Raw genomic sequence first — 56,443 nt, 5'->3', positions numbered from 1 at the left:
CCGATCCGGGACCTTGTGGCGCAAAAGCGTAAGGAGGTCCCGCTCTCCACTTCGTTCCGGCGGGGACGACAGTGGTTTTGGTTAGGTTTTTTATCTGGACGCACTTTGGTGATCCCCTTGGTCCACCAAATCGCCCACGAACAATAACGTATGGCCTTTGGGGCAGGCCGGGCCTGCACCAAAGCCTTCTAGAACAAAACAGCTATCCTCAATGCTATGCCTTACGGCGCAACCGAGTCCCACAAGGTCCCCGCTCTCCTCTTCGTTTCGGCGGGGAGGACCTTGGGAGAAAAGGCGTCCTAATAGCCCAAGCGGCCACTCAAGGTGCCGATCAGATCGACAACCGCTTCGCCAATCACGGTGCCTGGCAGATAGACCGCGCTGGCACCCATTTGTTTGAGAATGGGCACATCATCGGGCGGGATCACGCCGCCGATGACGATCATAATGTCACTGCGGCCTTCCGCCGATAAGGCCTGGCGAAGGGCCGGTAACAGCGTCAAATGGCCTGCTGCCAGCGAGGAGAAGCCGATGACATGCACATTATTCTCCACCGCTTGGCGGGCCGCTTCCTCGGGGGTGGCGAACAAGGGGCCGATATCAACATCAAAGCCCAGATCGCTAAAGGCGGTAGCAATCACCTTTTGACCGCGATCGTGACCGTCTTGACCCATTTTTGCGACCAAGATTTTAGGCGGGCGCCCATCGGCCTTGGTAAAGGCGGTTATGGCGTCGCGAGCCTGTTGCAAGACGGGGTTTGCGGGGTCAGCTTCGCGGGCATAGACGCCCGAATTGATCCGAATTTCTGCCTTATGGCGACCATAAACATCTTCCAATGCCAGCGAGATTTCGCCCACGGTCGCTTTGGCCCGAGCGGCCTTAATGGCAAGATCGAGGAGGTTACCCGTGCCATGACGGGCAGCTGCGGTTAAAGCCGCACAGGCTGCATCGACATCGGCCTGCGTGCGTTCAGCCTTCAAGCGCTTCAATTTCTCCAGCTGTTTCATGCGAACAGCCGTATTGTCGACTTTCAGGACCGGCACGTCCTCAAGTTCATCGAGCGGGAATTTATTGACGCCCACCACGGTCTGCATGCCGGTATCAATGCGCGCTTGGGTCTTGGCGGCAGCTTCCTCAATCCGCAATTTGGGCAAGCCCTGTTCGATGGCTTTGGCCATGCCGCCCAAGGCTTCCACTTCTTCAATATGTTTCCAAGCCCGCTCAGCCAGATCAGCCGTCAGCTTTTCGACATAATAGCTACCACCCCACGGATCGATCGGGCGGGAGAATCCGGCCTCTTCCTGCAGCACCAATTGGGTATTGCGGGCGATGCGGGCCGAAAAGTCTGTCGGCAGGGCTAAGGCCTCATCCAAACTATTGGTGTGCAAGCTTTGCGTATGGCCATGGGTGGCCGCCATGGCCTCGACGCAGGTGCGCACGGCATTGTTGAACACATCTTGCGCCGTCAAGCTCCAGCCAGAGGTTTGGCTGTGGGTACGCAGTGCCAGAGACTTCTCGCTTTTGGGATTGAATTGCTTGACCAAGCGCGCCCATAAGGCCCGCCCCGCCCGCATCTTAGCAACTTCCATGAAGAAATTCATGCCGATCGCCCAGAAGAAGGACAGGCGCGGCGCAAAAGCATCAATATCTAATCCCACCTCAAGTCCGGCGCGGATATAATCCAACCCATCGGCAAGGGTGTAGGCAAGCTCTAGGTCTGCTGTCGCCCCTGCTTCTTGCATATGATAGCCGGAAATGGAGATAGAATTGAACTTCGGCATGTTTTGACTGGTAAAGGCAAAAATGTCCGAAATGATCCGCATGCTGGGGCCTGGCGGATAAATATAGGTGTTGCGTACCATGAATTCTTTGAGAATGTCGTTTTGGATGGTACCCGACAATTTATCCGGGCTGACCCCCTGTTCTTCAGCGGCGACAACATAGAGTGCGAGAATGGGCAAGACCGCGCCATTCATCGTCATCGACACGCTCATCTGATCAAGCGGGATACCCTCAAACAACGTGCGCATGTCATAAATGCTGTCGATGGCCACGCCAGCCATGCCGACATCGCCCAGCACGCGGGGGTGGTCGCTGTCATAGCCGCGATGGGTTGCAAGGTCGAAGGCAACCGAAAGGCCCTTCTGCCCCGCAGCCAGATTGCGGCGGTAAAAGGCGTTGGAATCTTCAGCCGTGGAAAAACCCGCATATTGGCGGATCGTCCACGGTTGTTGGACATACATCGTGGGATAGGGCCCACGAATATTGGGGGCAATGCCTGGAAGGCCGCCCAAATGGTCAAGCCCTTTGAGGTCGTCAGGGCTATAGGATGGCTTGACCAACACATCTTCCGGGGTACGCCACATCTCTGCGCTGGCAGAAGTGCTGGCCGCTACAGAGGCCAGCTTTGGCACCCCCAAGTTGAGCGTGCTGAAGTCGGGTAGCTTGCTCATGCGGGCTCCTCCAGAAGCGAGATGGCGTAGGTGAGTTCAGCCAAAATATCAGCCCCGGCAAACAGATTGCGATCAATGGCAGGGGCGTTGAACTTGCCGGCCAGCCAAATCTGCTCGGCGCCGGCGGCTTTGAGCGCGGTAGCAGCGTCGCTGGCTTCTGCCTCATAAGTCGCATCATCGCCGCACAGGCAGGCGATCGAGGTACCACTGGCCTTAAAGGCTGCAACCAGCGCAGCAAGATCAGCATGAGCCATATCGGCACCCAAGGCCTTAATGCCGCCTGCTTCAAAAGCATTGCGGGCAAAGCCAGCCCGCGCGCTAAACTTGGCGAGGCTGCCGAGGGTCGCGAGAAAAATCTTCGGGTGAAGGCTGTCTGCCCGGTCACGCAAAGCTTCAAAATCTTGCGCCAAACGCATGGGCGGGATCGCGCCTGCCAGCGGGGCTGCGGGCGCCGTAGTCGCGGCAATGGGGGGTGTGGCGGGCAAGACTTCGTCCAGATTGGCATAGATATTAATGCCAATGAGTTGGGTCTTGCGCTTGGCGATATCGCGCGTGCGGGCGGCACGCGTTTGGGCAACCCAGCCTTGCACCAAGCCCTGATCTAAAGCAGATGGTAGACCCCCTGCCCGCTCAATCGCTTGCACCAAGGGCCAAGCGGCTTTGGCTAAATCTTCTGCCAAGGCTTCCATCGCCCAAGCCCCGCCAGCAGGATCGGTGACCCGGCCCAAATGGCTCTCCTCTTGCAAGATCAATTGAGTATTACGGGCGATGCGGCGAGCATTCTCGTCAGCGAGGCCCAAGGCGCTTGTAAAGGGAAGGACGGTAATCACGTCCGCCCCACCCGCTGCTGCCCCAAAACAGGCGCAAGTGGCGCGCAAAATATTGGTCCAAGGATCGCGCTTGGTTTGCATGCGACCAGACGTCACCGCTTGCAACCGCATGGGGGCTAACACGCCACACGCCTCAAGCACGCGGGCCCACAGCCTGCGCGCGGCGCGTTGCTTGGCAATCTCTACCACCACATCAGGCCCTGCACTAAGCGTGAACAACAAGGTTGAAGTGACTGCCTCAGGGGTAAGACCCATAGCCTCACCGGCGCGGAGATGGGCGATGCCCGAAGCCATCAAGACCGCCAATTCTTGCGCCTCAGACCCACCGCCTTCATGAACAGGCCGCGCATCGGCCCGCAAGCAGGTGGCAGAAGGAAACAGGGTTTGGGTCTGGACGGCAAAGCCCGCAGCGGCTTCAAGGCTACAGCCCGTTTGACCGTTCATGCGGGCAGCCATGGGGTCAAGGTTAAAGGCAAGCTTGGCTGTCGCGCGTTGGGGTTCTGGCACGGCATCGGCTAAAGCCCGCGCGGCCCCCAAGGGATCCGCAGGTGCATCCAAGGCCAGTGTGGCCAAGCCCAGCAATACGCCCTTAATCAAAACTTGGAAGTCTGCCACCTGGCTGGCTGCCACCCCGCAATTGCCAGTGGGATCAATCACAAATTCTATGGAAGAGACACCGCGCTCCAAATCATGCAGGGCGGTTTGGTTCGCCATATGGGGATCTGGGGTCAAAATGGATTGGCGAATATCCCATGGCAAAAAAGCATCGCGCACTGCGTCTGCACCACGGATGAACGGTGCATGCCCCGCCACCCCGGTGCGTTCACCCGGGCTTGGCGCATCATCGGCTGTGTAGAGCGGCCGAATGGGCACACCATCATAGGTCTGCCCGGTGAGACGTTCAAACGGAGCCCCCTTCAATGCTTTTTCAGCCAGCTCTTGCCAGCGCGCAAATTCAGGGTCAGTGAAGCCAGAAGCGAGTGCGAATGGATGGGTCATAGGATGGCAAGTGCAGGCCTAAGCCCGCCTCGTCAAGACCTCACCTTGCGGTAGATACCAGTCGAACCAAGTCGGCTTGCCGCCGCAAGCCCAATTTCGCAAGGAGGCTTTTGATCTGGCTCTTTACAGTGGCCACAGATGTCTTGCGAATTGCAGCAATCTCTTCAACCATCCGCGCCTGCGACAACAGGGTTGCGATATTGGCTTCAGACTTGGTCAGCCCGGCAAAGACTTGAAGGCCCGTAATGGTTGCCATTTCGTCTTGGGTCGTCTTGGGCAGCAACACCGCGACATAGGAGCCTAAGGTCGCCTCACATTTAAACAGGCGGACCATATCGACAACCCAGCCATCCAAGTTGCGCAACGGCAAGGACAAATGCTTGCCTTGATAGCCGTCGTACAAAACACCAAGCCCTGCCTGGAGGTCGGTCACACTGCGAGCGGCCAAGGCAATCAACTTGCCATCTTTCAGGCGTAAGGTACTGGAAGCCTCGATCCGACGGGCCCATTTTGATGTGCCTGCATGAACATGGCCGGTTTGATCGACGATGACTCCATGAACGCCAGCTGCTTCCAGCCCGCTCAAAAACTGTTTGTGTTTGGCACGGCGATCTCTGTCTTCTTTCGACTCATAACCCATATCTGTTTGCCAGGACGGCATATGCTCCGTCGGGCTGCGGTCGATGGCATCAAACGCCCAACCAAGGCCTACCGTCTCTGTGTTATCAAACCCAAGAGGTTGATCAGGTAAGCTGTCGTAATCTGGCCGAATCTTCAGATCCGAACTGGTGTTTTCCGAACCAAGTTCTGGAAGTGGCTCCATAGAGCCATCCATGCCGGGCTTTTCCGCGCTCATACAACTCCCCCAAGCCGAGTGGTTATCTTGTTGGGGCCATTAGGTAAAGTCCACTCAAAATAGCGGTTAATTTAATACGAGATCAAAAATGTTTCGGAAATGTGATCGGATATCTATCAGACGCATCGGTAGCGGCGCTAAACTTCTTGTGGCCAATGCCAGTTTAGGCGCGCGCTTCTACTTGCATCGCAGCGCAGGACGCGCCAAGACGGGTTCATAAATGTAGCCATAATGGCACCCGCCACACTGCTCTGGGAGTTCACATGTCGGTACCTGCAGTTCTATCTCGTCTTCGGATCCCTGTGATCGGAGCGCCGCTCTTCATCATTTCCAACCCTGATCTCGTCATTGCGCAATGCAAGGCTGGCGTCGTCGGCTCCTTCCCCGCGCTGAATGCGCGCCCAGCGCCTGTCTTGGAAGAATGGCTGGACAAGATCACCACCGAATTGGGGGAATGGAATGACAAAAACCCAGACCGCCCAGCAGCCCCTTTTGCCGTCAACCAGATCGTTCACAAAACCAATGACCGCCTGATGCATGACGTTGAGGCCTGCGTGAAGTTCAAAGTGCCAGTCGTCATCACCTCGTTGGGTGCGCGCGAAGATGTGAACCAAGCCATCCAGTCTTACGGCGGGATCACTTTGCATGACATCATCAACAACCGCTTTGCGAAAAAGGCGGTTGAAAAAGGCGCAACTGGCCTGATCGCGGTTTCGGCTGGTGCTGGTGGCCATGCTGGAACTTTGTCACCCTTTGCTTTGGTGCAAGAAATTCGTGAGTGGTTTGACGGGCCTTTGTGCGTATCAGGTTCCATCGCCAATGGCGGTGCTGTTTTGGCGGCCCAAGCCATGGGCGCAGACTTTGGCTACATTGGTTCTGCCTTTATCGCGACTGCCGAAGCCAATGCCGAAGAAGCCTATAAACAAATGATCGTCGACAGCAGTGCTGACGACATTATCTATTCCAATCTGTTTACGGGCGTGCATGGCAATTATCTGGCTCCTTCGGTGGTGGCAGCTGGCCTTGACCCAGCAAACTTGCCAGAAAGCGATCCCTCAGCGATGAACTTTGGCTCGGGCGGCAATCAGTCGAAAAAAGCTTGGCGGGATATTTGGGGCTGCGGCCAAGGCATTGGGGCCATCAAGAAAATCGCCACGGCTGGCGAATTGGTCGACCGCTTGGCGGCTGAATATGAGGCCGCAAAAGCGCGCGTTTTGGCCGCGCCAATGCGCTAATCGAGACTTAAGCGGTCACTCTATCCGACTGACCTGATTAGGGGGCCATGGTGTCGTCTTCTTTCTAAGGAGTGACACATGGCCCTTTTTTCATCCCCTCCCCCCGCAGCACAGCTCGGCTGGCGCTGGCCGCATTTTTCGGCTTTAGAATTGGCTTGCCCATGCCGCAAACATTGCACAGGGGAGTATTTTCATGACCCGCGCTTTATGGACGCGTTAGAGGCAATGCGGGGAAAAATGGGGCCTTTGCTCATTCGCTCGGGTCACCGATGTCGGGCGCACAATGCCGCGGTGGGTGGTGTCCCAAATTCCTACCATACCAAAGCCATTGCTGCCGATATTGCGGTGACGGACAAAAATCGAGCACGCCTGTTACAAGCGGCCGTCAATGCTGGATTTACGGGCTTGGGCTATGGCCGCAGCTTTTTGCACGTCGACTTAGGTCCTCCCCGGGCTTGGACTTATCCCGGGGCTTTGGGCTTTTGGGTCAAAGCTTTAGGCTTTGACCCCATGCGAAATCCGATTAAGCCACGCACAGGATCGGCTTAACCGCCCTTAGCTTTATTTTTCGCCTCTTTGGCTTCACGTTCAGCCTTGGTAGGTGGCGGCGGTGCACTGGCCTTGATCTGGCGCGCCTGCAAAGCCAAAGCCTCCCCGCGAGCCCCTTCTTCATCTTCACAACTGACGCGATCTTTCAAAATCGGGTCACGTCCGACAACACACAAGCCGCTGGCTGCAACGCGCACATTGCCGACACTATCGGCCGGGTCATTGGTATCACGATTGAGCAATTGCGATGAAACTTCGGCTTGGGCGCGTGATTTGATCTCCTGGGCGTAAAAAGACAAAGCCGCACTCTCGCCCGATCGACCCATAGAGCCGGTCGCACTCGCAAAGCGCTGGACAGAGTCAGCAAAGGCACGGGGTGAGATTTTGCCCGAGAAATACAAGCGTCGCGCCAACACAGCCTCAGCCCCAAAAAAGGTCTCTGCCGAGCGGGGGTCACGCTTTTCAAAGGCCAGGAACCCGAGGCGTTTGGCTGCTTCAAGGGCGACGGCATCGCCTGCTTCTCCCGGGGGTGCTAAGGTCAAAGCCGCACGGAAAGCTTGTTCAGCTTGGCGCAGATCGCCAGCCGCACTTGCCGCACTACCCGCCTTGATCGAGGCGCGCGCGGCTTCATCTGTGACCGGCGGCGGTGGTGGCGACGGTTCTGGCGGGGCAACCGGTGCGGGGAGTTCAACAGCCGGGGTGGCGGCTGGTTCGATCGGCGCGGGCGCGGGTGTAGGCACAGGCGGAGCCATCTTTTGCACAACCGGCGCAGGTTGCGAACGCTTTGATTTGGGCTGCTTTTGTCCTGCTGTCTGGGCCAAGGCTAGGCTGCCTAAGCTTGCTGCCATGCCGGCAAACAGGAACAAGTTTGTTTTGGAAGCTTTCAAGTGACCCTCGGTTCTACAGCAGAAATTGAGTTGCTCCAATTTGGATAGGACTCGCGCCAAGCGCCTGTGATGAACTACAATAACGAACGCACGCGCCGAAGCAACGCGTAACACGCAGAAGGGTCAAGGATTTCTTGCATAATCGCGAAGTAAGGCCGCAACATGGCGCTCTAGGCTTTCCCACTTTTTATAAGCACGAACCTCTGGACCGGCCTCGTGCCAAGCCTGTTGAAACGCCTGCGCGAGCTCGCTTTCACCCAGGAGATCTGCCAGTCGATACAAGCGAATGCGGATGGTAAACAGGACGGCACCAGATTCTGGAAGTCGGCGGATTGTTTGTCGTTCAACCCGTACATGAAGCGCCTCGCGCCCTTCCTCAAGGCCGGCTGCGGCTGCCGCTGCACGCAGAGGGCCACCGTTTGGGGTGTATCGGGCGTCACGCCATTGGACGGTCCAATTATGTCGCTCAAGCACAAGCTCATCGCGCAATAAGGAGAACACACGAGAGATGCGTCCACCCAAGCCTGGATCGCCGCCCGGCACCGGTCGGTGGAGCCCAAAAAGGCTCTTGCCAATCGCCTCATGGGCCGAAAAAAAGGTTGGGCTGCACAAACACAGCGCTGTATTGGTCCAAGCCCCGTCACGCATCTCCATCAAAACCAGATCATCGGAAACCAATCGACTGGCGGCAAATAGGGGCGGCTCACCGGGATCAATGCTCTGGCCACAGGCCGATGCGACCAAAGCTGCAGCCTCGATCTGCCCTGGCATCGAGCCTGTTATGCTGGCAAAAACTGCATCAGGCTCGGCATCCATCAATTGGTTTTTCGGGCCAATCCAATGGGATTGGTCGTCTGGCATCAGCCACGCGTGCGGTTCAATCGGCGCAAGGCCCACATCAAAGCACGGCGGCCCGTGCTCAAAGGGTAATGGACGGAAGGAGGATAGCGGATAGGACACACGGTGTTGAAACCTGTTTGGATACAGGTTTCAAGCGGGCAGATGCGATAAAGGCCCTGCCCGCCTGCCTTTAATGGCTGAAGGATCAAGGGGTTTTTTGCGGCACCAGATCATTTGGACCAATCACCCGATTGGTCGATTTGGTCGGATTGGCCCTGCTGGCGGGCGTAGCCCGTTGCCGATAGTTCCAAGAATCTGCCTCATCGCCACAGACCGTGGCAAACACACGTTGCGGCTTCCTATCAGGACCAATGCGGACATCTTCTTGGGTTTGACAGGTAGAATCTGGATTCACATCGCCCGTGAAAATGTCCGAGGTGACCTTCAAATTCTCCTCTGGGGCTAATGCACAGCTAGGCGTGGGTTGTCCGGGTGTCACGACACATAGATTGGAGGGGCCGAACAAACTCGCCGTGGGATCAAAGGCTTCGACACTCGCATCCGCACCGGGTTGCTTGGCCGCGGGCCCAGCCCAGTCCAGCGGAACCGCCCCGTCTGGGGTCGCGATTGCATTTTTCAGCCCCGGCATCAAGGGACCTGATTGGGCCGGAGTCTCCGAGGCGGTAGGAGAGTCGGGTGCAAACGACGCGGTGGTCGAAAGCGCGACCATCATGAGAGCCAAAATAGGGGGCAATGCAAAAACCTCTCATGCACGAAACGACGTGGCAATAGTAGTCAAAGAAGATGCCTGTGAAGTCTTACTTTGGCGTGAATGCGGCCCGGGCTTGGGATAACGGCGGGCATAAGGGTCTTCGGGTTTGGCTTCTAGGCGGGCTTGGTTCAAATGATGCACCGACAAATCACCGCGCAATAATGCCCGCACAGCCGCTTGGACGCGATTGACAACACCCAATTTGCGCGAGGCATTGCCCAAATGGAACTGAACGGTGCGCGCCGTCACGCCGGTTAAAACCCCGATCTCCCAATTGGTCTTGCCTTCTAAAACCCAATGCAAGCATTCGATCTCTCGGCTGGTCAAATGGGCAGGCTCTGCAGGTTGAAACAAAGCAGCGGCGGTCAGGCGTCGCACGCGCTGGTAAAACGCCATGGCAATATGGCTCAAGGCTTCTTCATCATCGGGGTCAAGTTTGATGAGGCGTGGGGCTGCAAACATCATGATAGCCACACAGCCCTGAGGGCCATGGACGGGCGTGGTGATGCCGTCCCGGAAGCCCTGTTCCCGACTGGCGCGGACAAAGTCACGCTGTTCCGGGCTGCGGGCAGAGGTAAAGGCGCGTTGCCACTGGACAGAGCCTGCCCGTTGGATGGCTTGATTGCGGGCTGGATCAAACCGGCAACTGGGCTCGGTCGCATATTGGCGTCGCCACGTGGGATCAAAATTGCCGAAGTTTAAAAGGCTTGTTGGATCAAGCATCGGATTATGCGGCCCTGGGGCCAATTGATACCAGCCAAAGCCACAAGCCTTGGCATAAGTGGTCAGGATATGATGGAGGTCGCCTTCACGCCTTGCGGCACGCAACTCAAGTAAAACCGCGGCAGTTAGGCTTTGAATCTGAGTCATCGCCGTCTCCGTTTGCACTGCACTCTTCTGGTGCATTTATAAGATTTATCAATTTTAAATAGAGTTCTTAGGTGGCGATAGGGGGGTGCTGTGTGTTTCCTCCGTTGCATGGGACCGCTCTCAGTGAAAATCGCGGCTATTGGCAAAGGCGCGTGTCGCCCGCTGTTGGGCCAGCGCCCGATTAGTGGCTTGGGTTAACTTTGGGTCTTCGCGCGGGCTTTGGTGTTCATCGGCGCGGGCAAGGGCTTGGATAAAGTCACGCGTACCATCAGATAACTCAGCCAAACGGGGGTTCAAATTGGTAACCCGGTCGGCAATCACATGGATGACGCCATGCTCTCGTTGGAGCCTGCCTCGGATCGCCATCAATTTTGCGGCTAAAGTTTCCCGTCGGAAACGCTCAAAAATCTTCGGCCAAACAATCACATTGGCAGAACCCTCTTCATCTTCAAGCGTCACAAATAAAACGCCCTTGGCTGTGCCAGGCTTTTGGCGCACCAAAACAAGCCCTGCAATATCAACCCGCGCCCCATTGGGGGCAGTCTTGAGAGCTTGGGACGTAATGAAGCGCTTTTCTGCCAATTCCGCCCGGAAGAAGGACACCGGATGGGCTTTAAGGCTAAGGCGCAGACGGGCGTAATCATGCACGACCTGTTCACTCAACGGCATGTCTGGCAAAGCAGGGTCGACTTCTGGGCCATATTCGCTGGCAAGCTCAAACAAGGGCAAAGCATGTTCTGCGAGTCCTTTCGCACGCCAAAGCGCTTGGCGACGGTCCAAGTGTAAGCTGCCCATCGCATCCCCGTCGGACAGCAAATCCATCGCCCGGCCATTCAGGCGCGCGCGCCGCTTTAAATCTTCCGCATCTAGGAATGGCCCGCCCCCAGCACGCGCCGCCACCAAGCGGGCGGCATCGGCCTCCTTGAAGCCCTTAATCTCCCGCAAGCCCAGACGTACAGCCTTGCGCTGTCGACCCGGACGGGCTTCCAACACATTATCCCAATCTGAAAAGCCCACATCTGGCGGCAGCACCTCTACCCCATGTTCCTTGGCATCGCGCACCAATTGGGCTGAGGCGTAAAAGCCCATAGGCTGGGCGTTGAGAATGGCGGCTAGAAAGACCTCCGGCCAATGCTTCTTCAACCAAGCTGACACATAAACAATCAACGCAAAGCTAGCAGCATGGCTTTCCGGGAAACCATATTCGCCAAAGCCCTCAATCTGGCGAAAACAGCGCTCAGCAAAATCTTGCTCATAGCCATTGGCCACCATGCCATCGACCAGACGTTTGCCAAACTCATGAATGATACCGACTTTGCGGAAAGTGGCCATGGCGCGGCGCAAACGGTCGGCCTCAGAGGGCGTAAAGCCAGCCGCAACAATAGCGATACGCATGGCTTGTTCTTGAAACAGCGGCACCCCGAGGGTTTTGCCAAGCACGTCTTCAAGCGCCTTCGAGGGAAAAGTGACCTTTTCTTGGCCTTGGCGGCGACGCAGATAGGGGTGCACCATGTCGCCTTGAATAGGCCCTGGTCGCACAATGGCGACTTCGATCACCAAGTCATAAAAAGTGCGGGGGCGCAGCCGTGGCAGCATCGACATTTGCGCCCGGCTTTCAATCTGGAACACACCGACCGTATCGGCGGCACAAATCATATCATAGACTGCAGGGTCTTCAGCGGGAATATCGGCAAGCCCCAACCGCACACCATAATCCTGCTCTAAAAACTCAAAGGCGCGGGCCACACAGGTCAACATGCCCAAAGCCAGCACATCAATCTTCAAAATACCCAAAGCATCCAGATCATCCTTATCCCACTCCACAAAGGTGCGGTCGGGCATGGCCGCATTGCCAATCGGTACCACTTCATCAAGCGGGCCACGCGTGATGACAAAGCCACCGACATGCTGAGACAAATGGCGGGGAAATCCGTGCAGCGTGCGGGCAAGCGTCAAGGTCCGGGCGATCACGGGGGTCGTAATATCTAGGCCCGTCATCTTCTGAATAAGGGCCGGGTCAACCCCACCGCGCCCCCACCCCCAAACGGACTTGGCCAAAGCTTCTTGTGTATCCCCACTCAAGCCCATGACTTTGCCAACTTCGCGCAAGGCAGAACGGCCACGATAGGAGATCACCACCCCAGCAATGCCAGCCCGATGGCGGCCGAATTTGTCATAAATATATTGGATGACCTCTTCGCGGCGCTCATGCTCAAAATCGACATCAATATCGGGCGGTTCACGCCGCTCGGCAGAGATGAAGCGTTCAAACAAGAGGTCGACGCGGATGGGATCTACCGCGGTTATCCCTAAACAATAGCATACAACCGAATTAGCCGCGGACCCCCGACCTTGGCACACAATGCCCCGGCTGCGCGCAAAGGCGACGATGTCATAAACAGTTAGAAAGTAAGGGGCGTAACTCAATTCTGCGATCAAAACATATTCATGATCCAAGGCTGCCCGCACCCGTTCTGGGACCCCATTTGGATAGCGATCTTGTGCGCCCAATTCACTCAAGCGAATTAAACTATCCATCGGGGTTTCCCCCGGTGCTACAATTTCGTCGGGATATTCATATGCCAGTTGATCTAGGGAGAAAGTGATCGCATCAAAAAGTTTCTTATGTGCATGAAGACACGATTCAAACCCTCTAAAGAGGCGAATGACTTCTTCAGTTGGTTTCAGGCATTTTTCGCTATTTTGTAAGCGCAAATAGCCCGCAGCCTCCAATGTCGTCTTGGTACGGATACAGGCTAGAACATCGGCTAACAGCCTGCGCTCTGGATGGTGGAACAGCGCATCCATCGTGGCAATCAGGCGTGCACCCGTACCTTGAACCAGTTCAACTAATTGGGCCAGACGCTGAAAATCCGTCCCGTCAAAAGGCCGGGTTGCGGCGACATAAAGATCTGTGGTTTGGGGGGCGTCGGCCAAATGGGTTTTGGCTTTATCAAGCCAAGCTTGGGTGAGGATGGCGGGGGGCACAAGGATGGCGCAAGCCCCATTCATGGCTTCCAGCAGATCGGCCTTTTCCAGGGTGCAACTGCCTTTGCGAGAGCGGCGATTGCCGCGCGTCAAGCATCGGGTCAAGCGGCCCCAAGCCGCCCGATCTTTGGGATAAATGGCTGTCTCAAAGCCATCGGGCTCCACCAAGCGCGCCCCAACAATCAGCCGAATACCAGCTTCCTTGGCGGCCACATGGGCACGCACCACGCCTGCAACCGTATTGATATCGGCAATGCCTAAACCTTGCAGACCAAGACCATGGGCTGCCCACACCATCTCATCGGGCTGACTGGCCCCTTTCAGGAAGGAGAAACTGGTTGTCGCCAAAGGCTCAAAGATGTGCATAGCCGCACCTGAGTTTGATCAAAATGAAGCAAATAAGCCTCATGCCGCACTCCCATGCACATACCATTTGGGGTGATCGACTTTGCCGGGCAGGCCTTGGCGATAAAGCCAGAAGCGGCGGCCTTCACTGGTCTCAATGCGGTAATAGTCGCGGTCATGGGCCTCACCACAGGCAATACGTTCTGGCCCCTCAGCACAGGCGACTTTGAAGGCCAAGGCGCGCCAACGAAACAGGCGGGGTGGACCGTCTGGCACTTCGGCGATGGCATCAATCGGTTCAGCTCGTTCCAACAGCAAAGCGGGGCGGCGTGCCGCCAAAGCTTCGGGGAAGCGGCTCGCCTGCGGCCGTCGATCGGCAAAAGCTACAGGGCGGACGGCCTGTTCAGGCACCCAATGGGCCACCGCCTCCATCCGCGTCACCCGCCCCGCACCGAGGCGGGCCGATAAGCGGTCAGCCAAACGATGCAGCGCATCGGCACTGGCTAAAGCCGCCGCAGCCACGGGGTCCAAGTCCATGACTTGGCCTTCCAACACTTCAACGACAGGGGCACAAACTTCAATCAGATCAATCCCAAAGCCCAAATCAAGCCCCGCGCCATTGGCTTCTGCCTCAATCCGTTCGCATAAGACCTTCGCCCACAAAACCGCGTCGCGATGGGCGCGCCCAGACCCGCCAACGAGCTGTAAGACGACCCCATCCACACGATAGAGCTTGAGAACTAAACGGCGTGCGCCTTCATTATAGGAGTCCAGAAGCGTGCATATCTCTCCTGCAGCCTTCGACCCTGCCAACTCCAAGCCTTGGCGGGTCATCAAGGGTTCGGCCAAGCGCAAACGGATACGCCGCGGCACAATCTCGGCAACCGGATCAATGGCTTCTTCCTCAAGCCCACGGGCCCGGTCTAAAGCGCGCACCAGATCAATACCAAATCGTCTAGCCAAAGCAGCAGAGGATTGGGTGGCGACTTGGCCAATGGTCTTCAACCCCAAAGCCCGCAAGCCCGTAATGGTGGTGCTTGGCAGGCGCAAAGCCTCAACCGGCAAAGCCCCAACCAAGGCGCGCAAAGCCGCCCCGTCTGGCGCACTCAAGCCATGGCGCGCCTCTGGCGCAAAGCGTGCGAGGGCAAAGGCTGCCCCCGGTGTCGCCGCGCAAGCCGCCCGCGCTGTTAAGCCCAGCGCCTGCATTTTGATGACCATATCAGCCAACATGGCGGCTTCCCCGCCAAACAAATGGGCGCAGCCCGTAATATCGAGGAAAAGCGCATGCGTGCCTTCAAGCCCTTTGACTGGCGCACAATATGGGCTCCATCGCATGGCCCAGCGCGCCAAAGCGAGCAGATCATCCCCCTCCCCCACAGGATCGCTGTCGGCAACACAAATGTCTGGCACCAAGGCCTTAGCCCCAGCCAGCATCATGCCTGAGGATAAGCCTACCTCTTGTGCGGCACGATTGAGGGCAATCAGACGGATGCCGCCCGCACTGCGCGTAACCGTGGCACACGGCTTAGTACGCGAGAAATTTATCCCCTCGCCTTTAAGCAGAGAGGCAGTGCGGCTGAGGCGATCGGTTGGCCAGCGTGGCAGGCTGATACAGGCTATGCGTCGCATCATCATACTCCAAGTCAAAGGATTGTGGACGCGCGCCATTGCGGGCGCGCTCAAGGTGAAGTCTCCAAGCCGGGGGTCCAAGCCCCGGCAAAGCCGTGCCCAGAGGTACAGGTCGGCAGGGGCGAGAGGTGATAACCAGTCGCGCACGTGCTGGCGCAAAAGCAGAAGTGCGCAGCCCTTGGACCGCCAAAACCAAACTATGGGCCTGCTCTGCTGCCAGTTGGACCCGCCGCGCGCCGGCAAGACTAAAGCCGGCCTTAGGTCCCGAGACAGCCAGAATGGCGGCCAAGCCAAAGGTGCGGGCCGCATCCTCCACACAGGCGTGGAAGCCCTTCACATCGGGGGCACGAACCAACAAAATACGCGATGGACATATCCCAAGCTTCTGCAAGCCTGGCCCATAGAATTGCCCCCAAGCAGGCCCCCATCCAGGCCCGCGACTGGCATCTTCAATCACCACCAGATCGCCAGAGCGCTGCTGCAATGCCCTGGCCAAGCAGACAAAAGCAAAGTGCAGGCTTGCAGGTTCATCCATGAAAGCAGCCGGAACCACTTCGGTCACACCACCCAAAGCCAATCCACCGCCCAAGGCCAGGTCCAACCCATCTGCGCCTGTTGGCAAACAGCTCAAGGCCGGACGGCCCTCTGTTTCAATGGCCCGTATCTGGGTACGCAAAGCGGTCAAATCCGGTCTCATGGCGGGAACTCACATACCTTTCTGTTCTCAATGTTCTTGATTTGTTCTAATCACGAAGACGGCGGTGAGTCGAGTCGGAAATTTTGTACCCGCTCCAAGGCACGTCCGGTAATGACGTATGAAAGGAAAAATGCATCCATCTGCCTAAGCTCAAAAAACCAAGATAATCCCTCAAAAAAAGAGCAATTTAACTCAACAGAAACTCCATGTGGTCTATCCTCTCCCGTCAGATTTAGGATGGCCGCATGAAATCGATCCCCAGGCTAGTGACTGTGACGTTTGCTATTTTGCTCCTCGCAGCGGCCTCGGCATGGCAATTTGCCTCCTATCGCGAAATCAATACGCGCCAGATTTTGTTCACCGAAGCCACCGGGGAGATCAATCGTCTCGACGAAGTCTTGACCATGTCTGCCTTGATGCATGCCACCACTGCCGATCCCAAATGGGCCACGCGCTACAAAGAAAACACCCCCCATCTGGAGGCAGCCATTGTCAAAGCCATGTCCATCGGACCGTCAGGGGTAAAAGAAAACCTCGGTGAAGTTGAACTGGCCAACACCAAATTGATCGATCTTGAACGCCTGTCTCTAGCTCTGGTGGCAGACGGCAAAAGAGATGAGGCTCTCATGATCCTGTCGTCACAGAATTATGCAGACCTAAAAAGCACCTATATTCGCGAAATCAAAAAAGCCCTCGACTCCGGATCTGCCGACATTCAGTCCGCAAAAATGCGCATTCAAACCGGACTTCTGGTCACCATCATTCTGGTTGGTATTGCTTTCATTTTGATTTTTGAACTTTGGCGCCAAGACCGCGACGTCGTCCAAAAAGCACAAATCCGCTACCGGGAATTCGCACGCTTTGCAGAATTGGCGCGCAACCCCGTGGTCCGCACCAATCCGAAGCGAGAAATCATTTGGGCAAATGACGCTTATCTGGCTCTTACCGGCTATAGTCGCGCAGAAGTCCTTGGCAAAAAGCCCAGCGAACTGACCCTCTCTCCAGAAGCTGACCCGGAACAGGTCGCCCAATTGGTTGGTGCCCTCAATCGCGGCGAAGCAGCCAGCGCTACCCTTTTAAACCGAAACAAATCCGGTAAAAACTATTGGATCAATCTCGACATCCAACCCCTTTTTGACGACAAAAAGCAACTCGAAGGCTTCCAAGCCATTGAAACAGACGTCACCGACTTGGTCGAAGCCCAGCGGCGCGCTGACGATGCTTTGGCTAATCTCAATGCCTATCAATCTGCGCTGGACGAGCATTCTATCATCTCGGTTGCTGACCAATTTGGCCGCATTGAATTCGTCAATGATCGTTATTGCGAAATCAGCGGCTATAGCCGCGAAGAGCTGATCGGGCAGAGCTATCAGGCGGTCCAATCAGGCATACATGACCCATCCTATTTCCGGGAAATGCGAGACACGATCAATTCTGGACATTCCTGGCGAGGGGAAGTGTGTACTCGCGCCAAGGATGGGTCTCATTTCTGGGTCGATGCGACGGTTGTGCCTTTGCCCGCAACCCAGACGCGTGGGCCGCGCTTTGTGAGCATGCTCTACGACATTACAGAGCGTAAACGCACCGAAATAGAACTCAAAGAAGCCCTTGGACATTCAGCCACCTTCTTTGATGTATCCTCCGAACTTTTGTGCATCGCCGACAGCAAGGGCCGAATGATCCGCCTCAGCAAGTCGGCTGAAAAAGTACTTGGGCGGCCCGAACACGAACTGCTCGGCCGCTCGTCGACGGATTTCATCCACCCGGACGATCAAGAACATACCGCCATTGCCATGCAGCAACTTGTGAAGACTGGCGAGTTGATTGACTTCATTGCCCGCTATGTGCATCCCGATGGGGCCGTGCGGAGTGTCGAATGGCGGGCGCGAGTTGTCGATGACCTTATTTATGCAACTGCACGGGATGTGACCGAGCGCTTAGCAACCGAAGCCGAGCTATTGGCCGCGCGCGAGCAAGCCGAAGCGGCCAATCGCGCCAAAAGCAGCTTTTTGGCCAATATGAGCCACGAAATTCGCACGCCACTAAATGGGGTCATTGGCGTGGTTGGCGCTCTGTCGCGGACGGATTTGACGCAAAATCAGCGCGAAATGGTCGATTTGATCCAATCCTCCGGCGAAACCCTTGAATTGCTGCTGTCTGACATTCTTGATGTGTCCAAAATTGAAGCCGGCAAGTTTGCCCTGCAGCCAGAGCCCTTCGATCTGCGCAAAACAATTGAGGCGACGGCGCAAGTGATGGGAATACGGGCCGAGGAAAAAGGCTTGGACTTCCATCTGAGATTCGGCCCAGGCACCGAGGGCCTGTTCGAGGGTGATGGGGTTCGCGTAAAGCAAATCGTATCGAACTTGGCTTCCAACGCGGTTAAGTTCACCCAGCACGGCCAAATCGATATCAGCGTTACCGCGAAAGATCAAATCGATGGCCCCTGCCAAGTTATGATCAGCGTCAAAGATACAGGCATTGGCTTTGATGACCAAACCAAACAACGCCTGTTTGCGCGCTTTGAGCAAGCCGATGCCTCCATTACCAAGAATTTCGGCGGCACGGGCCTAGGCCTTTCGATCTGCCGGACCCTCACAGACATGATGGGCGGGCAATTCCTCGTCACCTCAGAAGCAGGCATTGGCAGCCTTTTCTCGGTCATTCTACCCCTGCCACGGGTGCAAGCAAAAGCCTCTCTGGTTGCAACCCCGTCGGCGACCCATGCCGCCGAGGCAGAGGTTTTGGAGGTGGGCCGGACCAGCAGCACATCCAACCTTTCAATTTTGCTAGCTGAAGATCATCCCGTGAACCAGCGGGTCATTGCCATGATCCTAGATCCACACAATATTTCTTTGACGATCGCGCAAAATGGCCAGGAAGCCATTGAGATGTGGCAAAATGCGCGCTTTGATCTCGTACTGATGGACATGCAAATGCCGATCTTGGACGGTCTGTCTGCGACAAAGCAAATCCGTGAACTTGAACGCACAAAAGGTCTTCGACGCACCCCCATCGCGATGGTCAGCGCTAACGCCATGAAAGACCATATTGCCCAGTCGTTTGGGGCGGGTTGTGACTTCCACATCGCGAAGCCTGTGACGCCTGCGACCCTTCTAAAAGGCATAGACGCCACTTTAGAGGCCTGCGCAGCCTTTGAGCGGCCAGCATTAAACCCGACGGGGACGCAAATTTAGCCCCCTCACCTTTGAAACTCAGGAGATCAAAACGGGATATCATCCTCAAGGTCTGCGGCAAACGAGCGCTTCTCGCCTTGAACGGCCCGCGGTGCAGAGGATCCCCCGCCATAGCCGCCACCATTGCCGCCCATGGATCGACCACCACCGAAGCCGCCATCCGAGCGGTCTTCAATCATATCGCCACCACCGGAACGACCGTCAAGAATGGTGATCTCGCCTTTGAAACGGCCAATGACCACCTCGGTTGAATAGCGCTTTTGACCAGCTTGATCGGTCCACTCGCGGGTTTGCAACTGGCCTTCAACATAGACCTTGCTGCCCTTTTTGATGTAATTCTCGACGACTTTTACCAGATTGTCGTTACGCACGACTACTCGGTGCCATTCGGTCTTCTCTTTCTTTTCGCCCGTGGCTTTGTCGTTCCAGCGCTCGCTGGTTGCCACCGAAAACTCGGCGATGCGGTCCCCAGATGGAAACGACTTAATTTCAGGATCACGCCCAAGATTTCCAACCAAGATCACTTTGTTCACGCTGCCCGCCATTGCCCTAACTCCGTCTTTTTGCCGTGAGCGACTCATCCTGTCGCATCTTGGCATCGTATCCTATTGAAACTGACGCTACAGGTCTCATGTCCAAACCAGAAGAGAGGGGTGACACTCAAACCGCCTCCCCTTGTGGATAAGCATGTAAAACTGTGCATGCCGTGGACAAGCGTAAGATGTTCACATAATGTTCTATTCGTCAAGCTGGTTTGCACGCGCTAATCAGGGCGACATTGTTTTAGCTTTGGGGTCTCTGGCTCTGGGGTTTGCGTAATCAAGGTCACACATGTCTGAATCGCCTGTTATCCGTGTGCGCGGCGCGCGCGAACATAATTTGAAGAACGTCACCGTTGAGATCCCTCGTGGGGAGCTGGTGGTGATCACAGGCCTATCGGGATCTGGCAAAAGCTCGCTCGCCTTTGATACAATCTATGCCGAAGGCCAAAGGCGCTATGTCGAAAGCCTGTCGGCCTATGCACGCCAATTTCTGGAGCTGATGCAAAAGCCAGACATGGACTCTATCGAAGGCTTGTCACCCGCCATTTCGATTGAGCAGAAGACAACATCCAAAAACCCACGTTCTACCGTTGGCACAGTGACGGAAATTTACGACTATATGCGCCTCTTATGGGCGCGCATTGGCGTGCCTTATTCCCCAGCGACTGGTCTGCCGATTGAAAGCCAAACCGTCAGCCAGATGGTGGATAAAATCGCTGTCCTGCCGGAGGGCACCCGCCTCTTCTTGTTGGCGCCCGTGGTACGCGGCCGCAAGGGTGAGTTTAAGACCGAATTCAAAAGCTGGATTAAACAGGGCTTCGTGCGCGCCAAAATCAATGGTGACTATTATGAGCTGGAAAATGCCCCCGATCTCGACAAGAAACTCAAGCACGATATTGATGTCGTGGTGGACCGTATTGCCGTCCGTGCCGGCATCGAACAGCGTCTGGCCGAGGGCTTTGAGACGTGCTTGCGCCTCGCCGACGGCATCGCTTTGGCCGAATTCGCCGATGAAAAAGACGATAAGGGTGCGGCCAAACGGATGCTGTTTTCTGCCAAATTTGCCTGCCCCGTTTCAGGCTTTACCATTCCAGAAATTGAACCCCGCCTCTTTTCCTTCAACAATCCGTTTGGGGCCTGCCCGACCTGCGATGGTCTTGGCGTACAACTGAAATTTGACCCAGAACTCGTGGTCCCCGATAGCAGCAAGACTTTAAATGATGGCGTGATCGCCCCCTGGGCGAAGGGGGCATCCCCGCTCTATACCCAAACCTTACAAGCCCTTGCCCGTCATGCCAGTGTCGCGTTGACAACCCCCTGGACCAAATTGCCGGAAAGCTTTCAAAAGCTTGTCCTGTATGGTTCGGGCACGGAGAAGGTGAAGTTTGTCTATGATGATGGCGCACGGCGCTACGAAACCACCAAGACATTTGAAGGCGTCATCCCCAATCTTGAGCGGCGGTGGCGCGAGACGGATTCGGCCTGGTCGCGAGAGGAATTGGGCCGCTATCAATCCGCGCAAAAATGCCCGACCTGCGACGGCAAACGCCTTAAGCCTGAGGCCCTCGCGGTGCGTGTTGGGGGCGAAGATATTTCGGTGGTCTCATCCCGCTCAATCCGGGGCGCGCGCGACTGGTTTGTCGACTTGGAGACCCGTCTCACGCCGAAGGAATTGGAAATTGCCACCCGGGTCCTCAAAGAAATCAAAGAGCGTTTGCGCTTCTTGGTCGATGTGGGCTTGGATTATCTGACCCTTCACCGCGGTTCAGCGACCCTATCGGGTGGGGAGAGCCAGCGCATTCGCTTGGCAAGCCAAATCGGCTCGGGCCTAACCGGCGTGCTTTATGTCTTGGACGAGCCCAGCATCGGCCTGCACCAGCGCGACAATACCCGCCTCTTAACCTCGCTCAAAGGTCTAAGGGACCTCGGCAATAGTGTCATTGTGGTTGAACATGATGAGGAAGCCATTCTGACGGCAGACCATGTCCTGGATATGGGTCCACTTGCTGGAATCCATGGCGGCCAAGTGGTCGCACAAGGCAAGCCAGCCGATATTGAAGCCACCAAAGGCAGCCTCACCGGGGCCTATCTGCGCGGCGAGAAAGCCATTCCGATCCCACCAAAGCGCCGCCGTCGCAATCCGAAAAAGTTTCTGCGCATTGAAGGGGCGACCGGCAATAATCTCAAAAACGTCTCGGTCGACATTCCGCTGGGTATCTTTACCTGTGTCACAGGCGTGTCAGGAGGTGGCAAATCCACCCTTATTCTTGAGACCCTCTACAAAGCCCTCGCCCGCCGGCTGAATGGTGCAAATGAAGTACCCGGGCCCCATAAAGCGCTGGAAGGCCTGCATCACCTCGACAAAGTGATTGATATTGACCAAAGCCCAATTGGCCGCACGCCACGGTCTAATCCCGCCACCTATACCGGTGCCTTTGGCCCGATCCGAGACTGGTTTGCGGCGCTGCCTGAGTCAAAGGCCCGCGGCTATGGCCCCGGCCGGTTCAGCTTCAATGTCAAAGGCGGGCGCTGTGAAGCCTGCCAAGGCGATGGCGTACAAAAGATCGAAATGCATTTCTTGCCCGACGTCTACGTCACCTGCGACGTCTGCCATGGCCAGCGCTATAATCGCGAGACATTGGAAGTCACCTATCGCAATAAATCCATCGCCCAAGTGCTGGATATGACAGTCGAAGAGGCCGCAGGCTTCTTCCAAGCCGTCCCTTCCATTCGTGACAAGATGGAGACTTTGGTACGGGTTGGCCTCGGCTATGTGAAAGTCGGCCAGCAAGCAACCACGCTATCGGGTGGGGAAGCCCAGCGGGTGAAATTGTCTAAGGAATTATCGCGTCGCGCCACAGGGCGTACGCTTTACATTCTCGATGAACCCACAACGGGCCTGCACTTTGAAGACACACGTAAGCTTCTGGAAGTGCTGCAAGAATTGGTGGATCAGGGCAATAGTGTCTTGGTGATTGAGCATAATTTGGACGTAATCAAAACCGCCGATTGGCTGATTGATTTGGGCCCCGAAGGCGGAGATGGCGGTGGCTTAATCGTGGCCGAAGGCACCCCAGAAGAAGTCGCCTTGGTCTCCGGCTCTTGGACCGGTCGCTATCTGAAAGAGACCCTGCTCAAACACGAAGAACGCCGCCTCGCCCAAGCCGAACGTATGGCCCAGGAGGCGCAAGCGGGGGCTAAAGTTTAACGGGTGGGGGTATGACTTCTGTCCACGCCCTGCCAAACGCGTAAGTTGAAGTCTGTGCGTTCATTTTCTCGGGCAGTCAGTATGGCGAACGCCCACAAGGCTGCGACCAAGGCAATCGTCAGCCACCCCCATACCGTGCCGAAAAAATGTAACAACTTCATGGCATAGGCTCCGCCGTATCAGAGACCAAGCGGCCTTCTTCCAACTCGATAACCCGATTGGCAAAGGGCACAAGCCGATCATCATGGGTAGCGCATAGGATGGTCGCACCTTGATGTTCCGTGGCGTCGCGGAGCAATTTTGACACCATGATGGCATTGCGACCATCGAGTGCCGACGTAGGTTCATCGCAGAAAATGAAGGCAGGCCGCTTTGCCAGCATGCGTGCGATAGCAACCCGTTGATTTTGGCCGCCTGACAATTGACTGGGCTTTGACTGAGCGCGATCGAGAAGGCCCACCAAATCCAAATAGTGGGAAGCCCGCCCTTTTGCTTCCATGACTGGGACCCCTAAAAGTCGCAAGGGAACGAACAATTGCTGCCAAGCTGTCAGCGATGGAAACAGCCCCGGGGTTTGAAAAACATAGCCGCAATTGTGGCGACGGAAACGTTCTGCCGATCGCCGCCCCTTGCCCCACACATTCGTCCCATTGGCGATAATCACACCGCTCTCAGGCTCTTGAAGCCCAGACAGGGCCGCCAGCAAGCAAGACTTGCCTGACCCACTTGCCCCTTTGAGGAGCGTGAAACTGCCTCGTGCTACTGAAAACGAAACATCTTGCAAAGCCCGCACGGTGCCTGCGCCGCGCCCAAAGGACTTTGTAATTGCGCTTGCCGATAGGATAGGAACCTCTGTCATCGCAACAACTCAACAGGCTTAAGACCAAAAATAGTGGGCAAAGTAATCAAGCCAGCAAAGCAAGATGTGGCGATAATCGCACCTGTCACCCATGGAATTTGTGCTGGGTATAGCAGGATATAGACGTCGACCTTCTCCAACGCCAATTGGCCTAAAAGGCCACCGGAAATCGCGAAGGCGGCCGCAATCAGCCCAATCCAGATTGTTTGTTCCAACACCAGAAACGCCACGCGCCACTTTGGAACGCCCATGGCAAGCAATGTCGCAAATTCAACGCGCTGGCCTGCCATCATGGCATGTATCGCTTGGGAGATAATCAAGAGGGCGATGACGCCCACAAAAGTCGCCAAATAGACAAAGGCGCGAATGTCGCCCTGCTCCTTCAGCGAGTCCTCAATCACTTTTTGAGTAAGTCGCTCCCGACTCATGGCTTGTGCGCCGACAGACTTAAGGTCCCGGTTCAAACTCGCAATCGTTTGGCCGACTAACTTGCCCTTATTTGGCGCAACCAAGATGGAATAAACTGGAGTTTCTTGATTCCGATCTATCGCAGCATTCAAAACCTCTAAAGTTCCCCGAGAGGTCACGCTGCCCCCCGGTCCCAGATTGCCATCCATGAGGCCGACAACGCGGAACCTTACATTTTCTCGAACAACTTCGTCACCCAATCCAAGGCCGGTCGCGCGTGCATCTTCATCCGTCAATAGGACTGAATTCGGTATCTGCAACAAAACCTTGGCTTCATCGGGCATGATCAAAGGCGCTGATAAGGCAGGTGCCACAGGGTCAATGACACTGACCCGAAGGCCTTTACCGGACGGACCCATTCCCAAATAGACCCGCTTCTGGCGGACCAGCTCAAAAGCTCCGACATCGGGGCTCCGAACGACGCGCTCAATCGCCTCATCGGATATCTTTATAGATTGATCGGCACCCTGCTCTTCTGACAAAACCACAATTGGCGCAGTGGCTTGGCGTTCAAGGAGCGCATAGCGCGACAGAAAATAGTTCGATAGGCCAAGTTGAAGATAGATGGCAATGCCAGCTAGGATTAGTGTGAGAATAGCAAACCAAGCTCTCAGCCAATTGTGAGAAAGGTGAAGTTGCGCCAACGCATTCATCGCAATTTTCAGACCTCAGAAACTTCGACACAACCTCAAAGTCAACCCAAGGCCATGATTCCTTATTGGGCGCGATGGGCGGCCTTGAAACTCCTCTCAAATTGCTCAAACATTTTCAAAGCTTTGCTAAGGGCACAAAGTTATCATCACGCAATGGTGACTTATTATCTGCATGCCCTGAGCCACATGCTGGATTTTACGGGGCGCATGAATCGACGCGCTTATTGGTACTTTCTGTTGATGGTGCTGGCACTGAGTTGCCTTGCGATTTCTGTTGATAGTGCGGTTTTCTTGTCCGCTTTGACCGATGGTACGCCCGAAATCCGGATCGGCACCATGACCATGACGTTTGGGGCTTTGCATTTCCTACCCATCTTCTCAGCCAGTGTGCGCCGCCTGCATGATGTCGGAAAATCTGGGATATGGATGCTTTTGAATTTCTTGCCCTTTGTTGGCAGTTTAGTTCTGTTTTCTTGGTATGCGAGACCCAGCGCGCCCGATAGCCAGCATGGCGAGGCAGCGCGCGAACGGCTTTCACGTCCGAATTGGGCGGACCGTACACAGTTCTAGGCATGAAAAAGGCCAGCACCTTTGGCTGCCCTTTCTCTTATGACAAGATTTGTGGAATTAGCCTGCGATCGCGGCTGCGTCCTTTTCGCCCGTGCGGATGCGCAAAGCCATCTCCACATCGACCACAAAGATTTTGCCATCGCCAATTTTGCCCGTATTAGCGGCACCAGCTAGTGCCTCGACAACTTTTTCGACCATGTCATCGGTTACAACGGCCTCAATTTTGACCTTCGGCAAAAGCTTCACTTCATACTCGGCGCCGCGATAAACTTCGGTCTTACCTTTTTGACGCCCATAACCACGGACTTCGGTAACCGTCAGGCCTGAAATGCCCGCTTCAGTCGCAGCATCCAGCACCGCATCGAGACGGCTTGGTTTGATAATGGCGGTGACAAGCTTCATTCTGTTCCCCTCACTTCGCATCGGGTTCGTTCTCAGGAACCAGACCCTGATTATTCCATCACGTGCTAGATTAGACAATCAGCCGCACTTGTGACCCGCTTTCAATGCCTGACCGCAGGGCGGAGGCCAATCGCTCAAATTTTGAGCGACTTTCTAGGTGATTGCCTTAAAAACGTGCGGCGGCGGGCTGAGCCAAAAGGACTCGCCGACCTTGGCCCGGCAGGCTATCGGCATAAAGCCGCTTGACCGCCTCGACCAGTATAATCCCGCCCAACGCAGGCCAAGCCCGTTCGCCAACCCCTTCCCAGGTCTCAGCTGCGCCGCCCGTCGCCATCTTCCATGACAATGGCGGGCCATAAAGCGCGCGCGACCATGCAACAGGTTGAAACATAGAATCGCTCAAAAGGCTTGCGAGCTGACTGCGGCTATAGGGCCTGCCTTGACCAAAGGGGGTGGATTCAGCCCGGGCCCAGACACCTCCGCGATTGGCAACTGCAATCATCAAACGCCCTTCCGGAGCAAGCAATCGCCAAAGCTCGCGCAAGAGGACACGTGGGTTTTCTGCCTCTTCCAGCGCATGCACACACAGGATGCGGTCGAAAATCGCTTCGGTAAAGGGCATGCGATCTTCATCCCCGACACAGGCCAGATTGGGCCCGCATGATGGCCAGCGCTCCACCCCTTGGGTGGCGGGCATACATGCGGTTACCCGTCGTGCCGTCGACAGCCACGGGGTCAGATAGGGAGTCGCATAGCCAAAGCCCAAAACATCAAGGCCTTTGCAATCGCCCCAGGCATCAAGCATGCGGCGTCCAGCCATAGTTTGGGCTGTCAGCCCTAAGGGGCTTGCATAAAAGCTCTGCAGGGCAAGGACATCAACGCGCATAGGGACTAGGATAAACCAAGTTTCTCTCTTAAAGGACAGACATGCTTACCATTCATATGTTTCCTTGTCTGTCAGACAATTATGGCTTTCTCGTCCGCGATTCGGCCACTGGCAAAGTTGCGTGCATCGACACACCCGATGCGACTGCCATTCTGGCGGAAGCGAACAAGCTGGGTTGGCGTATCGACGAGATCTGGAACACACATTGGCACCCAGATCATGCTAGCGGCAATCAAGCGATCGAAAAAGCTATGGGCGCGGTGTCTTTGGGACCTGAAGAGGTCCATGCGCGGATCAGCCCCCTCGCCCGCATCGTCAAGCCAGGCGAAATTGTTACATTGGGCGAGAGTCGCGCAGAGGTTATGGATGTCGCCGGACATACGCTAGGCCACATCGCCTTTCATTTTGCCGAAGACCAAGTGGCCTTTGTTGGGGATGCGTTGTTTGCCTTGGGCTGTGGGCGTTTGTTTGAAGGCACCGCGGAGCAAGCTTGGAATAGTCTTTCCCGCCTTATGACGCTGCCAGATACAACCACCATTTATTGCGCGCACGAATATACCGCCGCCAATGCACGCTTTTGCGCAACGATTGAGACCGACAATGTAGCCCTGATGAGCCGGATCGAGGACATCACCCGGCTGCGCGCGAACAATGTACCGACAGTACCGACCACAATCGGCCTAGAACGGGCAACCAATCCATTTGTCCGGGCAGACCATCCCAGCGTTCGGGCGGCAATCGGCGTGGCAAGTGATGCAGCGGCCTATGAGGCTTTTGCGCGGGTTCGTCAGATGAAGGATAAGTTTTGATGCAGCGGGCGCTCTCTGGCGATTTATCGGCTTCGGAGATTATTGCGTTATTGCACATGCAGCCGCACCCAGAGGGCGGCCACTATGTCGAAACCTTTCGCGACCCAGCAGGCCCTGAAGGGCGAGGCTTTTCTACCAGTATCTATTTCCTGCTGCAGGCAGGCGAAGTCTCTGCTTGGCACCGTGTGGATGCAGCCGAACACTGGTTCTGGCACACGGGCGGCCCTTTGGCGCTGAGCATTAGCGAGGATGGTCGCAAGGCCTATGCGCACCGCTTAGGACCGGACCTAAGGGCAGGTCAAAAGCCGCAAGCCGTCGTGCCTGCTGGGGCTTGGCAAGCCGCTGAAAGCCTTGGGGCTTGGACATTGGTCAGCTGTGTTGTCGCGCCAGGTTTTCTGTTTGAGCGTTTTGAACTGGCCCATCCCGATTGGTTCCCGGGCAAACCTGAATAAAGGCCTGTTTAGTTCGCCTTATCGAGCGCATAGCCAGCAGAGCGTACGGTGCGGATCGGGTCGACTTCGTCGCCCTCATTCAAAGCTTTGCGTAGACGACCGACATGGACATCCACCGTGCGGGCTTCGACATAGACATCTGAGCCCCAAACGGCATCCAGCAATTGCTCGCGCGAGAAAACGCGGCCTGGATGCTGCATGAAATAATCCAGCAAGCGGAACTCTGTTGGCCCCAGATGGACATCGCGCTCGCCCCGCTTTACGCGGTAAGAAACGCGGTCGACCACAATATCGCCAAACACCAGACGGTCATCTGCCAACCCCGGACGAATGCGGCGCAACACCGCGCGAACCCGCGCCAATAGCTCCGTTGTCGAAAATGGCTTGGTGACATAGTCGTCGGCACCCGTATCAAGGCCGCGAATCCGATCGGATTCCTCACCACGCGCGGTCAGCATGATGATTGGAATATTGCGCGCATCCGGTTTTGCTCGCAGCCGGCGACAGACTTCGATACCAGGCACTTTTGGCAACATCCAGTCGAGAATGACCAAATCTGGCAGGCGTTCTGAAGCCATCATCAAGGCTTCTTCACCATCAACCGCCACACCGACATGATAGCCATCTTTCTCTAGATTATAGCGCAGCAAGGTTGCAAGCGCGTCTTCGTCTTCAACGACAAGCACATACGGGGTCATGACGATGGCTCCTGATTTGGTGATGGCGGGAGAGGAGGCATGACAGGGTCGACAGCTTTCGGGCGGTCTGTGCCAATGTCTTCACCGGTTTCAAGGAAATAAATGACTTCGGCCATATTGGTGCAATGATCACCAATCCGCTCAATATTCTTCGCGACGAACAATAAATGCGCACCCGGACCAATCATGCGGGGGTCTTCCATCATATAGGTCAGAAGCTCACGGAACAGCGAATTATAGTGCTCATCGAGTTCTTCATCCTGCATCCAGACAGAAACGGCACCCGCCACCTCATGCGAGGCAAACGTATCTAGGATTTGCTTGAGTTGGGTGACTGCGATCTTACCCATGCGCTCGACACTGCGGGTCAAGGCAATGGGGTCAAACTCCTGGATGGTCAGTGCGCGTTTGGCGATATTTTTGGCCAAGTCACCAATACGTTCGAGGTCGCCAGCAAGCTTCAAGGCAGCCACAGTTTGGCGTAAATCTCGCCCCAGCGGCTGACGCAGAGCCAGAAGACGCATGATCTTCCGCTCAATCTCGCGTTGGAGCGCATCGATTTTCTTGTCGCCATCAATCACGGTGCGAGCAAGACCGGCGTCACGGCGGGCAATAGCGGTAACCGCGTCGCTCAATGCTTGCTCCGAGTAGCCACCCATACGGGTAAGGTCAGCACCAAGGGCTTCTAATTCTTCGGTAAAGGCGCGGACGGTATGTTCTGTCATCTCAACTTACTTTCAGGGGCACCGACATATCGTGCCAAAGGTTTAGCCAAATCGACCAGTGATATAGTCTTGGGTGCGGCTATCGCGCGGATTGGTGAAGATTTCTTCGGTTGGTCCCGCTTCCACCAATTTGCCCATGTGGAAAAAGGCCGTGCGCTGGCTAACCCGCGCAGCTTGCGCCATTGAGTGGGTCACGATGATGATGCAGAAATTCTGCCGCAACTCATCGATCAATTCCTCAATCTTCGCCGTCGCAATCGGGTCCAAAGCCGAGCACGGCTCGTCCATCAGGATGATTTCAGGATTGACCGCAATTGCGCGCGCAATCACCAGACGCTGCTGTTGACCACCAGACAGCCCCGTGCCCGGTTGATGGAGACGATCCTTCACTTCTTCCCACAGACCTGCCTTACGCAGGCTTTGCTCAACAATCCGTTCAAGCCCTTGCTTGTCATTGGCAATACCGTGGATGCGCGGACCATAAGCGACATTCTCAAAGATCGTCTTCGGGAAAGGGTTTGGCTTTTGGAATACCATGCCGACAGAGGCGCGCAAAACAACCGGATCAATTGTGCGGTCATTCACATCACGGCCATCTACTTGGATATTGCCCGTCACTTTGCAGGAGTCGATAGTATCATTCATACGGTTGATGCAGCGCAAGAAAGTGGACTTGCCGCAACCAGAAGGGCCAATAAAGGCCGTGACCGATGCATCCGGCACGTCCAAAGACACGTCGAATAGGGCTTGTTTGGTGCCATAGAAGACATTGACATCACGCGCACGCACTTTGGCGGTAATGCCGGGTAGGATCCCAGTGGTCTGCTGAACATGGCCGACTTGGACATCGCCATGAGCTTCAGAGTTCGATTGAGAGAACGTAGTCATCGGTTTACCACCTGCGCTCGAACTTGCGCCGCAGGAAGATTGCGACGGCGTTCATCACTATCATAAAGAGAAGTAGGATCAGAATGGCCATAGCGGTGCGTGGCTCCCACGCGCGCTCTGGACGACCTGCCCACATGAAGAGTTCAACCGGCAATACGGTTGCAGAGTCGTTCAGGCTGGTTGGCACATCGGCAATAAAGGCCACCATGCCGATCATCAGCAAAGGTGCGGTTTCACCGAGAGCATGGGCCATCGCGAGGATGGAACCTGTCATGATGCCCGGCATCGCCAAGGGAAGGACATGGTGGAAAATCGCCTGCATCTTTGATGCGCCAACGCCAAGGGCAGCTTCGCGAATAGAGGGAGGCACCGCCTTGAGGGCCGCCCGCGAGGCGATGATGATGACTGGGAGGCTCATCAAGGTCAGCACAATTCCCCCGACGATGGGGGCAGACCGCGGCATATTGAAGAAAGTCAAAAAGACCGCAAAACCCAAAAGACCAAACACAATGGACGGTACGGCGGCCAAATTATTGATATTGACTTCAATAAAGTCTGTCAGAGCATTCTTTGGCGCAAATTCTTCCAGATAGACCGCTGTTGCGACCCCAATCGGGACTGCAGTGCAGAAGGTTACCAATAGGGTCAGGATTGATCCAACGAGGGCGGAAAGAATGCCAGACAGCTCGGGTTCGTTTGAGTCTGAATTGGTGAAAATCGTTGAATTAAGTGCGGGGCGAATGGCCCCTTCTTTTTGCAATTGCCGACCAAAGGCAATGACCTCATCATTTACTGCCCGCCCATTTTGCGGCGTGGCAATCTGAACGGTCCGCCAGACATAGTCGGTGGCACCTTGCGGACTGCGAGCCAGTAACACGCCTTGTGCGGCAGTTGGCGCGATGCGGGTAAGCTTATAGGTGGCACCGCGAACCTCGACCAAAATACTTGGCTTATCATCATTGAGTTCAATGAAACCGCCGTCGCCCTTTACCGCGCCTCGATAGGCCGCAATGGTGGCAACGTCGACCTCGATCTCACCGGTCAAATTATCGACAAGCGTCTGGGCTTGATCGGCCAAGGCTTCGGCGGCGGCCAAACCCGCTCCACTTGAGGCTTTCAATTCTGCAACCCGGGCCTTCAAGGCGGCGACCTGGGTTTGAGCAATATTGAGACGTTGACGCTTGAGGCCAAGGGCGGTTTCGAGCTCCTTGGCAGCGACAGCTAAATCTTCGCGTAAATTAGCAACAGGCTTTGCAAAAGGTGCACGGCCCCCTGACAAGGTATAAGTCCCGTCCGCGGCCCTTGTTTCAGTGAGCGGTTCTTCGCCCTGGCTGACCCGGGTTTTGCCATAGGCACCCTTTAAAAACAGGTCGAGGTCGTCATTGATCGGCAAGGAGACGTCCAAACTCTTGCCGATGAGGCTAGGATCTTGCGCCAACGTGCGTCCAATTGGGACGGCTGCGAGCGAAGTTACCACATCAAACAAGTCATCTATCTTTCCATCGGCCTCGGCTGAAGGGAAACGTTGGATAAGTGCGTCTTGGACCAAGCCGTAGAAGTTTCCTTGCTCGCGGATTTCTGTTGGGTTCCGATTGCCCATAGGATCGGCTTTGTCGGCGCTAACTTGCAGCGTCACATGCAGACGGTTTTCAGTCAAAGCCGGTATGGATTGAGCAATCACCGACAACAAAAGAAGGCCGCACGCGGCAATCGCGGTCGCGACCATCGTTATCCCAAACCAACGAAAACGGGTTTCAGCCGCATAACGCCGCTTGATTTGACGGTTCACAATATCCCGCAGCGCGGTCCGAGAAGGGGCGGCGTTGTCACTCATATTTGTCTCGATATTTCTGAACGACGCGCAGAGCGATAATGTTGAGGATCAAGGTCACGAAGAACAAAACAAAGCCCAAGGCGAAGGCTGCATGGGTTTTCGGGCTGTCATATTCTTGGTCGCCTGTAAGCAAAGTCACGATTTGAACCGTCACCGTCGTCACCATGTCCAAGGGATTGAGCGTCAGATTAGCGTTCTGCCCGGCCGCCATGGTCACGATCATGGTCTCGCCAAGCGCCTTTGACACCGCCAAAAGGACAGAGCCGACAATGCCGGGCAAAGCGGCGGGGATCACGACCCGGCTGATCGTCTCCGACTTGGTTGCGCCCATGGCATAGGAGCCGTCCCGCAAGGCTTGGGGCACAGCATTGATGACATCATCTGATAATGACGAGATAAAGGGAATGATCATAATCCCCATCACGAGGCCTGCTGCCAAGGCACTTTGTGCCGAAACATCGAGCCCAACACTGGTCCCAATAGCCCGAATGATGGGAGCAACTGTCAGAAGGGCAAAAAACCCAAAAACCACCGTGGGAATACCCGCAAGAAGTTCCAACACGGGCTTTACCACCGCCCGCGCACGGGCACTGGCATATTCTGACAGATAAATGGCCGAGCCCAGCCCTACCGGGATCGCGATTGCCATGGCGATCAGCATGATTAGCGCTGTGCCAACAAACAAAGGGACCGCTCCAAACGCGCCAGACTGGCCAATTTGATCGGCTCGAATAGCGACTTGTGGGCTCCATTGCGTGCCAAACAAAAAGTCGATTGGACTGTAATTTGAAAAAAATTTCAGCGTCTCAAAAAGCAATGACAAAACAATGCCTAATGTGGTCAGGATGGCGATGCCCGAGGCAATCATCATCGATGCTTGAATGCAGGTCTCCACCGCATTGCGAGCGCGAAAATCGCGGCCCAAATGTGACCTTGACAGGAAAAAACCCAAAGCGGCCAACACCAAAGCACCCAGTCCAAAGGCAATATTGAGATTGGCCGCGATCCCACGCATGGCCTCTGCTGCCGCCAATACGTCTGGAGTGCGCTGGCTGGGTGTGCCGCCAAAGGCAATCTTGCCGGCATCTGCAAAGAAAAGGTCGAGCCGCTCTTTCGGCAGTGCAAGAACTTCTGCCGGAAGACTGTGCGACAGGAGAGAGCGAATAGCCGCTGGCGCGATCACTTCATGGAGGAGCAACAGACCCAAGGCCGGGCCCACGACCCACAAAACAGCATACCAGCCATGATGCCCGGGCAAAGAGTTCAGACGACCTTGACCAGAATTGGCCATGGCCAGCGCTTTAGTCGCACCCGTTTGCCAAGCCCATGTGCCGAAAGCCAGCACAATGGCTGCCGCAATCAGGCTTACAGGCACATCTGCAAACGCATCCATGAAGAATCACTGCCCCCACCGGACAACCCGGCACCATTTCTCTCCCGCCCCATAAGGCTTTGCTGAGAAGGCAAGATTACATTTTTATGACAGTTCGATGACAGTGGCGGCTAGTTGGGGCTTATCCGGCTTGGGTCTCTGCCATTGTCCGTACAGGACCCAATTCCAGAGGCTGTGGCAGATAGACGGAAAAAGCAGTCCCCCTGCCCTGCTCACTCTCCACCACCAGCCCGCCGCGATGGCGATTGACGATATGCTTGACAATCGCCAAGCCGAGCCCCGTCCCACTTTTGCCCGTGGCGGTTTCTTCAACCCGGTAAAAGCGCTCCGATAAGCGGGGCAGATGTTGGCGCGCAATGCCAGGACCCGCATCCTCCACGCGTAACGTGCAATAGAGCCGATCTCGGTCGACCTCGGGGCTGGTCAATGGCAAGCGAGACGCGCCTTCCCATTCCCGCATCGCAGATTTCAAGGCAGACTCTCGGTCGAGCCAAGCCGATAAAATGATACGGACATCTGACTGCGGCCCGCCATATTTCAGCGCGTTATCAATGAGGTTTGCGGCAATCTGCTGGATTTCGTCCCAGTCACCAATCACCCAAAGTGGATCATCGCCCGCCTTGAACTGAATACGTTGTTGCTTGTCCGGCGGCAAACTTTCAACGATTTCCTGTACCGCAGCAGCAAAGTCCGACCGAGCCGTCGGAGCAACATGCTCATTCAATTCAATGCGGGACAAACTAAGCAAGTCTGAGATCAGGCGACTCATCCGGTCTGCTTGCAAGTGCATGATTTCCAAAAACCGATCACGTGCGACCGCATCATCCCGCGCTGGGCCCCGCAGCGTCTCAATAAAACCAATAATCCCAGCCAAAGGCGTTCGCAGCTCGTGGCTGGCATTGGCCAAAAAGTCCGCTCGCATCCGCTCTGACATGCGGGCCTCGGTTTCATCCTGAATGGACAATAGAACGAAGCGTTCTTCGTCGGCCTCAAAAGCAGCAATTGAAACACGCTCGTAGCGATCGACTGGCACCCGGCTCTCAATGGATAGGGTGCGGGTCGCGCCGGTTTTGAAAACGTCGCTCACCGCATCTACCAGATTTGGACGACGAATGACCGCACTAAAACGAACCTGACCCGCATCCATGGAAAAACGGTCACGTGCGGCTTGATTGGTGCCGACCAAACGACCTGCTGAATCGACGATCAAGACAGGGTTGGGCGTCGCCTCAATCGCGGCGCGGGCAAAGCGCACAGCATCGCGCACCAAAGACGCCGCTTCGTCCCTCCCTTGCTCGCCTTCTTCCACTGCGGATTTGCGGGACATATGTTGTCCCATTGGGTTTTGGGAAGCAACCAAGCTATTGGTCGCGTCAGCGCCCAACCACCATCCAATCAACAAGGACATCCCAGCCCCAATTGCACCGGCCACCGTCAAGGTAGCATTCTGCGTCAAGCCGTAAACGAGCGCACAAGTCACAAACAACACCCCCAGAACCGCAGCGATAGCGGGCCAGTTCGGGGCGGACGAATTGGGAGTAGTTTCGGACATATGGGCTTTTGCGATCCTGTGCGCGTTGACGCCAAAAAGGCTGACATGCAGCTATGTCCGCAGGATGACAGTATTTTGACGGTTTTGCCAACCGTTCAGGAAGAAAGCCAACTGAATTGAAGTGGCATGGACACGGGTCACTAATGGTGGGAAGTTTAGGGGCTAGATCAAGGACCACGCCCGAGGAGAAGCAATCCCATGTTCGCACGACTGGCACTCAGCCTTTGTTTCGCTCTAGGCTTGTTCGGATCGGTTTCGGCGGCTTCGCTTGCTGAAAAGCGAGGCGCGATTGAGCTTGGCCGCGCCCTGGCCAAAACCCATTGCGCCACCTGTCATGCCATCGGCACGCGCGGGGTGAGCCCAAACCCGCAAGCCCCTCGTTTTAGAAATATCGGTGAACGCTATCCAATTGATAATTTAGCAGAAGCTTTCAGCGAAGGGATTTTGGTTGGCCATGGGCCTATGCCAGAGTTCCAGTTTGAGCCCGATCAGATCGATGGTCTGATCGCTTATCTCAAAAGCGTTCAGAGCCCAGCCAAAAAGGGAAAGAAGCGCGCGCCAAAATGAGTTGCTAGCGCCCCCTTGTGTTGCTCAAAGGCCACACCTAACTGAAGGGGCAACGATCCTTGTTCCAAGGTCACCCTTGTACTTAACACTAGGCTTTGCCACCATGAACTTAGATAAATTCACCGAACGCGCCCGCGCCATTGTTCAAGCCGGACAAATGGAAGCCATCAAGCGCAAGCACCAGTATTTCACGCCCGAGCATTTGCTCAAAGCATTGCTCGATGATGACAAGCAATTGGCTGCGGGCCTCATTCGATCAGCTGGTGGACGGCCAGATGAGGCAAAGCTTGCAACTGATGTAGCTGTAGCTGGTCTTCCCGTTGTCGAAGGCGGCGACGACAAAATCTATATGCCACCTGAAACCGCGCGCATTTTGCAAGGCGCAGAAGATGCCGCCAGCAAGGCGGGCGATAGCTTTGTTGCCGCCGAATGGCTTTTGTTGGCCATCTCGACAGCACGTACAACGAAGGCAGCCGAAGCCCTTAAAGCGGCGGGAGTAACCCCAACATCGCTCAATTCGGCGATCGGGATGATGCGCAGCGGTCGCAAGGCGGACACCGCCAATGCAGACGACAATTATGAAGCACTCAAGAAATATGCCCGCGACCTCACCCAAGCCGCGCGCGACGGAAAGCTCGATCCCGTGATCGGCCGCGACGATGAGATCCGCCGTTGTGTGCAAGTCTTGTCGCGACGCACGAAAAACAATCCGGTGGTGATTGGGGAGCCCGGCGTTGGCAAAACAGCGATTGCTGAAGGTCTCGCCCTTCGGATGGTCAATGGGGATGTGCCAGAAAGCCTGAAGAATAAAAAACTCATGAGCTTGGATATGGGTGCCCTGATTGCGGGCGCAAAATTCCGCGGCGAGTTTGAAGAGCGCTTGAAGGCGGTTCTCAGCGAAGTCGAAGCTGCCGACGGGGGCATTGTGCTCTTTATTGATGAAATGCACACCCTTGTCGGTGCTGGGAAATCGGAAGGCTCCATGGATGCCTCCAATCTTCTAAAGCCCGCGCTGTCGCGGGGCCAATTGCGTTGCATTGGGGCCACCACACTCGATGAGTATCGTAAGCATGTGGAGAAAGACCCTGCCCTTGCGCGGCGGTTCCAGCCCGTCTTTGTGGATGAACCCAGTGTTGAAGATACGATTTCAATCCTGCGCGGATTGAAGGAAAAGTACGAGGTCCATCATGGCGTTCGCATTTCTGATGCCGCCATTGTGGCCGCGGCAACCTTGTCAAAACGCTATATTGCCGACCGTTTCTTGCCAGATAAGGCCATCGATTTGATGGATGAGGCTTCTGCCCGCTTGCGCATGCAAGTCGATAGCAAGCCCGAAGAATTGGATGAAATCGACCGCAGACTGATGCAATTGCGGATCGAAGCCTCAGCACTGGGTAAAGAAAAGGACCCTGCCTCCATCGAGCGCTTAGAGCGGCTGGAAGACGAGATCGACACCTTGCAGGCTAAGTCCGACGACATGACCGAAACTTGGCGTCTTGAAAAGGCTAAATTGGCTGATGCGACCAAGCTGAAAGAGGAGTTGGAAAAGCTCAATCTCGAACTCGCCGAAGCCACGCGACGTGGCGATTATGCCAAGGCTGGGGAATTGCAATATGGCACCATCCCTAATCTAGAAAAGGCCTTGAAAGAAGCTGAAACCAGCGGCGAAAGCATGGTGCATGAGGTGGTTGATGCCGAGCAGATCGCTGCAGTTGTCGCCCGCTGGACAGGCGTGCCGGTCGAGCGCATGCTAGAAGGCGAGCGCGAAAAATTATTGGCGATGGAAGATACTTTGCGCGCCCGCGTCGTTGGCCAAGAAGAGGCATTGGAAGCGGTTTCTGACGCCGTGCGCCGGTCTCGTGCAGGCTTGCAAGACCCCAATAAGCCTATCGGCTCATTCCTATTCCTAGGCCCCACGGGCGTCGGAAAAACAGAACTCACCAAAGCCTTGGCAGAATTCCTGTTTGATGACGATAGCGCGGTCACCCGTATCGATATGTCCGAATATATGGAAAAGCACTCGGTTAGTCGCCTGATCGGTGCCCCCCCTGGCTATGTCGGCTATGATGAGGGGGGAGCCTTGACCGAGGCTGTGCGGCGCAGACCCTATCAAGTCGTGCTGTTCGATGAAGTCGAAAAGGCCCATCCCGACGTCTTCAACGTGCTGTTGCAAGTGCTGGATGATGGTCGCCTTACCGATGGCCAAGGCCGGACGGTGGACTTTAAGAACGTCATCCTCGTTATGACGTCTAATCTGGGGAGCCAATATTTGGCTGAGCAGAATGATGGCGACGATGTTGAGTTGGTACGGCCCATGGTGATGGAGGCTGTGCGGGGTAACTTCCGGCCTGAATTCATCAACCGGATTGACGAAATCATCCTATTCCGACGTTTGGGACGCGCGGAAATGGACCGGATTGTTCCCATCCAATTGCGCCGTTTGGAGGCTCTATTGGCCTCACGCGATATCAAAATCGCATTGGATGATGCGGCCAAAACTTGGTTGGCCGATAAGGGGTATGAACCTGCCTATGGGGCCCGCCCGCTTAAGCGGGTAATCCAGAAGGATGTGCAGGACCCGCTCGCCCGCCTCATTTTGTCTGGCGCGATCAAGGATGGCGAAACCGTGCAGGTGACAGCTTTGCCCGGTAGCGACGAATTGAGCTTTAATGGCTTTACAGGTCAGAGTGACAGCCCACCAAAGGGCATTATCGTCAACTAATCGGTTGAAAATTATCGGTTCGGGTCAGCTAACGGCCCGAACCGGACTCATGCCAAAGGGCGGTTCGGGCGCACGTGGGCTCTGGGTTGCGCCCCAGCGCCAGCCCGCTTCCGCGAAGGCTAAAGCAGCAATCTTCGTGGTCTCGGTCATGTCAGGCCCGGGCTCAAAACCGGCGAGCCAACGCAGGGCCGCCACAAGCGCATCCTCATCATGAGCTTGAGCCGCCGCCAAAGCATTTAAGAGGGTTCGTTCATCCGGCGAAGGCTCAAGACTGCCCAATTCACCCAGACGCAATTTCCGTCCCGACAAAAGCAAAAGATTGGCCAGTTTCCGCATGGCCGCCCGCGCTGTTTCTACCCGCTCTGCCGTCACAGGACAGCGGAAAACCGAAGGTCCTGCCGCACGGCGCATGGCATGGAGCGCGAGTTGCGCACCAGCTTCAAGACCATGGATCGGCTGTGAATGAGGCATGGCATCACTATATGCGAATTATTCTCAAATACAAGCGAAAATGGGATCGAGGACGCGACTAAATTGCGTCTTCTTGCGCGGGGCCATGCGGGCGCTTGCAACCCAAATCTAGGGGGAAAAATTAAGGCCATTGCAACCTTTTTAGGCGATCCTAAGCGCTTAAAAACGCTCACAAAATTGGAATTTGTTGCAGCTAGGTCAGGACGGCAAAAGGTGGCAATCAACGCCAACGTCATTAGTCTGTTGAATTCAGGTGGGTTTTCGAACTCGTCTGTGCAGACTCTTGACCTATCGTCTTTGGCAAACACCGGCACCCCCAGCGTCCGCTCAGGGCCACCAACCCAACGTGAAATCGCCCGCATGGCCCCGTGGGACTCTCGCAGCAGACCGCCAACCTTGTCGCAATTGGCAACCGAAGCGCTACGCTCGACCCGATTGGTGAATACAAATCTGGGTACAGGGGCTGGATCGGCGGTCACCGATCCAAATGATCGAGACCTTTTCATCATCCATAATGGTGTCCAAAAACTTCAGGCATTGGCCGACGCCGCCGCCAAGGATGGGGTAAGCGCAGATACGAGGAAGCGCCTGCAGGATCGTTTGAATAAGGGTATTGAAGAGCTCAACAAGCATATTGCCGCTACAAAGCTGGAAGGGGCATTTCTCATCGGCGGTCGACGTCTTTCCCGCCATGAAAGCGAAGGCATCCCAAGAGGGCTTTTGCAATATGATACCAAGCCCTTGGTCAATGGTGATTTGACGGCTATCCCGCAGGGTTTTTTGGGGGATCGCCGTTTCACGCTCAACGTAACCAAAGCTGGGGTTACAACGAATTTCGAGATCAATCTTGCTGAAATGGGTTCAACCGAGCGCAACATCGGCAATGTGTCCAATTTCATCAATAACAAGCTTGAGGCGGCTGGTTTTGAAAGCCGCTTTTCACGTGTTGAAACCACCATCCCTGCGGCCACAAAGGGCGGCACCCCAACCATTCAACAGCGCATGCGGATTACAACCACGTCGCTGGAAACACTTTCGTTTGAGGCTTCGACCGGCGATGCCAAGCCCGCGCTTTATGTCGCGGGTGGCAAAACAATTGATAATGCCACTCAAAGTGTGGTGAGCAAATTGACCGGACTTGAAGGCACCGATGAACTTGCGTCCTTCTCATCCGACATCTCTGCAGTAAAGGGCTCGACCGTCGGCGCGCGTGCCTCAGTAGTGGGTCCCGATGGCTCGCTTTATGTCATTGCCGATGCAACTGGGAAGGTGAATGGCCAGACACCGAAGGGCAAGAGCGATGTCGTTCTGATGAAGTATGACACAACTGGCCAGATTGTTTGGACGCGCGCATTGGGTTCTGCCGCTCCTGCGCAGGGGTTCTCGCTTGCGATTGGTGCCGATGGCACTTTAGCTGTCGCTGGTGCCGTTGACGGGCGTGCCGATACGGCAACCAGCACAACCGGAAATGGACGCGATTCGTTTGTCGCCGCTTTTGACTCAGAAGGGCGCGATAAATGGTATCACCAACAAGGTGCATCGGGCAGCGACAACGCAACCCATGTTCAAGTCGGCGCAGATGGCAGTGTCTATGTGATGGGGACAACGACCAATAGCTATGGCGGTGCTGCGGCCCTTGGCGGAAAAGATGTTTATCTGCAGGCCTTTGACGTCGCAGGTGCGGTGCGCTTCACCCAAAGCTTGGGCACGACAGGCGATGATACGCCCGCTGGTCTTGCGTTGGCCAATGGTCAGGCTGTTGCAGTTTGGAATGAAGCGGGCGGGGCGCGCATGCGCAAGTTCGATACGATAACAGGCACAGCAAGCAGTGCCACCAATGAGCTGGCCGCCAGCAATCTGACGGCGGTTACGATGGTAGCATCGGATTCTGCAGGACGGATTTTCTTAGCTGGCCGTGACGCTAGCAACTCTATTGCGAACAAATTGGTTGGTATGGAGATCAGCTCTGAAACCGTATTGTTCCAAACCCAGACCTCGGGCGAAGCGATCCGTGCATTGACAGCCGCAGGCGATCAAGTGGCTTTTGCGACCGAGGCCGTGACAATCACGCCAGCCAGTGGTTCGACCCCAGCCAGCACCAAACGGGAAAGTTCAATTGTTGGTCTTGATGCCGACACTGGCGTGCAAGCCTTCAGCAGGACAGCCCCGCAATTGGCCGATGCGCCAATTTCCATTGCCTTGGCCCCAAATGTTTCCCAAAGTCTCGATTCCATGGGTATTCCCCAAGGCACCCTAAGCTTTGGAATTTCAGATGCTTTGACAGACCGGACCGGCCTTCGCGCCGGCGACCAATTCAGTGTCATCGTGAATGGTGGGAGCGAGCGACGGATCACCATCGCCCAAGGCGAAACGATGCGGAGCTTGGCAGCAAAACTGAACCGCGTATTGATGCGTGATGGCACAGCGGAGGCCCGCTCGCTCAGAGGGATTGAGAGTCTTGTGATCACGCCAAAAGCTGGCGACCGGATCGAGCTTAAGGCCACAGCTGGGGTCGCAGACTCGCTAACCCAGTTAGGCCTTGAGCCAGGTGTGGCAATTCCCCGCCCCGCGCCAAAAAAGCCCGGCACCAAATCAGTTTCAGATCCCCCACCTATCATCGCGCTGGAAATGCCGCTGGAAGGCGATGTCTCCGACAAGGCGAAGGCCAAAGCCCTCGCAGATACATTTGACGGCGTATTGCGGCGTCTGCGCATTGGTTATCGAGAAATCTCAACCGATCCGACCCAGGTTGAATTGCGCAAGCAAAATGCAGCTAAGGCGGCTCAAAATGCCAGCGGCAGCAGCGCTGGCGTCGCCTATTATAACCGTCAGACTGCTTTAGGTCAGGACGCGCTTCGACGCCTTGGGGTTGTCGCCTAGTTCGTGAAAGCCCAAAAACATCTTCCTACAAAGCCTTTTCCAGCTTGCAACTTATCCAGCAGCCTCTAAACAAATGATATATCTTATCTGGAGGCAAGACATGCGTCTGTGCGGGAAAATGTTCATTGCGGCGATCGTCATCGCTGCAAGTACGGGCTTAGGCATCGCTGTCGCGCAACAGGCAACGCCTAAGGCGCAACCTGTTGAGCCCACTAACGACCCGACTAAAATTGCGACTCCAAGTGAGCGGGTGCCGATTGATATTCGTCGGACCACCATCATCGTACGCGATATGGAAACTTCCTTAAAGCTTTATCGCGACGCTTTGGGAATGCGCGTCAATTATGATGAGCGCATGAATGTTTCGAGCCCTGCCTTTGCGCAAGGTGGCCCCCCACGCCCGATCCGACTGGTATTGCTAAACGCCAATGATCCTTGGATCGGCTGGATCGGGCTGATTCAATATACAGATCGCCCAGATCATCCAAAGGTCAAGCAGCCGAAAGTTTTGGGGCCGGGAAGCCATATCATCGTGGCGTCTGTCGCAGATGCCCAAAAGGCGTGCGATGCAGCCAAGGCAGCGCCCGGAGTGCGATTAGTGGTCGAGCCCAAAGTATCGGTTTATCCACCACGTATCCCAGGTGCCCCGCCGATCCGTGTTCTGGGCTGTCAGTTTTTTGACGCCGATGGCGCTTACCTGGAGCTTAATCAAACATTGCCGCAGTAAAGCCAAAGTCTCGGGCACCTATCCCTTTGCATGGCCCGGTGCCTGCATGGTAGCGTGCAGCAACCTAGTGAGTGACCATGCGTGCCAATTTGATCCTTGTTTCGCTTTTGACGGGATGGAGCCTTCAAGCTTTCGCAGAACCGAACGTTCAACAAGTTGCAGCACAGCCCATGGCAGCGCAAGCGCAACCCGTGGCTGGCGAGGATTCCGCAGCGCTTGCGCGCCTAGAGGATGGTCTTATGTGTGCGGCTGCCATTCAGGTGACTGCGATGGCCGCCCCCTCTTGGGCCCGTGAACGCGGGGTCAGCGAAAGCAGCAATCGCTGGCTCGCCGAGGTCTATGCCGCGGCAGAATCCTATGGCATTGCCCCCGAAAAAGTGCCGCAATTGGTCAAAAGTGAGATGGAACGCCAACTGCAGGAGGCTGTTGAGAGGCCAGAGCTTTTATCACGACGAGCCTTCAACTGCGCATCAAATCCACCCAATCCTACAAGCTGATAGATTTTGCATTTGGTGCGCGATAATCTCTGCTGATGGCAGAGATCCTAAATTTACGCCGCGCCCGCAAAGCAAAAGCCCGCACCGAACATGCCGCGAAGGGCGAGGCAAACCGTATCGCCTTTGGCCGTTCGAAACTTGAAAAGCTTGCCACAGAAAAGGCCAAAACACTGCTCAAGACGCGCCTAGATGGTCATTTTCTGACCAAGGCAAACGATCATGAGTCTGATTAAGCGGTCAGTGTCACTTGAAGGACACGCCACCAGTGTTGCGCTTGAAGCCGAATTTTGGGCGGCGCTTGAATCACATGCGCGCCGGCGCAAGATGAGCCTCGCTGCCCTTATTGGGGAAATTGATAGCCAGCGGGCCGACCGCCCTTTGGCAAGTGCGCTTCGGGTGTGGGCACTTTTACATCAAGGCTTGCCGGAAAGCTGATCCCTTGCCAAATAGGCCTATGCGCCCCTTTTTCTCCCTATTGGCGATTCTCGCCATCTTCCCGACCCTTGTCCAAGCACAAGAGACTCCAACCCAGCATGCGTCATCGGGTGTGCTGACACTCGACCGCTTGTTTGAAGATCCAGCACTCAATGGTCCGGTTGCGCGCGCGCCAAAGTTCTCGCCGGATGGGAAACTGGTGACCTGGCTGCGTCCTAATGATCGCGATTTTCTCCGCCTCGATCTATGGGCAGCACCAGTGGGGGGCGGCGCGCCATTTATGCTGGTCGATTCAAAGGCTTTAGTTCCAGACGAAGGCACTTTATCTGAGGCGGAGGCGGCACGTCGGGAACGTCAGCGGTTGGCTGGAAGCCGTGGCCTCGTCTCCTACGATTGGGATAAAAAGGGTGAGGCCATTTTGGCACCTCTGGGCGGCGACCTCTATTATGTGCCCGTAGCAAACCCAAATGCCCCCCGCCGCCTAACGCGTACACCTGAGTTTGAGACAGACGCCCAGATTTCCCCAGCTGGCGGCTATGTTTCCTTCATACGCGAAGGCCAGTTAATGGCGCTGAAGCTGGCGACAAACGAGGAGGTCGCTCTTTCGCCTGTCGCGGGTGACGCGATTACGTATGGCATGGCGGAATTCATCGCCCAAGAAGAAATGGACCGAGATACGGGCTATTGGTGGGCTCCGAACGACGGCCGCATCGTCTATGCAGAAGTTGATGAAAGCGCCGTGGCTTTGGTCCCGCGTGTTGAGATCGGCGCGAGCCAAACAGAGATTGTCCAACAACGTTATCCCCGCGCAGGTGCAACCAACGCCAGTGTGGCATTGTTCATCAGGGACATGGCCAATGGGACAGTCGTCAAGGTCGATTTGGGCGACAATGACGATATCTATGTGGCACGGGTCAATTGGTCGAAAGATGGCCAAACCCTGTACGTCCAGCGCCAAAACAGAGCGCAGACTCGCCTTGATCTTCTTATGGTCGATCCGGCAACGGGCCAATCGAAAGTCATCCTCACCGAAGCGGATTTGGTGTGGCTTAACCTCACCAACGACTTCACACCTCTGGCTTCTGGCGACTTTTTGTGGACGAGCGAGCGGACAGGCTGGCGCCACATTGAGCGACGCAAGCGCGATGGGTCCGGCGTTCAAGTTTTGACCACCGGCAATTGGGCTGTATCGCAGATCGCGGGTGTCGATGAAGCGGCGGGACGCGTTTTCTTTATGTCCAATAAGGACGACGCTCTTGAACAGCGCCTTTATTCAGCCCCGCTTGCGCGGCGGCGCGCCCCAAGTGCTGTGACCGCCAGTGGCGGCAGTTGGGGTGTGGCTATGGCTACCACCGGCAAAGCCTTCCTCGGAACCTATTCAGACCCCACAACACCCCCTCGCCTTGGCCTATATGAGGCCAGTGGGCGCTTGATCCGTTGGATTGAGGAAAACAAGCTCGACAACAAGCATCCATGGGCCCCGCATCTCGCGAAGCGTGCGACCGTGCGGTATGGCACCCTGAATGGCCCATCGGGTGACGTTCTCAACTGGTCGATGCATGTGCCAGCCAATTTTGACCCAAGCAAAAAATGGCCTGTCATCGTTTACGTTTATGGTGGTCCAGGCGTTCAAGTCGTCAGCCGAACTTGGGGCAGCAATACGACCCAACTTCACACAGCCCGCGGTTACATTGTTTTTTCCATCGATAATCGCGGAACTCCAAACCGAGGTCGCAGCTTCGAACGCGCCATTAGTCGCAAACTCGGCGGCCCAGAGGTGGAAGACCAATTAGCGGGCCTCGCCTTTTTAAAGGCCCAAACCTATGTTGACCCGTCGCGTATTGGGGTTTGGGGTTGGTCTTATGGCGGCTATATGGCTTTGCGGCTGGCCACCGAGGCACCTGACGCCTTTACAGCTTATGCTTCAGGCGCGCCCGTAACGGACTGGTCCTTGTACGACACCCACTACACAGAACGCTTTATGGGCAAGCCACAGGATGAGGCAGACGCCTATGCGAGATCGTCTGTTTTGCCACGCCTTAACACAGTCAAACGCCCGCTTCTCATTCTGCATGGCATGGCAGATGACAATGTGACGTTCGACAATTCGACGGCTGTGTTTGACGCGCTGCAAGCAGCATCCATTCCCTTTGAAGCCATGGTCTATCCCGGTCAAAAGCATGGCATTCGAGAAAAAGGGCGGGCCAAGCATGTCCAACTGACGATCCTGAATTTCTTTGATCGCCATTTAGGGCCCGGTCCGCGCTAATTCAGCTTTACTGACTGCCGACTAAGCGAAGCGGTAAGGCCCACCCTTTTCAAGGGCGGCTTGCCATTGCGGACGGGCATGCAGGCCTTCGAGCCAGGCTTTCATATTCGGCAACATGCCTAGCGCACCCTGACCTTTGGCAATTTCGCCCACAAAGCTCATTTGAATGTCGGCACCGGTAAGACGGTCACCAACAAAATACTGCTTCCCTGCCAGTGCGCCTTCGACATAGGATAAATGGTTCATGATCTCGCCCGTGATGCGCGGCATCAAAGGTGCTGCAGCATCGCCTAAGCGCCCCGTATAGAGCGCGAGCAGAAACGGCAGCATGGCAGAGCCTTCTGCAAAATGAAGCCAATGGGCATAGGCGGGATAAAGGGGAGATGAAAAATCAACCGCAAGATCAGGACCATACCGACGTGCCAACACATCGATAATCATCCCAGACTCAGCCAAGACTTCGCCATTATCTGTTACCACGGGTGACTTACCCAAGGGATGGACTGCTTTGAGTTCTGGTGGAGCCAGATTGGTCACGGCATCCCGTTGATATTTTTTGATCTCATAGGGCGTGCCCATTTCTTCAAGCAGCCACAAAATCCGCTGTGACCGAGAATCGTTTAAGTGATGCACAATGATCATAAAGGCCCCTCCCCAAGGCTGTGGTCCATCCACACTGATTAGATACGATCTGCCTCAACCCAAAAGCCGCGATTGGCAAGGCCTTGTTGAATAAATTTCTTCGCTGCTTGCGCTGCCGCTAGGTCGTCATAAAGCCCGAAACAAGTAGCGCCGGAACCAGACATGCGGACAAAGCGCACATTGGGGCTCGCGGCTAAAGCGGCCAAAGCATCGGCAATTTCTGGCACAAGGCTGATCGCGGCTTGCTCTAAATCATTAGGCATAGCGGCAAGATAATCCAGTAAGCTGTCAGGAGAGCTTATGTCTGCTATCGGCTCGACAGCCAAAGGCGGCCCTGCCCCCAAGGCGTCATAGGCGCGATACACAGGTCCAGTGGGACAGGCGATGCCCGGATTGACCAAGACTACCCCCATCGTGGCTAATGGTCCGACCGCCGCCAGAGTTTCGCCCGTCCCCGTCATATGAACCGGCTGTCCCATGAGGCAAGCAGGAACATCTGCCCCCAAGTGCGCCCCAAAACCCAATAGCTCCTTTTGCGAGAACGCAAGGCCCCAATAGCTATTCAAGGCAAGCATAGTTGCAGCGGCATCCGCAGAGCCACCCCCAATGCCCGAAGCAATTGGTAGATTTTTGATCAAGACGATGTGCGCCTTTGCAGGCTCTCCGACCGCATCAGCCAGGATTTGGGCTGCGCGGCACACGAGATTTTCTGGCCCCAAGCTCAAACCTTCGGCAAATGGCCCGACGATCTCAAGCTTCAAATCTGATGCGGGTTGCACCGAAATCTGATCGCCAAGACGGGTTGTGAAGCAGACCAAGCTATCGAGCGGATGTCGACCATCGGCTTGCGGCGGCCCGACCCTCAATGTCAGATTGAGTTTGGCAGGAGCAAAATACAACGACATCAAAGACTCAATTTGACTTGGTTTGAGCCAAAATGGCTGCATCGGCGGCACGGTTGGGGTCTGGCGGAAGCCCATTGGCGAGTTTTGTCTCGAGCGCCTTTGTTTGTTCTTCGGTTGGATTTAGAGACAGGGCGCGCTGCCATTCAAGGCGCGCCTCTTCTGGTCGCCCCGTATGCCAATAAACGTCACCCAAGTGATCGGCCACTTCGGCAAGATTTGGGGCAAGCCCCGCCGCCCGCTCAAGAATGGTCGCAGCCTCTTCAAGGCGTCCGCTTTTGAAAAGCGCCCACCCATAGGAGTCCAAAATCGCCCCTGACCCCGGGCGCAACCGCATCGCATTCCGCAACATGGTCACAGCCTCGTCTAAGTTCTCGCCACGATCCGCCAGAGCATAGCCGAGGTAGTTCAGCACATTTGGCTGATTAGGCGCGGCAGCTTTTGCCAAACGCAAGTCTGCAAGGGCCTCCGGCCAGCGTCCAAGGCGTTCGCGGGCACCCCCGCGGCCAAAATACAAAGGCCATATCTCAACCGGCGACCATTTGGCCTCTTCCGCCCATTTGATCAATTGATGATACGTTGCTTCAGCTTCTGAATCGAGGCGATTGGCAGCCAACATATCAGCCAAAAGAGTCATGGCTGCGAAGCTTTTTGGATATTTGGTCGCAAGCGAACGTGCCTCTTGTAAGGCTCGGTTTGGGTCGCGCCCATAAATCAGCCAAGCAAGCTCTGTGCGTGCCGCAACAAAATCTGGGCTGTCAGCCGACACACGCTGCAAATAAGGCTCGGCCAACTCATCATAACCATGGGTGGCCAAATGTTGACCTAATGCGGCTGCAACTTCATTTGAACGCGGATTGAAATAGGCCAAGAGAAACAAAAGATCAGAAGTCTCGGTTGGCGGGCGGCTATCGGCCATTGCCTCGACCAAAGTCAGCATCCCGATTGCCGCAAAATCTTGCGCATTGAGAGCAACATGAGCGGGTTCACCAGCCCGGAGATTTGCAAGCGGCGCATCAAACGAGGAGCCCTTAACCGAACTACGCCCCGCCAAAGGCACAAGCAAAGCTTCTGCCTTGTCCTTCTCGCCGGTTGCCAGCAAAAGCTGACTGTAGAAGCGAAGGCCAGCAGGTGATTCTTGGCCAAGAGTGCGCGCCCTTTCAAACAAGGTGACTGCCTCTTGTAAGCGTTTCGCCCGCGCCAAAAGAATGGCCCGCGACATGAGTGCAGCCTCATCAAGCTCAACAATGCCGGTGGGTTGTGCAGCCAGCTCAATGGCTTTTTGACTTTGCCCCTGACCGACCAGAGCATAGGCCCGCAGGTGGGAGGCAAATTGGCTGAGGCTTGGACTGAATTTTTGCCCGTCCAAAAGTCGCATCGTATCTTGATAGCGACCTTGTCCAAGCGCCTCGATGGCCAAAGTCAACACTGCTTTGGGCGGACGTTGACCCGGCGCAACCATTTTTGCCATCCGCGCAACCATCTCAAGATCACCAATCTCAAGATTGGCCGCACTGGCACGGTGATAAAGCTCCATATCCGATGTGCGGCGAAAAAAAGCCCCTGACCAAGCTTGAGCGGCCAGTGTCGGATTATTGATACCTTGCGCATAACGTCCAGCCAGAGTTGATGCAAACACGTCTGACTCTGATCGGTGCAATAGAACCGGTGCAACAGGCTTCAACGCCACCGGCTTAGCGCCCGTTGCCGCCCCCGCCTTTTTGGGGCTCTGGGCCAGGGCGCCTGACACGCCTAGGCAAAGCGGAATGATTGAAAGGAGCAGCGCGCGCCTAAATGACGGATGAAGTCGTTTAAACACTGCCTGGTTCCGCAACAACCGGGGCAGTGCGTTCAACCGGTGCTGGGCCTTTCAACCCAGACCTCAGCTTTTCGTCCAATTGTTCTTGCTTAAAATAATGCCCGCCAAAGTCCTTAGCCATATTCCACATCCGGCGTGCATCGGTTTTCTTGCCTTGGTGCCAATAGACATCGCCCAAATTGTCGTAGATCTCTGGATCTGGCGCGTCCTTGCGCATTTCAACTGCTTTCTCGATCAAGCGTTGTGCTTCGTTCAATTGGCCCAGCTTGTAATGTGCGCGCCCTAAAGAGTCGGTGATGGCCCCTGAATAGGGCCGCAACTCATAGGCCTTCAACAGCAATTGGAAGCCTTCATCGAGATCAATGTCATACTCCACCAATGTGTAGCCCAAGGCATTCATGAACATTGGCGAACGCGGCATTTCCTCTAAGGCATCGCGCAGCAATTGAACGCCCTCGGCACGCGTGGTCGGAAATTGCACCAAGACGCTGCCCAAAGATACTTTAGACCGGCTATCGGCACCCATCATCTTCAGGCTATCGCGCGCAGCGGGCAGGCCCTCACGGTGGGTTGTGGGTTCCCCAGTTAGAAAGAGGCCAGCGTAGCCCCGAATGGGGTTTTCAGGCTTCAACTTTTTTACTAAGTTACGAGCGATTTCAACAGCTTCTGCGGTTCGGCCAAGATCATAATGGGCGCGCATCAAGCTCAATTGTGCTAAGTCCTCGTCCCACTCGCCCGTGCCGTTGGCGACGGCGACACTTTTGCTGGCGCTCTCAAACGCCCCTTTGAAATCACCGCGAGCGCTTAAGGCAGTGGCATGCAAATCCCACCAGCGCCGATCCCGAAGCCGTTCTGGAATTTGATCAAGCAAAGCTTTCGCGCTGGAAGCATCTTCAAGACTTAAATGCAGTGCCGCTTTGGCATGCCGCGCCTCGTCCAGTCGTTCACCCGATGTAATGGGCATGAGGGTAGCGAGAGCAGCCTTGTCTTCATCAATATTGCCCAAAACCTCAGACAGAATGAAGCGCGCGCTGTGGTTTGTGGCGTCAATTTTGAGAGCGGTGCGTAACAAAAGAGCGTCACCCACAAATAGGGCATCTGCATCTAAGGTGTCGGCGGACTCATCCGCATTTGGCTTGTCTGACTCCTCTTTTTCGTCGCCGGCCTGCAACATACGTGCAACCATCATGGCCGAGGCATAATTACTCATGAGAGAGCTAACGGTCGCGTCTGGCGACAGCTTGGAAAGCGCGGCAGGCTTGCCTGCAATTAGTGTATCGCGAAATTGGGTATCATTCAGGTCAAGTCCTTTGGGATCACCGAAGACCTCGTCAAAAACCTTGACCGCATTTTCGTTTTGACCAGCCTGGACCAGCAAAGTGACATAGCGCTTGCTTAGATCGCGAACAAAGTGGAGTTCACCGACTTTTTGAGCTTGCGCATAAAAGCCCAAAGCCGCCTTGGTATCCCCATTTTGCTCAGCCAAGAGCGCACGGTAAGCGTTGAAGAACGGTCGCTCGCCATCACCCCCATAGGTCTCCCAAGCATTGATCGCTTGGTTCCATTGGCCTTGGCCAACATGAGCCCAGGCTACCAGGGTTGCTGTCAACATGTCGCTGGGATCGCTGTCGCGTAATGTTTCAGTGACGTCTTGATAGTTTTGTTGGCTGAAAGCTCTGATCGCGCTGTAATAAAGGCCGGTGCTATTGTCCCCAGAGGCCCGTCCTAAAGCGGCAAGCGACTTGAAGGCAAACTCCAAATCATCGTCAATTAAGGCCTGCCGGATCGCATCGCCAAGGCTGAGGCCCGCATAAGCGCGCTCGCGCGCAATCGCGCTGGCTCTATCCGCATCGGGGGTACGCTCCATGGTGGGCGGCGCTGCAGCCCAAGCCATCGGCACCGTAAGCATGGAGCCCATGAGGATGGTGGTGGTCGCAAAAAGGACAGCTTTAAGGCGCATGGCAATATCCTGCTGGTAGCGTGGATAGATGGAATGACCGTGGATAGGTCACTGACTAAACTGGCGCTGATTGCGTGACCAAACAAGGGCTAGACTTAGGCCAGCCTGTGAAATGTGATCGCAATCCGCGCCTGTGTTCAGCCCCATCCTACATGTTTTGATAAATCGGCCCCTCCCCGCCTTGAGGCGTGGTCCATGTGATGTTCTGATTGGGGTCTTTAATATCGCAGGTTTTGCAATGGACGCAGTTCTGCGCATTGATTTGGAAGCGCTTTCCAGCCCCATCTTCAACCCACTCATAAACGCCTGCCGGGCAGTAGCGGTTGGAGGGCCCCGCGAAGACATCCAATTCACTCGACTTTTGCAGCGCCACGTCTGCCACTTTCAAATGAATTGGCTGGTTTTCCTCATGATTGGTGTTGGACAAAAAGACGGACGATAACTTATCGAAACTCACAACACCATCCGGTTTTGGATACTCAATCTTCGGGCATTGATCAGCAGGCAACAGGCTGGCGGCGTCGGTTTTGCCATGTTTTTGTGTGCCAAAGGGCGACCAACCGCCAAACAATGTGGTGCACCACATATCAATACCGCCGAGGCCAAGGCCGACGATCGTACCAAACTTTGAGAGAAGTGGCTTCACATTGCGCACGAGCTGAAGGTCCTTATGGACCCAGCTAGCCTCGTAAGCTGCTTGATACTCTTCCAACACATCGCCAGATCGACCGGCAGCAATGGCTGCTGCAACGGTTTCGGCGGCCAGCATGCCGGTCTTCATCGCATTATGACTGCCTTTGATGCGCGGCACGTTCACAAAGCCCGCTGAGCAGCCAATGAGCGCCCCGCCCGGGAATGGCAGTTTAGGCACAGATTGCAAGCCGCCTTCGGTGATGGCGCGCGCGCCATAGGACAAGCGCTTGCCGCCCTCAAAGGTTGGGCGGACATCTGGATGCTGCTTGAAGCGCTGGAACTCATCAAATGGGCTGAGCCATGGGTTCTTATAGTTTAGGTGCACCACATAGCCGACTGAAACCAGATTATCGCCCCAGTGATAGAGGAATGAGCCCCCGCCGGTGTTCCAATCCAAAGGCCAGCCAAAGGCATGTTGCACAAGACCGGGCTTATGCTTCTCGGGCGCGACTTGCCAAACTTCCTTTAAGCCAATGCCATATTTTTGCGGCTCTTTGCCGTCATCAAGACCATATTTGGCGATGATTTTCTTGGCCAATGAACCACGGACACCTTCCCCGATCAGGGTATATTTGGCGAAAATATTGATGCCGGGGGTAAAGTCCGGCCCCATTTCGCCTTCGCGCGTGATGCCCATATCGCCCACTTGCACGCCTTTGACCGCACCCGCCTCATCATAGACAACTTCGGCAGCTGCAAAGCCTGGGTAGATTTCCACGCCCAATTCCTCGGCCTTGGTGCCCAGCCAACGGCAAACATGGCCCAAAGAGCCAATGAAATTGCCATGATTATTCATGAGGGGTGGCATAATGAAATTGGGCAGAGGCAAACCACCCGCTTGCCCCAATAGCTTCAGCTCGTCTTTTTCGACTTGTGTGGTCAAAGGCCGATCTGGCGCATCGCGCCATTCTGGCAAAAGCTCGTCCAAAGCCTTTGGGTCGACAACAACGCCCGAGAGAATATGCGCCCCAACTTCGCCGCCTTTTTCTAGCACCGCGACAGCCAAGTCTTCATTGAGCTGTTTCAAACGGATCGCAGCTGCCAAACCCGCTGGTCCAGCCCCGATAATCAGGACGTCATATTCCATCGATTCACGCTCAATCGCGTCAAAAGCCATCGTCACTCCCCTTTTCGCCTCGGCCCTACATGGATCAGTTAGACTGTTATCGCATGAGGACAAATTTCAGATTGCCTTTGTCATCAGCCTTACGAATGCTTATCGAGGTCTTAAAGGACGAAGGTCAAGACCAGTTAGGCGCCCAAACCGCCGCAAAATCTGCGATAGGAATGCTGAAGGCATGCATGTACGCCCAAGTTTAACTGTAGAAGCCGCCGCCCAAGCCTTGGCACAGTGGTGGGAACTGGCAGGACTCGAGCCGCATGATTTGGGTCCCGCCTTGCGGGCACGTACCCAGGCTTTTCAGCGTCAAGCCAATGCCCCCCCCGCTCCAGAGACAAAAATCACGCCCGCGCGCGTCACAAACGCCAAAAAACCAGTCGATGCGCTTGCTGAAGCTCAACGGCTGGCCCAATCCTGCTCGAGTTTAGACGCGCTCTATAAAGCTTTGGAGAGCTTTGATGGCTGCGGGCTAAAGGCCAATGCACGCACCACCGTTTTTGCCGGCGGTAGGGTTGGTGCCGATATCATGGTGATCGGGGAAACTGCCGTTCGCGAAGATGATGAACTCGGCAAGCCGTTTCAGGGTCCAGAGGGGGAATTACTCACGAAAATGTTAGCCAGTATCGGGCTTGCACTGCAGCAAGATTGTTATCTGACCTGCCTTATACCTTGGCGTCCACCCGGCAATCGCAATCCAACCGCCGAGGAAGTCGCCTTATGCCGCCCCTTCTTGATACGGCATATCGAGCTTGCGGCCCCCAAAGCGGTACTTATGGTGGGCGGTCTGACCGGACAAACGCTTCTCAACACGTCCGATGGCATTATGAAATTGCGTACCCGGTCGTTTGAATATCGCCTTGGGCTGGAGGCCACAAAACCATCGATCTATGCCCAATGTCTTATTTCGCCAGCCTATCTGTTGAACAGGCCGCGCGACAAAGCGCTTGCCTGGCAAGATTTGTTAAGATTTGAACAGGAAATCTCAGCTTTGGGCGTTGCCACCAAGGGCAGAAACGAGGCAAAAGGCGTCAATTCTGCCTGAAATGCTCGGTAAGTCGGGCGAGGGCGTCATGGACCTCTGACCAAAAAGGTTAGGGCAAGTAGGCAAGTTGGTTTGGTAAGCTTATGGATTTCCAGCGCTTATCAAGCACTTCGGCGAAGGGCCTAGATGGTTTGACCCAAAGTGACGTGACACAAATTGGCGGACTTAAGCGCGCTTTCGTGAGGCCCATTCTGGTTGCTAGCTGCCTCGGCTTTGCTTGTTTATCGACGGCAGCCTTCGCGCAGACGACTGCACCGCCTGTCGCATTGCGCGGCACAGTTGCCGGCCCAGATATCCTCAGCAGCAGTGATGAAGCCAATTATCGCAAGGCCTTTGCGGCAGCTACCGCTCATCAAAAAGCTGTTCTTGAGGCTGTCTTGCCATCCATTTCCGATGGCACCCTGAAGCCGCATGTGGAACGCGCACGCTTAATCTCACCAGCAGCACCGCCCGATCTGCCCGCGATGGCCGCTTGGCTCGAGCGCTGGGGTGATGTTGCTGGGGCGAGCGCCGTGTATGAGCGCGCTCAAGCGGCACAAGAAGATGCCATTCAAGCAGCCCGTATCATGGGGGTAGTCCCGACGCCCTTCCGCCTGAAGCGGCCCGACCCCGTGCCGACCCGCCGCTCCATGGGAGTCGTGCGTGAACCAAGCTTTATTCCTGTTCCCATTGGTCAAGGCGCAACGCGCGCACATCGTGCACAGATTGATACCTTGGCCGCGCGCTTTTATGTCGGCGATGATGAAACAGCGCTTGCCATGGCACGAGAAGCGGTAACTGGCCCGCAATCAGGCCAAGCTGGTTGGATTGGCGGACTTGCAGCTTATCGCTTAGGTGATTTTGCAACCGCCCAAACCATGTTTACGGCAGCTGCCAATTGGAACGCGAGTGACGATTGGGCGCGCTCTGCGGGGGCATTTTGGGCCGCACGTGCCTCTGAAAAGCTGGGTGATAAGGGCAGGACGCAATCATTCTTGGAGCAAGCAGCTTCCAATCCATTGACCTTTTATGGGCAATTGGCGCTGGCGCGGCTCGGGCGCTGGGATACATTGCGAATTCCTCAAGCCCAAGATGAGAGGGATCGCGCAGCGCGATTGATGCGCACCGATCCAGGGGTACGCCGTGCGGCGGCCTTAAAAGAGGTGGGTCGCCTTTCGGATGCAGAGGCTGAGCTTTTCAATAGTTGGAGCCGGGCGCGGGCCGAGGACGATTTAGGCTATCTGGCCGTGGCTCGTAGCTTGAACTTGGACCCCGTAGCCGAAAGGATCGCGCAGTCCTCATCCGCAGCAGCATTGGCAGCCCTCTACCCTGTCCCCGACCAATTCCGCCCTGTGGGTGGCGAATTTGTGCTTGACCGCGCGGTTGTACTGGCCGTGATGCGTCAAGAATCGAAATTTGACACAGATGCAAAATCCTATGCTGGCGCTCGGGGTTTGATGCAGGTTATGCCGCGAACGGCCGCTTGGATGACGGGCCGTCGGGATTTGGCAAGCAATCCGCGCTTGCTCAACGATACCACATTGAATGTCACTCTGGGCGAAGCCTATCTGGAAAAAATGATGGCGATGGGCGTGGTGTCAAACTGTCTGACCCGCACGTTCATGGCCTATAATGCCGGACCAGGAAATGTGACCCGTTGGAGTGCGAGTGTTAAGGGTGCCGAAGACACCTTGATGTTCATGGAAGCAGCTCCCAATGGCCAAGCCCGCGTCTATGCAGAGCGTGTGATGAGCAATATGTGGATTTATCATCGCCGTTTTGGCCAGCGCGCACCAAGCCTCGAAAAGCTGGCCCGTGGCCTTCCGCCAACTTATGAGCCGCAAGATAACCCACGTCTGGCCAGCGCCAATGTGCGTTTGGGTTCAATCACGCCAGGTGGTGCAACCGGTGCTACGGGGTCTGCCGGTTTGGCGAGCACTGGGGTCCTATCTTTGCGTTGAACGCTTTAGACTGGCGGCATCGTCTATATCCTCAAGCTCGCGCAGAAACACAACCCGCCATTGCGCGGGCAGACACGCTAATGTGTCGGCAAGCGTGTGCGGACTGGACCAGCGGACAGGCGCAAGCTGCGCCCGGCGCGCTGCGCGTGGTGCCATGCCAATCAGCCAATAACCGCCATCGGTTGCAGGCCCCAGCACGACGTCTGCGTGCGTTAAGGCCCTAAAGGCTGCCACTAAATCTGACCGTTTCAAATCAGGCAAATCTGACCCAATGATACAGACTGGCGCGCGACTAAACCGGATTAAGCCCCGCGCCATGCGCTGTCCTAAATCGCCTTGCCCTTGCCCAACCCGGCGCAAATTTGCGGGCCAAACACCGGGAAATGATGCAGCAAGATCCTGTTGGGGCGCGACCGCCAATAAGGTTTCCCAGCGGCTTGAGCGGGCGACGCGGCACGTCAGGGCATCCAAACGCCGTTTCGTGCGCCAGGCGGCAACCATCCCAACCCCACGCGCCAAGCGCGTCTTTGCAAGGCCCATTCGCGGTGACTTGGCGAAGATAAGAAGTTTCGGCCTCACCGATACCACCCTTTGAGCCGATCAGGTGAAACCCCGCACAGATAGGCAGCCAAAAGCGACAGATTGCGCAAGGGTATATACCACCATCCGCT

General features: G+C 55.7%; 46 protein-coding genes and 1 pseudogene (1 of these 47 only partly in view). 17 read left to right on the top strand and 30 right to left on the bottom strand.

Going from position 1 to position 56,443, the window contains the following annotated elements; genetic code table 11:
- Positions 1-299: 299 nt before the first annotated feature.
- The 3 genes from scpA to B7364_RS05930 are packed head-to-tail and all read right to left on the bottom strand — an operon-like array spanning position 300 to position 5,138.
- The gene (gene scpA, locus B7364_RS05940) at positions 300-2,453 is read right to left on the bottom strand and encodes a methylmalonyl-CoA mutase (RefSeq protein ID WP_085339014.1); all 2,154 of its coding nucleotides are present in this window, start codon (positions 2,451-2,453) and stop codon (positions 300-302) included.
- Complete coding sequence (locus B7364_RS05935) at positions 2,450-4,282, bottom strand: methylmalonyl-CoA mutase subunit beta (RefSeq protein WP_085339013.1); 1,833 nt, start codon at positions 4,280-4,282, stop codon at positions 2,450-2,452. The genes scpA and B7364_RS05935 overlap by 4 nt, the downstream gene beginning before the upstream one ends.
- A gap of 40 nt (positions 4,283-4,322) precedes the next feature.
- A complete protein-coding gene (locus B7364_RS05930; RefSeq protein ID WP_085339012.1) occupies positions 4,323-5,138 on the bottom strand; it encodes a helix-turn-helix transcriptional regulator in 816 nt (271 codons plus the stop codon).
- Between the two features lie 263 nt (positions 5,139-5,401).
- On the opposite strand from B7364_RS05930, the gene B7364_RS05925 reads away from it, so the two are divergent.
- Together B7364_RS05925 and B7364_RS05920 are read left to right on the top strand one after the other, a co-directional pair.
- Complete coding sequence (locus B7364_RS05925) at positions 5,402-6,373, top strand: NAD(P)H-dependent flavin oxidoreductase (protein ID WP_085339011.1); 972 nt, start codon at positions 5,402-5,404, stop codon at positions 6,371-6,373.
- Positions 6,374-6,451: 78 nt separating this feature from the next.
- Positions 6,452-6,922, top strand: a complete 471-nt coding sequence (locus B7364_RS05920) for a D-Ala-D-Ala carboxypeptidase family metallohydrolase (RefSeq protein ID WP_085339010.1) — start codon at positions 6,452-6,454, stop codon at positions 6,920-6,922.
- Here B7364_RS05920 and B7364_RS05915 read toward each other — a convergent pair.
- The 7 genes from B7364_RS05915 to B7364_RS05885 all read right to left on the bottom strand — a co-directional run bounded on the left by B7364_RS05915 (position 6,919) and on the right by B7364_RS05885 (position 15,950).
- A complete protein-coding gene (locus B7364_RS05915; protein ID WP_085339009.1) occupies positions 6,919-7,809 on the bottom strand; it encodes a hypothetical protein in 891 nt (296 codons plus the stop codon). The two genes, B7364_RS05920 and B7364_RS05915, sit on opposite strands and share 4 nt — an antisense overlap.
- A 123-nt stretch (positions 7,810-7,932) precedes the next feature.
- Positions 7,933-8,769, bottom strand: coding sequence for a heme-dependent oxidative N-demethylase subunit alpha family protein (locus B7364_RS05910; protein ID WP_157893531.1), 837 nt, complete (start codon positions 8,767-8,769; stop codon positions 7,933-7,935).
- 85 nt (positions 8,770-8,854) lie between these two features.
- A complete protein-coding gene (locus B7364_RS05905) occupies positions 8,855-9,403 on the bottom strand; it encodes a hypothetical protein (RefSeq protein ID WP_157893530.1) in 549 nt (182 codons plus the stop codon).
- Positions 9,404-9,415: 12 nt separating this feature from the next.
- Positions 9,416-10,291 carry a helix-turn-helix transcriptional regulator gene (locus tag B7364_RS05900; RefSeq protein ID WP_198534062.1) on the bottom strand — a complete coding sequence of 292 codons (876 nt, stop codon included), beginning with the start codon at positions 10,289-10,291 and terminating at the stop codon, positions 9,416-9,418.
- A gap of 120 nt (positions 10,292-10,411) precedes the next feature.
- A complete protein-coding gene (locus tag B7364_RS05895; RefSeq protein ID WP_085339005.1) occupies positions 10,412-13,645 on the bottom strand; it encodes an error-prone DNA polymerase in 3,234 nt (1,077 codons plus the stop codon).
- A 39-nt stretch (positions 13,646-13,684) separates the two neighbouring features.
- Entirely contained in the window at positions 13,685-15,253 is a 1,569-nt protein-coding gene (locus tag B7364_RS05890; RefSeq protein WP_232780822.1) for a DNA polymerase Y family protein, read from the bottom strand.
- Positions 15,180-15,950 carry a hypothetical protein gene (locus B7364_RS05885; RefSeq protein WP_085339003.1) on the bottom strand — a complete coding sequence of 257 codons (771 nt, stop codon included), beginning with the start codon at positions 15,948-15,950 and terminating at the stop codon, positions 15,180-15,182. The genes B7364_RS05890 and B7364_RS05885 overlap by 74 nt, the downstream gene beginning before the upstream one ends.
- Positions 15,951-16,195: 245 nt before the next feature.
- Between B7364_RS05885 and B7364_RS05880 the strand changes: the two genes are divergently transcribed.
- On the top strand, positions 16,196-19,147 hold the full coding sequence (locus B7364_RS05880) for a PAS domain-containing hybrid sensor histidine kinase/response regulator (protein WP_085339002.1): 2,952 nt from the start codon (positions 16,196-16,198) through the stop codon (positions 19,145-19,147).
- Between the two features lie 26 nt (positions 19,148-19,173).
- On the opposite strand, the gene ssb is transcribed toward B7364_RS05880, so the two are convergent.
- Positions 19,174-19,692, bottom strand: a complete 519-nt coding sequence (gene ssb, locus B7364_RS05875; protein ID WP_085339001.1) for a single-stranded DNA-binding protein — start codon at positions 19,690-19,692, stop codon at positions 19,174-19,176.
- 286 nt (positions 19,693-19,978) lie between these two features.
- Between ssb and uvrA the strand changes: the two genes are divergently transcribed.
- Positions 19,979-22,897 (top strand): excinuclease ABC subunit UvrA, encoded by a 2,919-nt coding sequence (gene uvrA / locus B7364_RS05870; RefSeq protein WP_085339000.1) that lies wholly within the window; start codon positions 19,979-19,981, stop codon positions 22,895-22,897.
- Here uvrA and B7364_RS17845 read toward each other — a convergent pair.
- From B7364_RS17845 to B7364_RS05860, 3 genes are read right to left on the bottom strand one after another with little or no spacing between them, the layout of a single operon-like run.
- Entirely contained in the window at positions 22,894-23,058 is a 165-nt protein-coding gene (locus B7364_RS17845; protein WP_157893528.1) for a hypothetical protein, read from the bottom strand. The genes uvrA and B7364_RS17845 overlap by 4 nt on opposite strands.
- Entirely contained in the window at positions 23,055-23,756 is a 702-nt protein-coding gene (locus B7364_RS05865) for an ABC transporter ATP-binding protein (protein ID WP_085338999.1), read from the bottom strand. Before B7364_RS05865 ends, B7364_RS17845 begins: the two co-directional genes overlap by 4 nt.
- On the bottom strand, positions 23,753-24,877 hold the full coding sequence (locus tag B7364_RS05860) for an ABC transporter permease (protein WP_085338998.1): 1,125 nt from the start codon (positions 24,875-24,877) through the stop codon (positions 23,753-23,755). Before B7364_RS05860 ends, B7364_RS05865 begins: the two co-directional genes overlap by 4 nt.
- Positions 24,878-25,030: 153 nt before the next feature.
- On the opposite strand from B7364_RS05860, the gene B7364_RS05855 reads away from it, so the two are divergent.
- Complete coding sequence (locus tag B7364_RS05855) at positions 25,031-25,447, top strand: DUF805 domain-containing protein (protein WP_106407573.1); 417 nt, start codon at positions 25,031-25,033, stop codon at positions 25,445-25,447.
- Between the two features lie 57 nt (positions 25,448-25,504).
- On the opposite strand, the gene B7364_RS05850 is transcribed toward B7364_RS05855, so the two are convergent.
- Positions 25,505-25,849: a P-II family nitrogen regulator gene (locus B7364_RS05850; protein ID WP_085338996.1), complete on the bottom strand. Its 345-nt coding sequence runs from the start codon at positions 25,847-25,849 to the stop codon at positions 25,505-25,507.
- Positions 25,850-26,015: 166 nt separating this feature from the next.
- Complete coding sequence (locus B7364_RS05845; protein WP_085338995.1) at positions 26,016-26,735, bottom strand: class I SAM-dependent methyltransferase; 720 nt, start codon at positions 26,733-26,735, stop codon at positions 26,016-26,018.
- A 41-nt stretch (positions 26,736-26,776) separates the two neighbouring features.
- Between B7364_RS05845 and gloB the strand changes: the two genes are divergently transcribed.
- The gene (gloB, locus tag B7364_RS05840) at positions 26,777-27,544 is read left to right on the top strand and encodes a hydroxyacylglutathione hydrolase (protein WP_085338994.1); all 768 of its coding nucleotides are present in this window, start codon (positions 26,777-26,779) and stop codon (positions 27,542-27,544) included.
- On the top strand, positions 27,544-27,996 hold the full coding sequence (locus B7364_RS05835; RefSeq protein WP_085338993.1) for a cupin domain-containing protein: 453 nt from the start codon (positions 27,544-27,546) through the stop codon (positions 27,994-27,996). Before gloB ends, B7364_RS05835 begins: the two co-directional genes overlap by 1 nt.
- An 8-nt stretch (positions 27,997-28,004) precedes the next feature.
- Here the strand turns inward: B7364_RS05835 and phoB are convergent, their stop codons facing one another.
- The 6 genes and pseudogenes from phoB to B7364_RS18380 all read right to left on the bottom strand — a co-directional run.
- Entirely contained in the window at positions 28,005-28,694 is a 690-nt protein-coding gene (phoB, locus tag B7364_RS05830; RefSeq protein WP_085338992.1) for a phosphate regulon transcriptional regulator PhoB, read from the bottom strand.
- The gene (gene phoU, locus B7364_RS05825; RefSeq protein WP_085338991.1) at positions 28,691-29,419 is read right to left on the bottom strand and encodes a phosphate signaling complex protein PhoU; all 729 of its coding nucleotides are present in this window, start codon (positions 29,417-29,419) and stop codon (positions 28,691-28,693) included. The genes phoB and phoU overlap by 4 nt, the downstream gene beginning before the upstream one ends.
- A 42-nt stretch (positions 29,420-29,461) precedes the next feature.
- The gene (pstB, locus tag B7364_RS05820) at positions 29,462-30,307 is read right to left on the bottom strand and encodes a phosphate ABC transporter ATP-binding protein PstB (protein ID WP_085338990.1); all 846 of its coding nucleotides are present in this window, start codon (positions 30,305-30,307) and stop codon (positions 29,462-29,464) included.
- Positions 30,308-30,311: 4 nt separating this feature from the next.
- Positions 30,312-32,141 (bottom strand): phosphate ABC transporter permease PstA, encoded by a 1,830-nt coding sequence (gene pstA / locus B7364_RS05815; RefSeq protein WP_085338989.1) that lies wholly within the window; start codon positions 32,139-32,141, stop codon positions 30,312-30,314.
- Positions 32,134-33,534: a phosphate ABC transporter permease subunit PstC gene (gene pstC / locus B7364_RS05810; RefSeq protein WP_085338988.1), complete on the bottom strand. Its 1,401-nt coding sequence runs from the start codon at positions 33,532-33,534 to the stop codon at positions 32,134-32,136. Before pstC ends, pstA begins: the two co-directional genes overlap by 8 nt.
- A gap of 121 nt (positions 33,535-33,655) precedes the next feature.
- A pseudogene (locus B7364_RS18380) lies at positions 33,656-34,501 on the bottom strand (sensor histidine kinase); the annotation flags it as partial.
- Positions 34,502-35,284: 783 nt separating this feature from the next.
- Here B7364_RS18380 and B7364_RS05800 point away from each other — a divergent pair.
- Both B7364_RS05800 and clpB read left to right on the top strand, forming a co-directional pair.
- Positions 35,285-35,653 carry a c-type cytochrome gene (locus tag B7364_RS05800; protein ID WP_085338986.1) on the top strand — a complete coding sequence of 123 codons (369 nt, stop codon included), beginning with the start codon at positions 35,285-35,287 and terminating at the stop codon, positions 35,651-35,653.
- Positions 35,654-35,756: 103 nt separating this feature from the next.
- Positions 35,757-38,375: an ATP-dependent chaperone ClpB gene (clpB, locus tag B7364_RS05795; protein ID WP_085338985.1), complete on the top strand. Its 2,619-nt coding sequence runs from the start codon at positions 35,757-35,759 to the stop codon at positions 38,373-38,375.
- Between the two features lie 24 nt (positions 38,376-38,399).
- On the opposite strand, the gene B7364_RS05790 is transcribed toward clpB, so the two are convergent.
- Entirely contained in the window at positions 38,400-38,846 is a 447-nt protein-coding gene (locus tag B7364_RS05790) for a hypothetical protein (protein ID WP_085338984.1), read from the bottom strand.
- A gap of 213 nt (positions 38,847-39,059) precedes the next feature.
- Between B7364_RS05790 and B7364_RS05785 the strand changes: the two genes are divergently transcribed.
- From B7364_RS05785 to B7364_RS05760, 6 genes are all read left to right on the top strand, one after another.
- On the top strand, positions 39,060-41,726 hold the full coding sequence (locus B7364_RS05785) for an NHL repeat-containing protein (RefSeq protein WP_157893526.1): 2,667 nt from the start codon (positions 39,060-39,062) through the stop codon (positions 41,724-41,726).
- Between the two features lie 100 nt (positions 41,727-41,826).
- A complete protein-coding gene (locus tag B7364_RS05780) occupies positions 41,827-42,453 on the top strand; it encodes a VOC family protein (protein ID WP_157893525.1) in 627 nt (208 codons plus the stop codon).
- Between the two features lie 77 nt (positions 42,454-42,530).
- Positions 42,531-42,950, top strand: a complete 420-nt coding sequence (locus B7364_RS05775; protein ID WP_085338981.1) for a hypothetical protein — start codon at positions 42,531-42,533, stop codon at positions 42,948-42,950.
- A gap of 35 nt (positions 42,951-42,985) precedes the next feature.
- Positions 42,986-43,183, top strand: a complete 198-nt coding sequence (locus B7364_RS05770) for a DUF4169 family protein (protein WP_085338980.1) — start codon at positions 42,986-42,988, stop codon at positions 43,181-43,183.
- Complete coding sequence (locus B7364_RS05765) at positions 43,170-43,385, top strand: ribbon-helix-helix domain-containing protein (RefSeq protein ID WP_085338979.1); 216 nt, start codon at positions 43,170-43,172, stop codon at positions 43,383-43,385. The genes B7364_RS05770 and B7364_RS05765 overlap by 14 nt, the downstream gene beginning before the upstream one ends.
- A gap of 19 nt (positions 43,386-43,404) precedes the next feature.
- Positions 43,405-45,654, top strand: a complete 2,250-nt coding sequence (locus B7364_RS05760) for a S9 family peptidase (RefSeq protein WP_085338978.1) — start codon at positions 43,405-43,407, stop codon at positions 45,652-45,654.
- Positions 45,655-45,675: 21 nt separating this feature from the next.
- Here the strand turns inward: B7364_RS05760 and B7364_RS05755 are convergent, their stop codons facing one another.
- The 5 genes from B7364_RS05755 to B7364_RS05735 form a co-directional block, all read right to left on the bottom strand.
- The gene (locus tag B7364_RS05755) at positions 45,676-46,296 is read right to left on the bottom strand and encodes a glutathione S-transferase family protein (protein ID WP_085338977.1); all 621 of its coding nucleotides are present in this window, start codon (positions 46,294-46,296) and stop codon (positions 45,676-45,678) included.
- A gap of 38 nt (positions 46,297-46,334) precedes the next feature.
- Positions 46,335-47,201 carry a 4-(cytidine 5'-diphospho)-2-C-methyl-D-erythritol kinase gene (locus B7364_RS05750; RefSeq protein ID WP_157893524.1) on the bottom strand — a complete coding sequence of 289 codons (867 nt, stop codon included), beginning with the start codon at positions 47,199-47,201 and terminating at the stop codon, positions 46,335-46,337.
- A 7-nt stretch (positions 47,202-47,208) separates the two neighbouring features.
- Entirely contained in the window at positions 47,209-48,837 is a 1,629-nt protein-coding gene (locus B7364_RS05745; RefSeq protein WP_157893523.1) for a tetratricopeptide repeat protein, read from the bottom strand.
- A 172-nt stretch (positions 48,838-49,009) separates the two neighbouring features.
- Positions 49,010-50,977, bottom strand: coding sequence for a tetratricopeptide repeat protein (locus tag B7364_RS05740; RefSeq protein ID WP_085338974.1), 1,968 nt, complete (start codon positions 50,975-50,977; stop codon positions 49,010-49,012).
- A 148-nt stretch (positions 50,978-51,125) separates the two neighbouring features.
- On the bottom strand, positions 51,126-52,787 hold the full coding sequence (locus B7364_RS05735; RefSeq protein ID WP_085338973.1) for an electron transfer flavoprotein-ubiquinone oxidoreductase: 1,662 nt from the start codon (positions 52,785-52,787) through the stop codon (positions 51,126-51,128).
- Between the two features lie 181 nt (positions 52,788-52,968).
- On the opposite strand from B7364_RS05735, the gene B7364_RS05730 reads away from it, so the two are divergent.
- Positions 52,969-53,832: a uracil-DNA glycosylase gene (locus B7364_RS05730; RefSeq protein ID WP_085338972.1), complete on the top strand. Its 864-nt coding sequence runs from the start codon at positions 52,969-52,971 to the stop codon at positions 53,830-53,832.
- 83 nt (positions 53,833-53,915) lie between these two features.
- The gene (locus B7364_RS05725) at positions 53,916-55,772 is read left to right on the top strand and encodes a lytic transglycosylase domain-containing protein (RefSeq protein ID WP_085338971.1); all 1,857 of its coding nucleotides are present in this window, start codon (positions 53,916-53,918) and stop codon (positions 55,770-55,772) included.
- Here B7364_RS05725 and B7364_RS05720 read toward each other — a convergent pair.
- Both B7364_RS05720 and B7364_RS05715 read right to left on the bottom strand, forming a co-directional pair.
- The gene (locus B7364_RS05720) at positions 55,758-56,351 is read right to left on the bottom strand and encodes a TIGR04282 family arsenosugar biosynthesis glycosyltransferase (protein WP_085338970.1); all 594 of its coding nucleotides are present in this window, start codon (positions 56,349-56,351) and stop codon (positions 55,758-55,760) included. The genes B7364_RS05725 and B7364_RS05720 overlap by 15 nt on opposite strands.
- Positions 56,348-56,443, bottom strand: partial view of a TIGR04283 family arsenosugar biosynthesis glycosyltransferase gene (locus tag B7364_RS05715; RefSeq protein WP_085338969.1) — the end only. The gene runs 600 nt beyond the window's last position; the window shows 96 of its 696 coding nt (coding positions 601-696); its start codon lies off the right edge, out of view — the gene reads right to left on this strand; the stop codon is at positions 56,348-56,350. Before B7364_RS05715 ends, B7364_RS05720 begins: the two co-directional genes overlap by 4 nt.

This window comes from Aquidulcibacter paucihalophilus (assembly GCF_002105465.1).
In the GTDB taxonomy this organism is placed as follows: domain Bacteria; phylum Pseudomonadota; class Alphaproteobacteria; order Caulobacterales; family Aquidulcibacteraceae; genus Aquidulcibacter; species Aquidulcibacter paucihalophilus.
The sequence above is the reverse complement of the archived record's forward strand: the minus strand, read 5'-3'. Positions and strand labels throughout refer to the sequence as shown.

Coding starts and splice junctions, on each gene's coding strand:
- scpA (WP_085339014.1), bottom strand. CDS start 2,453: ATGAGCAAGCTACCCGACTTCAGCACGCTCAACTTGGGGGTGCCAAAG.
- B7364_RS05935 (WP_085339013.1), bottom strand. CDS start 4,282: ATGACCCATCCATTCGCACTCGCTTCTGGCTTCACTGACCCTGAATTT.
- B7364_RS05930 (WP_085339012.1), bottom strand. CDS start 5,138: ATGAGCGCGGAAAAGCCCGGCATGGATGGCTCTATGGAGCCACTTCCA.
- B7364_RS05925 (WP_085339011.1), top strand. CDS start 5,402: ATGTCGGTACCTGCAGTTCTATCTCGTCTTCGGATCCCTGTGATCGGA.
- B7364_RS05920 (WP_085339010.1), top strand. CDS start 6,452: ATGGCCCTTTTTTCATCCCCTCCCCCCGCAGCACAGCTCGGCTGGCGC.
- B7364_RS05900 (WP_198534062.1), bottom strand. CDS start 10,291: ATGACTCAGATTCAAAGCCTAACTGCCGCGGTTTTACTTGAGTTGCGT.
- B7364_RS05895 (WP_085339005.1), bottom strand. CDS start 13,645: ATGCACATCTTTGAGCCTTTGGCGACAACCAGTTTCTCCTTCCTGAAA.
- B7364_RS05890 (WP_232780822.1), bottom strand. CDS start 15,253: ATGCGACGCATAGCCTGTATCAGCCTGCCACGCTGGCCAACCGATCGC.
- B7364_RS05885 (WP_085339003.1), bottom strand. CDS start 15,950: ATGAGACCGGATTTGACCGCTTTGCGTACCCAGATACGGGCCATTGAA.
- B7364_RS05880 (WP_085339002.1), top strand. CDS start 16,196: ATGAAATCGATCCCCAGGCTAGTGACTGTGACGTTTGCTATTTTGCTC.
- ssb (WP_085339001.1), bottom strand. CDS start 19,692: ATGGCGGGCAGCGTGAACAAAGTGATCTTGGTTGGAAATCTTGGGCGT.
- uvrA (WP_085339000.1), top strand. CDS start 19,979: ATGTCTGAATCGCCTGTTATCCGTGTGCGCGGCGCGCGCGAACATAAT.
- B7364_RS17845 (WP_157893528.1), bottom strand. CDS start 23,058: ATGAAGTTGTTACATTTTTTCGGCACGGTATGGGGGTGGCTGACGATT.
- B7364_RS05865 (WP_085338999.1), bottom strand. CDS start 23,756: ATGACAGAGGTTCCTATCCTATCGGCAAGCGCAATTACAAAGTCCTTT.
- B7364_RS05860 (WP_085338998.1), bottom strand. CDS start 24,877: ATGAATGCGTTGGCGCAACTTCACCTTTCTCACAATTGGCTGAGAGCT.
- B7364_RS05855 (WP_106407573.1), top strand. CDS start 25,031: ATGGTGACTTATTATCTGCATGCCCTGAGCCACATGCTGGATTTTACG.
- B7364_RS05850 (WP_085338996.1), bottom strand. CDS start 25,849: ATGAAGCTTGTCACCGCCATTATCAAACCAAGCCGTCTCGATGCGGTG.
- B7364_RS05845 (WP_085338995.1), bottom strand. CDS start 26,735: ATGCGCGTTGATGTCCTTGCCCTGCAGAGCTTTTATGCAAGCCCCTTA.
- gloB (WP_085338994.1), top strand. CDS start 26,777: ATGCTTACCATTCATATGTTTCCTTGTCTGTCAGACAATTATGGCTTT.
- B7364_RS05835 (WP_085338993.1), top strand. CDS start 27,544: ATGCAGCGGGCGCTCTCTGGCGATTTATCGGCTTCGGAGATTATTGCG.
- phoB (WP_085338992.1), bottom strand. CDS start 28,694: ATGACCCCGTATGTGCTTGTCGTTGAAGACGAAGACGCGCTTGCAACC.
- phoU (WP_085338991.1), bottom strand. CDS start 29,419: ATGACAGAACATACCGTCCGCGCCTTTACCGAAGAATTAGAAGCCCTT.
- pstB (WP_085338990.1), bottom strand. CDS start 30,307: ATGACTACGTTCTCTCAATCGAACTCTGAAGCTCATGGCGATGTCCAA.
- pstA (WP_085338989.1), bottom strand. CDS start 32,141: ATGAGTGACAACGCCGCCCCTTCTCGGACCGCGCTGCGGGATATTGTG.
- pstC (WP_085338988.1), bottom strand. CDS start 33,534: ATGGATGCGTTTGCAGATGTGCCTGTAAGCCTGATTGCGGCAGCCATT.
- B7364_RS05800 (WP_085338986.1), top strand. CDS start 35,285: ATGTTCGCACGACTGGCACTCAGCCTTTGTTTCGCTCTAGGCTTGTTC.
- clpB (WP_085338985.1), top strand. CDS start 35,757: ATGAACTTAGATAAATTCACCGAACGCGCCCGCGCCATTGTTCAAGCC.
- B7364_RS05790 (WP_085338984.1), bottom strand. CDS start 38,846: ATGCCTCATTCACAGCCGATCCATGGTCTTGAAGCTGGTGCGCAACTC.
- B7364_RS05780 (WP_157893525.1), top strand. CDS start 41,827: ATGCGTCTGTGCGGGAAAATGTTCATTGCGGCGATCGTCATCGCTGCA.
- B7364_RS05775 (WP_085338981.1), top strand. CDS start 42,531: ATGCGTGCCAATTTGATCCTTGTTTCGCTTTTGACGGGATGGAGCCTT.
- B7364_RS05770 (WP_085338980.1), top strand. CDS start 42,986: ATGGCAGAGATCCTAAATTTACGCCGCGCCCGCAAAGCAAAAGCCCGC.
- B7364_RS05765 (WP_085338979.1), top strand. CDS start 43,170: ATGAGTCTGATTAAGCGGTCAGTGTCACTTGAAGGACACGCCACCAGT.
- B7364_RS05760 (WP_085338978.1), top strand. CDS start 43,405: ATGCGCCCCTTTTTCTCCCTATTGGCGATTCTCGCCATCTTCCCGACC.
- B7364_RS05755 (WP_085338977.1), bottom strand. CDS start 46,296: ATGATCATTGTGCATCACTTAAACGATTCTCGGTCACAGCGGATTTTG.
- B7364_RS05750 (WP_157893524.1), bottom strand. CDS start 47,201: ATGTCGTTGTATTTTGCTCCTGCCAAACTCAATCTGACATTGAGGGTC.
- B7364_RS05740 (WP_085338974.1), bottom strand. CDS start 50,977: ATGCGCCTTAAAGCTGTCCTTTTTGCGACCACCACCATCCTCATGGGC.
- B7364_RS05735 (WP_085338973.1), bottom strand. CDS start 52,787: ATGGCTTTTGACGCGATTGAGCGTGAATCGATGGAATATGACGTCCTG.
- B7364_RS05730 (WP_085338972.1), top strand. CDS start 52,969: ATGCATGTACGCCCAAGTTTAACTGTAGAAGCCGCCGCCCAAGCCTTG.
- B7364_RS05725 (WP_085338971.1), top strand. CDS start 53,916: ATGGATTTCCAGCGCTTATCAAGCACTTCGGCGAAGGGCCTAGATGGT.